The sequence below is a fragment of the Streptomyces sp. Ru73 genome, from assembly GCF_002920575.1.
In the GTDB taxonomy this organism is placed as follows: domain Bacteria; phylum Actinomycetota; class Actinomycetes; order Streptomycetales; family Streptomycetaceae; genus Streptomyces.
The window spans coordinates 1-51,347 of the sequence record NZ_PQSQ01000060.1; the positions used below are offsets into that span (position 1 = coordinate 1).

Here is a 51,347-nt window from a genome sequence, read left to right on the forward strand (position 1 = left end):
GCACCCGGGCGATCCGGGACAGGGGGGCGGGCCGCGCACGGTGCCCGGTGACTGCGTGCGCCTCACCACCGGGCTGCAGGCGCGCGAGACGCCCTGTGCGCTGCCCGTTCGGACGCGCGGCAGCACCCCGAGTACAAGGTGACGGCCACGGTCCGGGCGCGGCCTTCCTGCCCCGCCGGGACGGCCCTGTACCTGCGGCTCCCCGACCGCACCACGGGCTGCGCCCGCCGCCTCGGCACGGGCTGACGCGGGTCGGGCGCCCACGGTCCCGAACCCGCACGTCGGCCCGCCCCAGCACGCCCCGCCCCGCGCGCCGGCCCCGCCCCCAACGCACCGCCCCACGCCATTTCACCCGCCCGTCACCTTCCTTCCGTACGCGTTCCTTCCGCGGGACGGACTTTCGTGGTGGCATCCGGATGCCTACCCCCCTCCCGTCCGCAACGCCGTCGCCACGGCCCTCACCAGCGCCGTCGCGACGGCCGTCACCCGAAGGAGCTCCGGTGCCGCATCCCCGTCCCGTTCTGCGCGCCTCCCTCTCCCCGTCCCCCGGGCTCTCGCCCACGCTGACCGCGGCCCTGGCCACCGCGCTCGCCGTCACCTTCGCGATCCCCGGTTCCGCCGGCCGGCAGGTCTCCGCGGCCGCGCCCGCCGCCTTCGCGCGGCCCGCCAAGGCCCCGCAGGCCGGGGAGTTCCGGCTCCCGGCGGAGTTCGCGGGCTGGCGGCACGACCGGCCGGCGCCCGGCGTCAGCGTCTACCAGGGCGTGCTCTCCGGGCGCCCCGGTGCCGACCGCTGGACGGTCACCGTGCGGAAGGCCGGTGCGGTGCTGCACGACCGGGAGACCGCCGACGAGCTGGCCCGGGCGCTGCGCGCCGCCGGGTTCGCGCCGCGTACCGAGGACGTGCGGTGGCCGAGGGGCGCGAAGCAGCGCGGGGTCATCGGCGTACGCGTCCGCGTCGGCTCGTACGGCGAGCAGGGGCCGGCCGACGACGCGCGCAAGGAGCTGGCCGCGGCCGGGGTCGACGCGGTGAGCGAGTGGACCGGCGCCGACGGCACGCCCGGCACGGGGCTGGCCCGGATCAAGGTGGCGGTGATCGATCCGCGTGCCTACCACGGGCGGCTGGACGCCGGTTACGGCACGGCCGTCGCCGGGCGGGAGAAGGTCACCGACCTCGCGGCCCGGTCGAACGCGCTGCTCGCGGTGAACGGCGGGTTCTTCGTGATGGAGGAGAAGGACGGCGTGCCGGGGGCCGCGGCCGGCATCGCCGCGTACGACGGTGAACTGCAGAGCGCCGCCACCAACGGGCGGATCGCCGCCGTGCTCCGGGGCGACGGGCTGCACCCGGAGTTCCGGCGGCTGCGGACCGAGCTGAAGGTCACGGCGGGCGGCGCGACGGAGCCGGTGGACGGCATCAACCGGATACCGGGAAAGATCCGCAACTGCGGCGGCACCGGCGGGGACGCGCCCACCGAGCGGCCGCTGCACGACGTCACCTGCACCGACCCCGACGAGATCGTGCGCTTCACGCCGCAGCTGGGTGCCGACACCCCGGGCGGGCCCGGCGTGGAGGCCGTACTGGACGGCGAGGGCCGGGTGCGGCAGCTGCGGCCGCGCGGCGGCCCCGTCCCGGCGGGCGGCAGCGTGCTGGCCGGCACCGGCACGGGCGAGCGGTGGCTGCGTGCGCATGCCACGCCGGGCTCGGCGGTGCGGCTGCACGAGCGGATCACCGACACCGAGGGCCGTACCGTCCGCCTCACCGGCCGCGACGACATCGTGAACGGCGGTCCCGAGCTGGTGCACGACGGGAAGGTGACGGTGGACTTCGCCGCCGACGGCATCGAGCACCCCGGTGACCCGTCGTTCGGGTACGCCTGGGGCGTCAAGCGGAATCCGCGCATGGTGCTCGGCACCGACCGGGCCGGGCGCGTCCTCCTGCTGGCCGCCGAGGGCCGCCGGCCCGGCCGCAGCGACGGTCTCGGCCTGACCGAGGCCGCCGCGCTCATCAGGTCCCTCGGCGCCACCCGGGCCATGAACCTGGACGGCGGCGGCTCCGTCGGCATGGCCCTCGACGGCCGCCTCCTCACCACCCCGTCCGACGCCACGGGCGAACGCGCCATCGGCGACGCGCTGTTGCTGCGCCGCTGAGACGGCGCGGTCCGGTACGGCGTGAGCGAGCCGCTGCCGGGCGGGCACTCCGTACGGCCCCGGTACGGCAGTGGGCCCGGGCGGGGTGTCCGCCCGGGCCCACGCCGGGGATCACGCTGTCGCGGAACCGCGCGTCGTCACGGGCGCAGCAGCGGCATCCGCTGGACCTGCTGCTGCTTGTCCAGCTTCTTGTTGTACGGGGCCGCCGGGGCCGGTTCGCCCGCGGCCGGGGTCACGCCGGCCCACTTCAGGAGGCGGGCCGTGGCCTTGGTGCGGTCGGCGTCCTTCAGCTTGGCGATGTTGGAGCCGTGGTTGCCGCCGGGGACGGTGAAGACGTAGGAGTCCTTCGCGCCCTTGCCGACCTCGAAGTGCTCCGAACTCCACGGGTCGTACTGCCCGTTGACGAACATCATCTGCTGGGCGTGGTGGCGCACCCAGCGGTCCACGTCCGGCATGGCCTTCTTGTCGAAGGACATCGGGATGTCGCGGGGCACGAAGGTGCGGGAGTTGTTGATGCCCGGGTAGCGGAGCAGGTCGGCGACGTTCGGGTACTGGTAGCCGGGCTCACCGAGCTGGGTGCCCGCCTGGTAGTAGTACGGCAGGTAGGGCTCCATGCCCTGGTCGGTGTAGCTGTCGAAGCCGCCGACCTTGTCCATCCAGGCCCACAGCGCGTCCGTGGTGGCGTCCGGCTTCGGGACCTGGGCGCACGCGGTGTCGGCGGGCTGGTACTGCCAGAAGCCGAAGACCAGGTCGGTGACCATGATTTCGTACGCGCGGTCGGCGTTCCCGGCGAGCTTGAAGGTCCAGCCCTCGGCGTCGGCCTTCTTCTGGAAGCGGTCGACCATCTCGCCGCGGCGCTTCAGCGCCTCGCGCTCGATGGCGGCGAGGTCCTTGCGGCACGCGGCGGTGCCGACGGTGGCGAAGAACCGGTCGTAGGCCGAGTCCTCGTCGTTGACCACGTCGTTGGGCGCGACGTAGGCGACCGTGCCGTTCATGTCGTGCGGGTAGAAGCGGCGGTAGTAGGTCGCGGTCATGCCGCCCTTGCTGCCGCCGGTGGCGATCCAGTTCTTGGTGTAGATCCGCTTGAGCGCGGTGAAGATGCGGTGCTGGTCGGCGGCGGCCTGCTGGATGTCCAGCTTCTTCCAGTCGGCCGGCTGCGGCCGGGACGGGGTGAAGAAGCGGTACTCCATCGAGACCTGGTTGCCGTCGATGAGCTTGGTGGGCTCGCTGCGGGCCGGCTCGGTGTTGACGTTGTAGCCGGAGGTGAAGAAGACGGTGGGGCGGGCCGTCGACTTGTGCAGCACGGTGATGCGCTGCTGGAAGGTGCCCTTGCCCGGATGCCGGTGGTCGACCGGCTGGGTGTAGTTCAGGACGAAGAAGCGGTAGCCGTCGACCGGCTTCTCCTGGACGAGGCTCATTCCCGGTATCGCGAGGAGACGGTCCTTGATGTCCGCCTCAGCGCGGCTGCCCGCGGCGTTGCCGGCCGGCCCGGCGGCGGTGGCCGCCCCTGCCGTGGCGGTTCCCGCGCCGAGCGTGCCTATGAGCACGACGAGCGACAACAGCCATCTGAGCGTTCTGCGCATGCGCCCTCCCCTGGGGTTCGCAAAGGTCGCGCTGAACCTATCGGTACGGCCTGCCACCGGCCACCCCCCGGCCGGCGGTTCCGGTCACACCGCCGGCCGGGGGCCCGGGTCACACCCGTACGCGGGTCTCCTCTCCGGTGAAGTCGCCCGTGAAGGAGCGCCACAGTTCCGCGTAACGGCCGTCGCGGGCGAGGAGTTCGGCGTGCGTGCCGTCCTCGGCGACGCGGCCGTGGTCGAGGACGACGACGCGGTCGGCGCGGGCCGCGGTGGTGAGGCGGTGCGCGACGACCAGGGTCGTGCGGCGGCCGGCCAGCCGGTCCGTCGCCCGATTGACCACGGACTCGGTCGCGAGGTCGAGGGCCGCGGTGGCCTCGTCGAGCAACAGCACGTCGGGGTCGACGAGTTCGGCGCGGGCCAGGGCGAGGAGCTGGCGCTGGCCGGCCGAGAGGTTCCGGCCGCGCTCGGCGACCTCGTGCAGGTAACCGCCGTCGAGCGTGGCGATCATGTCGTGCGCGCCCACGGCACGGGCCGCCGCCTCCACTTCGGCGTCGGTCGCTTCGGGACGTCCGTAGGCGATGGCGTCCCGGACCGTGCCGGGGAAGAGGTACGACTCCTGCGGTACGACACCGAGCCGGTGGCGGTAGCCGGTCACGTCCAGGTCGCGCAGGTCGGTGCCGTCGACCCGGACCGCGCCGGAGGTGGGGTCGTAGAACCGGGCCACCAGCTTGACCAGGGTGGACTTGCCGGCGCCGGTCTCGCCGACGAAGGCGACGGTCTGGCCGGCCGGGATCGACAGCGTGATGCCGGAGAGCGCCTCGGCCTGTTCGCCGTCGGCGGTCGCGTAGCGGAAGTGGACGTCGTCGAAGGTGATCTCGCCCTTCAGCGCGCTGACCGGGCGGGGGTCGGCGGCCGGCGGGGTGGTGGTCGGCTCGCGCAGCAGTTCCTGGATGCGGCCCAGGGAGACGGACGCCTGCTGGTAGCCGTCGAAGACCTGGGAGAGCTGCTGCACTGGCGCGAAGAAGAGGTCGATGTAGAGCAGGTAGGCGACCAGCGCGCCCGCGGTGAGGGTGCCGGCGGCGACCCGGTCGGCGCCCACGATCAGGACGAGCGCGGCGGCGACCGAGGAGAGCAGCTGCACGAAGGGGAAGTAGACCGAGATCAGGAACTGGCCGCGGGTGCGGGCCTGCCGGTACGCCGCGCTGCGTGCGGTGAAGCGCGCGATGCCGCTGTCCTCGCGGCGGAACGCCTGGACGATGCGGAGCCCGGCGACGGTCTCCTGGAGGTCGCCGTTGACGGTGCTGATGCGTTCGCGCGCCAGCTCGTACGCCTTCACGCTCTGCTTGCGGAAGAAGTATGTGCCGATGATCAGCGGCGGCAGCGTCGCGAAGACGACCAGGGCCAGCTGGACGTCGATGATCAGCAGCGCGACCAGGATGCCGAAGAAGGTGAGGACGGAGACGACGGCGGTGACCAGCCCGGTCTGCAGGAACGAGCTGAGCGCGTCGACGTCGGTGGTCATCCGGGTCATGATCCGGCCGGTCAGCTCGCGCTCGTAGTAGTCCAGGCCGAGGCGCTGGAGCTGGGCGAAGATCTTGACGCGGAGCGCGTACAGGACGCGTTCGCCGGTCCGGCCGGTCATCCGGTTCGAGCCGACCTGGGCCGCCCACTGGGCGAGCACGACGAGCAGGGCGGCGGCGGACGCGGCCCAGACACCGTTGACGGCGGCGCGCTGCACGCCGTCGTCGATGCCGTGCCGGATCAGTACGGGCAGCAGCAGTCCGGCGACGGCGTCCACGGCGACCAGCAGCAGCGCGATCAGCAGCGGACGGCCGAAGCCGCGCAGCAGGCGGCGCAGGCCGTAGGAGCTCTCGGGGCGTGCCGCCTGCTCCTCGTCGATGTCGGGGGTGTCGGTGGCCGGGGGCAGGGCCGCGACCTTCTCCAGGAGTTCAGGAGTGGCCGGCATGCCGGCGAGGGCGCCCGCCATGCCGCCGGGGCGGCCGGCGAGGGCTGCGGCGGGGGCACCGGCGCCCTCCCGGGCACCGTTGCCGTCCGCCTTCTCCCCCGTACGGACCCACAGCTCGGGGGTGACGCCGTCGAGGACGCGGCGGGGCCGGGCCTCCTCCGTGGCGGGCGCGGCAGCGGCCGGCGGCTCCAGCAGCCCGGTGGCGGCCGCCTCGCCGGAGAAGGCGCCGGCCGTCGCGACCTGGCCCGCCGGGTCCCGCTCCACGCCGCCCAGTTCGTCCGGGTCGGTGAGCAGCCTGCGGTACAGCTCGCAGCGCTCCTCCAGCTCCTCCCGGGTGCCGAAGTCCAGCAGCTTGCCGCCGTCGAGGACCGCCACCCGGTCGGCGAGCGCCAGGGTGGAGGCGCGGTGCGCGATGAGCAGGGTCGTACGGCCCGCCATCACGCCGCGCAGCGCCTCGTGGATCTCGTGCTCGACGCGGGCGTCCACCGCGGAGGTCGCGTCGTCCAGGACCAGGACGCGCGGGTCGGTGAGGATGGCGCGGGCCAGCGCGACGCGCTGCCGCTGGCCGCCGGAGAGGCTCAGGCCCTGCTCGCCGACCTCGGTGTCGTAGCCGTCGGGCAGGGCCGAGATGAAGCCGTCGGCCTGGGCGGCGCGGGCGGCGGCGCGGATCTGCTCGTCGGTGGCGTCCGGCGCGCCGTAGGCGATGTTGTCCCGGATCGAGTCGGAGAAGAGGAAGCTGGTCTCGGGGACCAGGCCGATGGCGCCGCGCAGCGAGTCGGCGGTCAGGTCGCGCACGTCCCGGCCGCCGAGGAGCACCCGTCCCGCGCTGGGGTCGTAGAAGCGGGGCAGCAGCAGCGAGACGGTGGACTTGCCGCTGCCGGAGGTGCCGACGACGGCGACGGTCTCGCCGGGTTCGATGCGCAGCGAGAAGTCGTCCAGGACGGGCTTGGCGTCCGGGTCGTCGCCGTACGCGAAGGTGACGTGCTCGAACTCCACCGTGGCGGGCGCGTCGGCGGGCAGCGGCGTGGCGTCCGGGCGCTCCTCGATGACCGGTTCGGTGTCGATCAGCTCGAAGACCCGCTCCACGCCCGCGCGGGCCTGCTGGCCCACGGTGAGGATCATGGCGAGCATCCGGACCGGGCCGACGAGCTGCGCGAGGTAGGTGGAGAAGGCGACGAAGGTGCCGAGCGAGATCTGCCCCCGGGTGGCCATCCAGCCGCCGAGCGCGAGCATGGCGACCTGGCCGAGGGACGGTACGGCCTGGAGCGCGGGGGTGTAGCGGGCGTTGAGGCGTACGGTGCGCAGCCGGCCCGCGAAGAGCCGCCGGCTGACCTCGCGGAGCTTGCCGGTCTCCTGCTCCTCCTGGCCGAAGCCCTTCACGACGCGGACGCCGGAGACCGCGCCGTCCACCACGCCCGCCACGGCCGCCGCCTGGCCCTGGGCGTACCAGGTGGCCGGGAAGAGCCGGGTGCGGCTGCGCTTGGCGATCCACCACAGGGCGGGCGCGACGGCGAGGGCCACGACGGTCAGCAGCGGCGAGAGCACCACCATGACCACCAGCGAGATGACGAAGAGCAGGACGTTGCCCAGCATCATCGGCAGCATGAACAGCAGCGACTGCACGAGCTGGAGGTCGGTGGTGCCGCGGCCGACGACCTGCCCGGTGGACAGCTCGTCCTGGCGCCGCCCGTCCAGCCGGGTGATCGCGCGGTACATCCGGGTACGCAGGTCGTGCTGGACGTCCAGCGCGAGCCGGCCGCCGTAGAACCGGCGGACGTAGGTGAGGGCGTAGACGGCGAGCGCGGCCACGACCAGCAGGGTGGCCCACGGCGCGAGGGGCCGGTCGTGCTTGACGATCACGTCGTCGATGATCAGCTTCGGGATCAGCGGGACCAGTGCCATGACGGCCATCCCGGCGAGCGAGGAGCCGAGCGCGAGCAGTACGTCCTTCCTGTACTGCCAGCATGTGCGCGTCAGCCGCCGCGCCCAGCCCTCTTGTGCCGTGTCCGTGCCCGCCACGCGACGCCTCCCGCCGGTCGACTCCCTGCCGCAAGGCACCAACATCGCGGGCCGGTGATTTCATCCCACCGCAACAATTCCCCTGCCAGGATGCGTCACCAGCGGGCACGTATCAGACACGGACGGTCAGGTCGTACAGCCGGGTGGTCTGCTTCGGGTTCTCGTTGTCGTCGCTGACGAGCAGCAGGTGCAGCCGTCCGGCGGCGTGGCCGAGCACGGCCATGCCCTCGATGTTGTCCAGCAGGGGGTTGAGCTGCGGCTGCCGGGCGGGGGCGCCGAGGGACGGGCAGCGGGTGAGGTCGGCGAGCAGCGTCTTGCGTGCGGGGCGCACCGCGGCGGTGAGCCGTTCGGTGTGCTGGGTGGCGGTCGCGTGCCGCGGGTCGGCGAGGTAGAGGCGGACGACGTTGCCCCGCGGGGTGTAGGTGCGCTCCAGGACGAGCAGCCGGCCGTCGCCGGCCGGGGCGATCTCGGGGACGGTCAGGCCCTCGTCGGCCGGGTACGCGTACTGCCGGCCGGGCGCGTAACCGCCGTGCGGCCGCCGCTCCCAGGTCTGGAAGCGGAGCAGCGCGCGGCCGCGTGCGTCGGTGCCGTCGCCGGTGAGCGGCCCTTCCATGGAGGCGGTGAGGGTGCGGCCGCCGGGGCCGGCGGCCAGCCCCTCGAAGGTCTGGTTGGCGGTGGCCCGGCCGGCCGGGGCGACCCGCAGCGCGGCGGGCACGGGGAGGCGTCCGAGCAGCCGCCCGTCCCGGTCGTAGCGGCGGACCGACGGCTCGGTCTCGGAGGTGACGAGCCGGTCGCCGTCCTTCTCGACGACCAGCCCCTCGGAGTCCAGCGGCGCGCCGTGCTCGTCGGCGAGCGGGACGGCGCGCAGCGGCTGCCGGGTGCGGCCGTCGAGGGTGATCAGGGCGGACCGGTCGGAGAGGGCGAGCAGGCCGCCGTCGGTGTCGCGGGCGAGTGCGGAGAGGTTGCCGACGTACGTGCCGCCGACGGACCGCTTGTCCAGCGCGTCGGACCAGCGGTCGACGGAGACGCGGGCCGAGCAGGCGTGACCGGGCACGGGCGGCGCGGGCGGCGCAGCGGCCGCCGGGGGCGTCACGGTGACGAGCAGTGCGGCGGCGAGGGCTGCGGGGAGGGCTGCGAGGCGCACGGGAGGTCCTTCCGGTCGGCGGGACGGCAACGGGCGGGCGGCAGCGGGCCTGGGACAGCTGCGGCACGGGACGGCAACGGGCGGGGCGCCCAGGGTTCCTTCCCCCGGGCGCCCCGCCCGCATCATGCGTTCCCTGTTCCGGAACGCCCGCCGTCAGTCCTTCGCGCCGGCCACCGTCAGCTCGGTGATGCCGGGCCGGCTCTTGGCACCGTCCTTGCCGTGCACGGTGACCCGGACGTACCGCGCCGGGGACGTCCCGTCGTAGCCGGTGCCGGTCCAGTGCCGCCCGTCGCGGGAGACCTGGACCCGGTACGACTGGGGCTTGGTCTTCGTCCAGTGCGGGGTGACCGTGCCGACGCGGCGCTCGCGGCCGAGGTCGGCGGTGAGGGTGCCGGTGGTGGCGTTGGGCACCCAGGCGGTGGTGGTGTTGCCGTCCACCGCTGCGCCCGCGTACATCCCAGGCTCCTCCGACGTGGCCTTCGCCGGGCGGCAGCGGGCCGCGTTGTCCGTCGGCTCCTGGTCGGGGCGGCGGGTCTTCAGCTGCAGCGGCGCGCCCTGGCTGACCACGCGCTCGCCCTCGGGGGTGGCGACCGTCATCGGCGCGCCGTCGGTCAGCCGCACCTCCGTGTGGTGCGCGCCCAGCGCGACGTCGTACGTCCGGCCCTGCCAGTGCAGGCCGCGCAGGGTGACGCCGTCGGAGAGCTGCGGCGGCAGCATCGGGTCCAGGGTGATCCGGTCGGCGCCCAGCCGCAGGCCGGTGAGGCCGTGGGTGAAGACCTGCAGGAAGCCGCCCTTGCCGGTGAGGAAGTCCTGCGCGGGCGAGCCGGACAGCGGGTCGTTGGCGCCGGCCTTCTCACCGCGTGCTTCGGAGAAGAGGTGGAACGGGCCGCGCATGAAGGGCCGCACCGACCGCTGGAGGTAGGTGTACGTCGCGCAGCCGGGCTCGCCGGTCTCGGCGGCGTCGATGGCGTGCACCGAGTCGGTCATCGCCGGGCCGTCGGGGTCGGTGCGCGCGGCGTAGTAGTCCAGCGTCTTCGCCTTGGCCGCTGCGGACATCGGCCACTGGAGCGGGTACTGCAGCAGCACGGTGTCCGCCTGCTTGATCGTGGTGCCCTTGTAGCCGTCGTACTGCTGGAAGACCTGCTTCTTCTTGTCGTACGGGATGCGCAGCTTCCCGGCGATGGCGTTCCAGGAGGCGGGGGCCTTCTTGCCGAGGGCCGCTGCCGCGCGGGTGGCGTTGCGGAGCGCGGTGGCGGCGCCCGCGTTGGTGAACACGCCGTCGTCCACGCCGTTGCTGTACTCGTCGGGGCCCGCGACGTTCTTGACGGAGTAGCTGCCGTCGGCGTTCTTGGTGACGCGGGAGGCCCAGAACTGCGCGATGCCCTGCATGACGGGCCAGCCGCGGTCCCGCAGCCAGCCGGTGTCCCCGGTGGCGAGGTAGTACTGCCAGGCGGCCAGCGAGACGTCGCCCATCAGGTGGTTCTGGGTCTTGCAGTGCGGCGGGTCCCAGCTGTGGCACTCCTTCCACAGGTCGCCCTTGCCGCCGCTGGTCCAGGGGTAGAACAGGCCGTCGTAGCCGAGCTTCCTGGCGTTCGCGCGCGCGGCGTCCCGGGTCCGGTAGCGGTAGTCCACGACGGACCGGGCGAGGTCGGGGTGGGCGGCCAGCAGGCCCGGGTACATCCAGGTCTCGGCGTCCCAGAAGATCTCACCCGCGTAGTTGTCGCTGGTCAGGCCGGCCGGGGCGATGCTGTCCGAGGAGCCGGCGCGGGAGTTGGCGAGCAGCCCGTACTGCGCCGAGCGCACCCATGCCTGGAGGTCGCGCTGCTCGCGCCCTGCCACCTCGACGTCCGAGCGCCACAGCTTCTGCCAGGCGGTGGCGTGGCCGCGGTAGAGGCCGTCCCAGCCGAGCGCCGCTGCCTCCTGGGAGGCGCGGGTGGCGGCGGCTCTGGGGTCGTGGGAGGTGAGCGCGGTGTCCACGCCGACGTACTTGGAGACCTCGTACGTCCGGCCCTTGTGCACCGGGAACGTGACGCCCTGATGTACCGTCAGCTTCTCTGGGGTCTTGGCCTTCTGTTCACTTTCCGAATGAATGCCCGAGCCCGTGCGGAGCGTCGACGCGACCGCGCCCGCGGTGTGCGTGCCGTTCGTGCGGAAGGTGACGTCCTGCGTCCGGTCGCCGGGCCGGGCGCCGCCGCCGGTCTGCGTGATCCGGCGGGCGCCCCGGCCGTCGAGGGTGTCGGTCACGGTGGCCGGGCCGCTCCAGTGCGGCGTCATCCGCAGCCGCACGGCGCCGGTGTGCGCACGCGTGCGGTCGGCGAGCACGTCGAAGACCAGGTCGGTGGCGCGCCCGTCGGCCGCGGTCCAGGTCAGCGAGGTGCGGACCAGGCCGCAGCGCATCAGCAGCGTCTGCCGGTAGTGCGAGATGCGGCCCGGCCCGGTGGCGGCGGAGAAGGTCTCGCCCCGCGCGCCGCCGGTGGCCACGTTCAGCGTGGACCAGGTGGGCAGCGCGGCGATGGCCTGCCGCTTCTTCACCGACTTGGGGCCCTCGGCGAACAGCCCGGCCGCGAAGGCGCCGTCGTAGCGCGGCGTGAACAGCGGCCAGCCGGTCTTCTCGCCGGGGGCCGCGTACCCGGTCCCGTTGGGCGGCACCCGCTGCCCGAGGTAGCCGTTGCCGACGTACGCGTGGTGGCTGTCCTTCGGGTCGATACGGGTGGAAGCGGACTTCCAGCCGGGGCCGTCCGCCGCGCACGAGCCGTCGGCGGCGGGGGTGGCGCCGGTCGCGCGGCCGGCGCCCGCGGGGCGGCCGTCCGGCGCCGCGGCCGAGGAGACGGGGGGCACGGCCGCGATGAGCGCGCCCGCGAGCAGGGGAACGAGCAGCCGCCGGCCGGTACGCGGCAGCGGACGGGGGGAGTACGTCATTGTTCTCCGTCGACGGATCGTCGGGCACGGGGAGGCAGACCTGGCGCTGCCCGCAGCGAACCTAAAGTTATGAACGGTTCACGTCAACGGTCCGCGCTCTTTGTTAACTTTCCGAAGCCGGGGAATCACCCGGACGGGCCGCGGGACCGTCCAGATGGGTCGGCGCGAACATCCGCAGCCGGGCCGGGAGCACGACCACGGAGGGGCCCGGGGCCGCCAGCGCCGCGGCAAGGTCGTCCCGCAGCCGCTCCGGAGCGCTCGTCACCGCGGGCACCCCGAACGACCCGGCCAGCGCCGCGAAGTCCGGCCGCGCCAGCTCGGTGCCGGTCGCCCGGCCGAACGCGTCCGCCATGTACTCGCGGAGGATGCCGTACCCGCCGTCGTCCACGATCAGCCAGGTCACCGGCAGGCCGTACTGGCGCGCCGTGGCAAGCTCGGCGAGCGAGTACATCGCGCCGCCGTCGCCGCTCACGGCGAGCACCGGGCGCGCCGGGTCGGCCGCCGCGGCGCCCAGCGCCGCCGGGAAGGCGTAGCCGAGGCCGCCGGCGCCCTGCGCCGAGTGCATGGTGTCCGGGCGGCGGGCGTCGAAGGCGGACCAGGCCCAGTAGCCGAGGATCGTCATGTCCCAGCAGCTGACCGCGTCGTCCGGCAGCGCGTCGCGGACGGCGGCCAGCACGTCCTGCTCCAGGGTGAGCCCCTGGCCGTCGATCCGCCGCCGCACCCGGGCGAGCAGACCGGCGACGGCCGCCGGGGCGTCACCGTACGGCCGCTCGCGCACCCGCGCGGCCAGCCCGTCCAGCGCGAGCCGCGCGTCGGCGTGCAGCCCGAGGGCCGGGTGGTTGGACTCCAGCTTGCCGGGGTCGGCCTCGACCTGGATCACCCGGCCGCGGGGCCGGAACGTGTGGTAGTTCGAGGAGAGTTCGCCCAGGCCCGAGCCCGCGACGAGCAGGACGTCGGCGTCCTCCAGGAAGTCGGTGGTGTGCCGGTCCTCCAGCCAGGACTGGAGCGAGAGCGGATGGTTCCACGGGAACGCGCCCTTGCCGCCGAACGTCGTCGCGACCGGCGCCCCGAGCCGCTCCGCCAGCGCGCGCAGCTCCGGCCCGGCCCCGGCGCGTACGACGCCGCCGCCCGCGAGGATCACCGGGCGCTCGGCGGCCGACAGGGCTTCGGCCGCCGCGTCGAGGAGTTCGGGACGCGGGGCGGGGACGCGGGGCTGGACGGTGAGGGTGCGGACCGGCGGCACGTCCGGGCCGACGGGCGCGAGCAGCACGTCCTGCGGGATCTCCAGCCATACCGGGCCGTGCGGCACGCTCAGCGCGGACTCCCAGGCCGCGGCGACGGCGGACGGGATCTGCGCCTGCGTGCGGGCGCTGTGCACGGACTTCACCACGCCGCGGAACGACGCGCTCTGGTCCGGGAGTTCGTGCAGGTAGCCGTGGCGGCCGCCGCCGAGCCCGGCCACCGGGACCTGGCTGCCGATCGCCAGGACGGCGGCCGAGGCGGCGGCGGACTCCTGCAGCGCGGCCAGCGTCATCAGGGCGCCGGGGCCGGTGGAGACCATGAGCGGCGCGACGCCGCCGGTGCGGCGGGCGTACGCGTCGGCGGCGAACCCCGCGTTGTTCTCCACCCGCAGTCCGACGTACCGGAGGGAGCTGCGGCCCAGCGCGTCGAAGAGGCCCAGGGCGTGCTGGCCGGGGAGGCCGAAGACGGTGTGCGCGCCGAGTGCTTGGAGGGACTCGATGACGAGGTCGCCGCCGGTTCGCGTGTGCCGTGCGGCGGGGGCCGAGGGGTCGGGGGTGCTCACGTCGTGCCTCTCTGCGGGTGCGTGGGGGTTCGCGTGGATCGCGGCCTGGCGGCCGCTCGTCCTCAAACGCCGGACGGGCTTGAATTGCGCGCCTGCCACTCCGCCAGGACCGCCGGGTCCGTCGGTCGGCTCAGCAGGCTTACGGCGACGTACGCGGCCAGTGACACCAGCAAGCCGTAATAGATGGGCTCGTTGGCGAGGATGCCGCGCCAGGCCATCAGGGCGATGACCGTCACGCCGCCCGCCGCGACCGAGGCCAGTGCGCCCGTGCCCGTGCCGCGCTTCCAGAGCAGGCCGCCGAGGATCGGGACCAGGAGACCGCCGACGAGGAGGTTGTAGGCGACGGTCAGCGCCTGGACCACGTCGTTCAGGGCGATGGCGATGCAGATGACGGCGACGCCCATGACGAGGATGAACGCGCGGTTGCCGCGTACTTCGTCGCGTTCCCCGGCGGCCGTCGCGCCGCCCACCGCTCCCCGCAGCCGCGTCCAGATGTCGTTGTTGGCCACCGTCGCGCAGGCGATCAGCGCGCCCGAGGACGTGGACATGACCGCGGAGAGCGCCGCCGCGAGGACCAGGCCGCGCACGCCCACCGGCAGCGCGTCCTTCACGATCGTGGCGAACGCGTCGTCCGGGCTGCCCAGGTGCGGGTAGAGCACCTTGGCCGCCGTGCCGATCACCGCGCCGGCCAGCGCGTACAGCAGGCAGTAGGTGCCGGCGGCCGTGCCGCCCAGCCGCGCGACGCGGTCGCCGCGCGCGGTGAACACCCGCTGCCAGATGTCCTGGCCGATCAGCATGCCGAAGGAGTAGATGAGGACGTAGGTGAAGACGGTCTGGGCGCCGATGCCCAGCGGGGCGAAGTAGCTGTCGGGGAGTTCGGCCCGCAGCTCGCCGAAGCCGCCCGCCTTGACCACGGCGATGGGCAGCAGGAGGAGCAGTACGCCGATCGTCTTGACCACGAACTGCACCATGTCGGTGAGGGTGATCGACCACATGCCGCCGAGCGTGGAGTACGCGACGACGATCGCCCCGCCCAGGATGATCGACACGGTCCGGTCCAGGCCGAAGAGGACGTCGAAGATGGTGGCGTAGGCGATGGTGGAGGTCACCGCGAGCATCAGGGTGTACGCCCACATCACGACGCCCGAGATGACGCCCGCCGAGCCGCCGTAGCGCAGGTCGAGCATCTCGGAGACGGTGTAGACCTTCAGCCGGGCGATCCGCGCGGAGAAGAAGACGCTCAGCGCGAGCAGGCCCAGGCCGATCGTGAAGACCATCCAGGCGCCGGAGAGGCCGTACTGGTAGCCCAGGCCGACGCCGCCGATGGTGGAGGCGCCGCCGAGGACGATCGCGGCCATGGTTCCGGAGTACATGAACGGCCCCAGGCGCCGCCCGGCGACCAGGAATTCGCTCTTGGAGCGGGCGCGGCGCATGCCCCACCAGCCCACGGCGAGCATGCCGGCGAGGTAGAGGACGATCACCGCGTAGTCGACAGCCATGGGCCATCCCTTCGGCAGGGCGGAGCGGGGCGGGATTTCGTGGGGTGACGTGGGTTGACCTTAGGAAACGGCGCGGCGGCGAAGAAGTGTACGTTTCCTCCACTCCGCCCCTCCGGAATGGATGGTCCGCACATGCCCGACGTGCCGCACCCCGCACCGCCCACCCCCGGCGTCCCGCTCTCCGCGCTGCTGGCCCGTGCCGGTCTCGGGCTGCGGCAGATCGCCGGGCCGCGCGCCGACGCCGACGTGCACTGGGTGCACACCTCGGAGATGGCCGACCCCGAGCCGTACCTGCTCGGCGGTGAGCTGCTGCTGACCGCCGGGGTGCACCTGGACGCCGCCGCGGGGGACGGCGCCTACCTCGACGGGTACGCGGAGCGCACGGTCGCGGCGGGTGCCGTGGCGCTGGGGTTCGGGATCGCGCCGGTGCACGACGCGGTGCCGCCTGCGCTGGTCGCCGCCTGCGACCGGCACGGGCTGCGGCTGCTGGAGGTGCCGGCGGGGACGCCGTTCACGGCGGTGGAGAGCGCCGTGTGGCAGGCCATGGCCGAGGCCCGGCACCGCGAGCTGACCCGGATCAGCGAGGGCCAGCGGGCCCTGGCCACGGCGGCGGCAGGGCCCGACCCGGTACCGGCCGTGCTGCGCACGCTCGCGCGCCAGGTGGGCGGCTGGGCGGCGGTGACCGGCGCGGGCGGGGACGGCGAACTGGCCGCCGCCGGGCCCCGGCCGCCCGCCGCAGCGCTGGCGGCGGTGGCCCGGCTCGCGCGCCGGGTGACGGTGCCGGGCGGCCCGGCGTCCGCCGGCGAGGCACCGGCCGACGGCGCCGACCGCCACCTCGCGGCGTACGCGCTCGGCGGCCGGGCCCCGGACCGGACGTTCGCGCTGGCCGTCGCGGCACCGCCGCCCGACCCTGCGGCCCGCGCCGTGGTGGGCGTCGCGACCGTCCTGCTCTCGCTGCTCACCGGCCCGTACGCGGAGCCGGCCGCCGGCGGGCACGCGGCCGCGCTGGTCCGGCTGCTGCTGGGGGACCGGCCCGCCGAGGTGGCGCCGCTGCTCGGGCATCCGCAGTGGACCGTCGTGCACGCCCGCGCCCGGCGCGGCAACGGCGCGCCCGCCGCCGCCCTCGCCGCCGGGCTGGGCACGCCCCTGGTCGCGGCGGACGGCGACACCGTGCGCGCGCTCGTGCCCGCCGGGCGTGAGGTCGCCCCGCAGCCGGGCTGGACGCTCGGGGTCAGCGAACCCGTACCGGTCTCCGCGCTGGCCGCCGGGGACGCGCACGCCGCCGCGGCGCTGCGCCGCGCGGTGGCGGGCCGGGCCCCGCTCGTCCGGCACCGCTCCCCCGGCGTCGGCGGCACCGGGGGCATCGCCGCGCTGGTCCCGCCCGCCGAGGCCCGTGCGCACGCCGCTGCCGTGCTCGCCCCGCTCGACGGCGCCCCGGCGCTCCGCGAGACGCTGCACACCTGGCTGTCGCTGCACGGCAGCTGGGACCGGACGGCGACGGCGCTGGGCATCCACCGCAACACGGTCCGCCAGCGCATCGCCAGGGCCGCTGCCCTGCTCGGCACCGACCCCGACGACCCGGACGTCCGGATGGAGCTGTGGTTCGCGCTCGGCCACCATGACTGAATTACCGCGCGAATTTGCGGACATGCCCGTTTTGGCCGGACCTCCGGGAAATTCACCGGCCCTTGGCCAATTCCGCCGCGCTACGTCCGACATCGACCGCATCGGGAGTCAAAACCGCACTTCACCAGGCATGTGATGGGCCATTCCCGACGTAATGCACCAGGCCCCGAAGGGAATTTGCCATAAGGGCTGCGCCCCGGCACTATTCCCCGCGTCACCCCCCTTGTTCTTCCGCGTCCCCGCCCATTGAAGGGAAGAAAAGTCATGCGTGACTACATCGAGACCGCCGAGCTCGCCGACTCCGAGCTGGACGGCATCGCCGCCGGTGCCGCCGTCGTCGGCGGCAGCGTCGCCGGTTACGACGCCGCCGTGACCATCGACGGCACCGCCGTCCAGGCCGTCGAGGGCGTCGCCCAGGGTGCGATCGCCAAGGCCAACGGTCTGGGCTCCGCGCTGCCCACCGCCGGCCTCTGAGCCGAGCCACCACGACCAGGGCCCCGGAACGGCTTCCGTTCCGGGGCCCTGGCGCGTTCCGCGCGGCGGGTCAGCCGCGTGCCGCCGCGATCTGCCGGGACATGATCGTGGTCAGCTCGTACGCGGTGTGCGAGGCCGCGACCGAGGTCATCTCGGCGTGGTCGTACGCGGGGGCCACCTCGACCAGATCGGCGGAGACCAGGTTGCAGGAGGCCAGGCCGCGCAGAATCTCCAGCAGCTCCCGCGAGGTGAGGCCGCCGGCCTCCGGGGTGCCGGTGCCGGGCGCGTGCGCCGGGTCCAGGACGTCGATGTCGATGGAGATGTACAGCGGACGGTCGCCGATGCGCTGGCGGAGCTGGTCGGCGACCTCGTCCACGCCGCGGCGCATGACGTCCGCCGAGGTGACGATGCCGAAGCCCATCTTCTCGTCGTCGGTCAGGTCCTTCTTGCCGTACAGCGGGCCGCGGGTGCCGACGTGCGAGAGGGCCGAGGTGTCGAGGATGCCCTCCTCGACCGCGCGGCGGAACGGCGTGCCGTGCGTGTACTCGGCGCCGAAGTAGGTGTCCCAGGTGTCCAGGTGCGCGTCGAAGTGGAGCAGCGCCACCGGGCCGTGCTTCTTGGCGACCGAGCGCAGCAGCGGCAGCGCGATGGTGTGGTCGCCGCCGAGGGTCATCAGACGGGCGCCGGTGCCGAGGAGGTCGTCGGCCGCGGCCTCGACCGTCTCGACGGCCTCGTTGATGTTGAACGGGTTGGCGGCGATGTCACCCGCGTCCGCGACCTGGGCCAGCGCGAACGGGGAGGCGTCCTGGGCCGGGTTGTAGGGCCGCAGCAGGCGGGACGCCTCGCGGATGGCGTTGCCGCCGAAGCGGGCGCCGGGGCGGTAGGAGACACCGGTGTCGAACGGGACGCCCACGACGGCCACATCGGCGCGGCCGCCGACCTCGTCGACGCGCGGCAGCCGGGCGAAGGTCGCCGGGCCGGCGTAGCGCGGGACGCGGGAGGAGTCGACGGGGCCGACGGGCTCTGAGGAAGCGGCAGATGCGGTGGTCATGGCGGAGAGCGTAGGGCCGGGACGGCGCCCGACCCATGGACATATCCGCGAGACGGCGGGGCGCCGTTCGACATTGCGTCCATGCCGCCCGCGCTCACGGCGTCCCCGGTGCCGCCTCCCGGCGCCCGGACCAGGTGACCGTCACCTGGAGGTGCCCCTCCACCCCCGTCTTCGTGAGCACCGCGCCCGCCTGCGCGGTCAGCTTCACCCCGAACTGGATCTGCACCTCGTCCGGGCGCTGCGCCAGCGACCCGAAGGCACGCAGGGCCGCGTCCGCCGCGCCGCGCACGCCGTCCAGCGCGCGGTCGAAGGTCGTGGTGCCGTCCGCGAGGGTGCCGTCGGCCCGGCCGGCGCCCACCACGCCCGGCCCGTCCTCGGCCGTCTCGACGATCACCTCTCCCCCGCCGTCCAGCGGGAACCGCACCAGTACGCCCGGGTCCGTCATGCCGTCACCTTCTCTCCGTGCAGGGGCCGTTGAAGGTCAGCGGGGCTCGTCGGGCACGTACGGCTCGGTGCCGTACGTGACGTCGGCGGCGCAGCGGAAGCCGATCGCCGGATCGACGTGGTCCGTACGGGCCTGGGACTGGTACGACACCAGGCCGTACACCTCCAGCACCTCGCCGGTCGCGCCGCCGCGCACCCCGCGGTACCCCGGCACCGTGCCCTCCGCCACCCACTCGTTGACGTTGCCGCTCATGTCCAGCACGCCCCAGGGGGACTGGCCGCCGGGCAGCGAGCCGACCGGCATGGTCGGCGCCGTGCCCGGTGCGGGGCGCGCGTGACCGCCCGGCAGGCCCTGGCAGCGCTCCCGCTCGAAGGCACTGCCCCAGGGGTACATCCGGTCGTCGTCGGGGCCGCGTGCCGCCTTCTCCCACTCCAGCGGGGTGGGCAGCCGCTTGCCGCGCCACAGCGCGTAACAGAGCGCGTCGCGCCAGCTCACGGACGTCACGGGGTGGTCGGGCGCCGCGGCCAGCACGGCGGCGAAGCCGGGCGGCTCGGGGTAGTTGACCGCCTCGGCGAAGGCGGCGTACTGGGCGTTGGTGACCGGGGTGCGGTCGATGTCGAAGGCCCGGCAGAACATCCGGCGCGGGCCGCTGCCGCCGGTCAGCCGGCGCACCTGCTCGTCGTCGGGCGTCATACGGGCGGCGATCAGGGCGTGCCGGGCCTGGCTGTCGCTGAGGCCGTGCACGAAGGTGCCGGCCGCGATGCGCACCATGTCCTCGGCGGGCGGGGCCGGCACCCGGCGCAGCAGCCCGCCGCCGCAGACCGGGCAACGGGCCGTGATCTGGCGATGGCCCGTGACGTACCCGCAGTCCGGGCAGTACGGCCGGTCCAGGTCGCGGTCGGCGAGGGCACGCGCCATGTCCTCGTGCAGCAGCATGTCGGCGATGGACCGGGCGGTGGGCCGGTCCTCGGCGCGCGGCGCGAGCATCGAGACGACGATGTGCGCCAGCTCCTCGGGGACCTCGGCGCCGGACGCCGCCAGCTCGGTCCTGAGCGCGTCCGGGTCCCCGCCGGGCCAGTGGTTGACCAGCCGCCCCGTCAGGCACAGGTGGAAGAGCATGCCGAGCGCGTACACGTCGTCCGGCGGCTCCGCGAGGTCCAGTTGCGCGGCCCGCTGCGGGGAGAGGTACTCGATGCGGGTGGTGACGTCGGAGAAGCCGCCGCCGGCGCCGCTCAGCCCCCAGTCGATCAGCCGTACGTCGTTGCCCCGGGTGAGCAGGACGTTGGTCGGCTTCAGGTCGCGGTGGCAGACCTTGTGCTCGTGCGCGTGGGCGAGCGCGGCCGCCACCCCGCCGCAGACCTTCGCCGCCTGGCCGGGGGCGAGCCGCCCGGCGGCCAGCAGGTCCTCCAGCGAGGGCCCGTCGACGTACTCCATGAACAGCGCGGGCCCCAGCGCCAGCCGGCCGCCCGCAGCGCCGTCGACGGTCATCTCCAGCGCGGGCAGCGCCAGCACCGGCCGGGCGGTGCACGGGGCACTGCCCAGCCTGGCCACCGCGATCTGGCATTCGTGCAGGAACGCCTGGTCGGCCGAGTCGCCCAGCCGCTCCCTGATCTCGTCCCGGATGCGCTTGACGGCGAGCCGCTCGCCGAGCCGGCCCTCGACCACGCCGACCTCGGAGAATCCGCCCATGCGGACCTCGCGCACCTCGTGTCCGGTGCTCAGCCGGACGCCCGTCACCAGTCCCATTTACCGTGCTCCTCCCCGTGCCGTACCGGCCTCACGTGAAGATCCCTCGTGTCCCCCGGGTGTATCCGGAGGGCGAACCGAAGAGGACCACCTTGAGGATGCTCAGCAGCACCAGCGCCCCGAGGCCCGCCAGGACGAGCACGTACCAGGGCGACGCCCACAGCTCGCCCCAGAAGCCGCTGTCGGCCTGCTTCTCCCGCGGCTCGCCGACCGTCAGCCGGGCGGCCTGCTCGGCGGTGGCGCCGGTGCTGTCGGTGACCCGCACGCCGAAGGTGAAGCTGCCGCCCTTCGCCGGGGTCCCGGTCAGCGCGCCGCTCTCCGAGAGCCGCATGCCGGGCGGCAGGGCACCGGCCGCGTGCCAGGTGTACGGGCCCTCGCCCGCCGTGGCCCGGAAGCGGTGCCCGGCGTACTTCGCGTCCTTGCGGGCCGGGGGCAGGGCCAGGGTCTCGGCGACCACCCGCAGGCTCGGCCGCTGGGAGCCGGACTCCGGTGCGGCCCGGACGACCGCCAGCCGCAGCGTGCGCTCAGCGCGCTGCCCCGCCGCGTCCCGCACCCGCACCGTCGCGGTCGCCCCGGCGCCGTCCGCGCCGTGCGCCCCGGAGCCGGCCCGGGCGCGGCCGGTGACCACGCCCTCGTCGGTCAGCTTCAGCCCCTCGGGCAGCCGGCCGGCGGCGCGGTCCCAGTGGTAGGGCGGCCGGCCGCCGACGGCGGCGAGGGTGAGCGCGTACGGCTTGCCGGCCACCGCGTCCGGCGCCGCCGCCGTGGCGACCTTGATCTGCGGCGGGCGGTTCTCGTCCGGGCGGTCGGCCGGGGCGTTGGCGCTGACCAGGGCCAGCAGCACGGCCATGAACATCAGGGTGGCGATGATGATGAGCAGCAGGTCGATGAAGCGCAGCTCCACCGGGGCGCCGTCACCGCCGCCGGGCCGGCCGCCGAAGCCGCGCCCGCCCCCGAGGCCGCGCATCACAGCCCGCCGTTCGCGCGGTCTTCGGGGCCGCCCCGGAAGTCACGCGGACCGCTCGGGAAGTCCCGGGGGCCGCGCGGGAAGTCACGCGGAGCGCGCGGATGCCCCGGGCCGCCGGGACCACCGGGTCCGGGCGCCGCGGGGCCGCCTGGCCCGGGCGCCGCGGGACCACCGCCGGAGTCGTCGTCCCCGGTGAGGAAGCCCCGGCCGTTCGGCCCGCCGCCCCGCGGTGCCCGCACCGGCATGAGGACCATCTCGCGGTCCAGTCCGGCTCCGATCGCGGACAGCTGCGTCCCGATGGAGGCCAGCTGGCGGACGATCTCCTCGGAGCGGTCGGGGCGTTCCTCGCCGCCGAGACGGGTGCCGGCCGCTTCCTCGCGCAGCCGGCCCAGTTCGGTGTTCAGCTGCTCCATCGCGGTGGCCGCCGTCCGCATGGCCCGGCCCATCTCCTCCGCCGCGCGGCTCTCCGCCGACCAGTCGGGCCGGGCGGCGGTCCGCCCGCCCTGCCCCAGCTGGCCCAGCACCCGCTCGTCGATCTTCAGCAGCAGCCGCTCCTCATGGGTGTGCACCACTGAGGTCAGCAGGTGGCAGACCACGCTGGAGCCGAGCGCGAAGAGCGTGATGCTGAACGCGCCGGCGAGCGGCGGGATGACGTCCCGCACCAGCGTGTGGCTCAGCTCGGCGTACGAGGAGGTCCTGGCCACCGCGCCGCCGAGCCCGCCGATGGACCGCGCCATCTCGGCCGCCGTGCCGATGAAGCCGAGCGCGGGCAGCGCCCATACCAGGGCGCGGATCAGCGCGTACGGCGTCTCGGCGCGCGCGGCGTGCACCGCGGAACGGCCCGCGACCAGCGCCTGGGCCCGCTCCGGGTCCTGCCGCCTGGCGTCCTCGCCGGCCTGCCGCACGAGGCGCCGCGCCTCGGTGGTGTGCCCGGCCGGCAGGCCGCGGCTGTACCCGCTCAGCGCGGCGGCCTCCCGGCTGTTGTGCAGCAGCCGCACGCACAGCATCGCCAGCACCCAGAAGGTGACCGCGAGCACCGCGGTGGCCAGGCCGCGCGAGACTCCGCCGCGGTCGGCCATCTCCTGGAGCGGCGGCACCACGCCCGCCGCTCCCGTGGAGATCAGGAACACCGCGAGCGCGGCTCCCGTCACCCCGCACCAGAAGAACGTCCCCCGTAGCTTCGTCACGCCTACTCCCCTGTCGTCAGGCGGCGTTGAGGTCACGACCGCATCTGTGTGCCTCCTCACTATGGCGTGACGCGCCTCCTCCGCACCGAAGTTCCCCTCCGTCACTCCTTTGAGTGGTGCGGCACGAAACCGGCGCGGACGGCGGGGAGTTGACGCCAGGAAATCCGCATTCCCGGCTCAGAAGAGTGAGCTGGTCTGGCCGTCGTCGACGAACTCCAGCTCCCAGTGCGTCCGTTCCGGACCGGGGTCGCCGGACCGGCGCGCGGCCGGGATGAGGACCGTGTCGCCGTTGCGCAGCCGGGTCCGGCCGCCCTCCGGCACGGGCTGCGGCAGCTCGCTCCCCACGTGCCGCACGAAGGTCGGCCGCCCGCCCGCCTGGAGCGCCACGAACCAGTGCCCGAACTCGTACACCAGCCGGCAGTGCCAGCGGCTGACCACGTGCGGCCCCGGCGACGCCAGCAGGATGTCCGCCTCGTCGCCCGTGCCGCTGCTGCGCCCCACCCAGTACTCGCGCCGGTCCGGGCCCGCGGTGCGCAGGGGCACCAGCCGGGCGGGCGCGCCGTAGGGGTCGTGCACCCACAGCCGTACGGGGCACGGCTCGGCGAGGTCGGGCCAGTGGGCGCGCAGCCCGTCCACGGGCACGGCGTACGCGGTCCGCAGCTGCGCGTCCCGGTCCACGGCGGTCACCATGCCGACGACGGCCCGCAGGTCGCTGTCCCAGAGGGGCGAGCCGCTGAAGCCGCGCGCCGGCGGGTACCCCTGTGCGCCCGGAACGGTGAACTGGAGCAGCCCGTCCGCGGTGCGGCCGGTCAGCCGCCCGGTGGCCCATACCCCGTCGGGGTGCCCTGCGGGGAATCCGTAGACGCCGAAGCCGTGCCCGGCCACCGTGTCCGCCTCGTCCAGTGGCGCGGCGCAGGCCCCGGCGGGCACCCGGGCCGGCCGCAGGACGGCGAGGTCGTCGCGGCTGCCGGCCGGCGCGTCGGCGCGGCTCAGCACGGTGCGGGCCGGGACGTCCCGGCCGCGTTCCACGAAGGGGAAGTCCACCAGCACGGCAGCCGGCCCGCCGTCCCCCTCCGTGCCGGGGCCGACGACATGGGCGCAGGTCAGCACCGTGCCGTTGGCGCACAGCACGCCGCCGCCGAGCACCGTCCCGTCGGCCGCGCGCCTGATCCGTACCTGCCACGGCGGCCTGGCCGCCCGTCCCTCCACCCCTGCTCCCCCTCGTGCTCCCGAGCCGCCGGAACACCGTGATCGTAGGCGCCGGGGTGCCCACGGGGCGTCCGGGCGGCGGAACTCGCACGCCCCGGACTGATCGGCCCCGGCACAATGGGCCGTATGCCGATAACCTCCGCCCCCAGCCGCGCCGAACTCGTCGAGCACCTCGTCCGCACCCGTATCGCCGGTGAGGTCGCCACGCCCCGCGAGAACAACCTCGACCACTACCGCAAGCTCGCCAACGGCGACCGCCACTACTGGTTCGGCCTGGAGCTGGGCGACCGGTGGAGAGACGAGCAGGACGTGCTCGCCGTGATGGCCGAGCGCTGCGGCGTCAGCGACGACCCGGACCACCGGCACGGCCAGGACACCATCGACCCCGAGCTGACGGTGTCGGCGCTGGAGCGGATGGCGGCGGTGCTGCGCAAGGCGGCCGACGGACGGCGGCGGGTGCTGTTCGCGACCGGTCACCCGGGCGGGCTGCTGGACGTGCACATCGCGACGGCCGCCGCGATGCGGGCGCGGGGCTGCGACATCGTGGTCGTGCCGGACGGGCTGACCGCGGACGACGGCGTGGTCTTCCAGTTCGGCCAGGTCGCGATGGTGGAGCGGGGCGCGACGCTGTGGCACACCCACTCGCCGGCGCCGATGGCGGCGATCCTGGACGGTCTGGAGCGGGCGGGGCAGCCGCTGCCGGACCTGGTGGTCGCGGACCACGGCTGGGCGGGCTGCGCTGGGCAGCGCGGCATCGACGCGGTGGGGTACGCGGACTCCAACGACCCGGCGTTGTTCCTGGCCGAGGCCGAGGGCGTCCTGCAGGTCACCGTGCCGCTCGACGACCACGTCCGCAGCCCGCGCTACTACGACCCGCTGACGGCGTACCTGCTGCACGCGGCGGGCCTGGCGGACTGACCCGCGCCCTCACGGGGCCCGCTGCCCGCGTCCCGGCGTCGGGTCCAGGAACACCCGGCGGACCGCGGGGAAGCGGGCGCGGAGGTCGCGTTCGGCCTCCTCGCAGGCCCACTCGATCTCCGCGGCGGTCGCCAGGTCGCGGAAGTCCACCTTCGCCGCGATCAGTACCTCGCCGGGCCCCTGGACGAGCGTGACCAGCTCCAGGACCTCCGCCACCTGCGGTACGGCGGACAGCCTCGCCCGCACGGCTTCCCGGACGTCCGGCGGCAGCGCGCGTCCGATGAGCAGCTGGGCGTTGCTGCGGCCCAGCACCCAGGCGACGTACACCAGCAGCAGCCCGATCAGGACCGCGGCGGTACCGTCCCAGGCGCCCGAGCCGGTGAGCTGTCCGCCGAGCAGGCCGCCGGCCGCCAGCACCAGGCCGACCAGGGCCGCCGAGTCCTCCATGACGACGGCCTTGACGGTGGTGTCCGAGGTCCACCGCAGGTAGTGGCGGAGCGGCCGGTGCAGGCGCGCTGCCTCGCCGCGTGCCTGCCGCAGGCCGGTGCGGAGGGAGTAGCCCTCCAGGAGGAAGGCGACGGCGAGGATGACGTAGGAGACCAGGGGATCGCCGGGGTCCTCGCCGTGCGTGAGGGTGTGGACGCCGTCGTAGACGGAGAACACCGCGCCGCCGACGAACGTGGCGACGGAGGCGAGCAGCGCCCAGACGTAGCGCTCCTGGCCGTAGCCCAGGGGGTGCTCGGGGTCGGCCGGCCGGGCGCTGCGTTTCAGTGCGGTGAGCAGCAGCAGCTCGGTGACCGTGTCGGCGACGGAGTGCGCGGCTTCGGAGAGCATCGCGCTGGATCCGCTGATCATGCCGCCCGCGGCCTTGGCGACGGCGATACCGAGGTTGGCTCCGGCGGCGACGAGGACGGTGACGGTGCTCTCGCCCGTACCGTCCTGCGTCCCCTTGGCCTCCACACTGTCCACGAAGCGGGAGTATGCCCGGTTCGTCACCGCGGTACGCGGATCACGCCCTCCTGGATCACCGAGACCGCGAGCCGGCCCTCGGCGGTGAAGATCCGTCCCTTGCCCAGGCCGCGGCCGCCCTGGGCGGTCGGCGACTCCTGGTCGTACAGCAGCCACTCGTCCGCCTCGAGCGGGCGGTGGAACCACATGGCGTGGTCCAGACTCGCGCCCACCACGTCGCCGACGGCCCAGCCGCCCCTGCCGTGCGCGAGCAGCACCGAGTCCAGCAGCGTCATGTCGGAGACGTAGGTGACCAGGCAGATGTCCAGCAGCGGCCGGGGGATGCCGGTGTCGCCGTCGAGCTTGCCCTGGGTGCGGAACCACACCTGCGAGCGCGGCTCGCGTACCTGGCCGGCGGTGGCGAACGGCGGCTCGTCCACGTACCGCAGGTCCACCGCGGCCCGCGCCTCCAGCAGCCGCTGGACGACGCTCCCGTCGACGAAGCGGTGCGCGTGGCGCGGCAGCATCTCGGCGGCGGTGGGCAGCGTGAGCGGGTCCGGCACGGCCGGCATCGGCTCCTGGTGCTCCATGCCCTCCTCGTGCGCGTGGAAGGACGCGGTGAGGTGGAAGATCTGCTGGCCGTGCTGGACGGCCACGACCCGGCGGGTGGTGAAGGAGCGGCCGTCGCGGATGCGGTCGACGGTGTAGACGATGGGCGCGCCGGGGTCACCGGGGCGCAGGAAGTACGCGTGCAGGGAGTGCGGCGGGCGTTCGGCGGGGACGGTGCGGCCCGCCGCCACCAGGGCCTGCGCGGCGACCTGGCCGCCGAAGACCCGGGGGACGACGGCGGGCCGGGACTGCCCGCGGTAGATGTCCTCCTCGATCTGCTCCAGGGTGAGCAGATCGAGGAGGGATTCCAGTGCGTCGTTCACGGACGTCAGCCCAGGCGCGCCTAGAGGCCCATCGACTTGGCGATGATCGACTTCATGACCTCGTTGGTGCCGCCGTAGATGCGGTTGACGCGGTTGTCGGCGTACAGGCGGGCGATCGGGTACTCGTTCATGTAGCCGTAGCCGCCGTGCAGCTGGAGGCAGCGGTCGATGACGCGGTGCGCGACCTCGGTGCAGAACAGCTTCGCGGAAGCGGCCTCGGCGGGGGTCAGCTCGCCCGCGTCCAGGGCCTCCAGGGCGCGGTCGGCGACGGCCTCGGCCGCGTCCACCTCGGCCTGGCAGGCGGCCAGCTCGAACTTGGTGTTCTGGAAGGACGCGACGGGCTTGCCGAAGACGGTGCGGTCCTGGACGTACTGCTTGGCGAACTGCACCGCGGCCTTGGCCTGCGCGTACGCGCCGTAGGCGATGCCCCAGCGCTCGGACGGCAGGTTCTGGCCGAGGTAGTAAAAGCCCTTGTTCTCCTCGCCGAGCAGGTCCTCGGCCGGCACCTTCACGTCGACGAACGCCAGCTCGGCGGTGTCGGAGGTCTTCAGGCCGAGCTTGTCCAGCTTGCGGCCGACGGAGTAGCCCTCGGACTTGGTGTCCACGGCGAAGAGGGAGATGCCGAAGCGGCGGTCGTCCTCCTTCGGCGGGGAGGTGCGGGCGCAGACGATGACGCGGTCGGCGTGCACACCGCCGGTGATGAAGGTCTTGGCGCCGTTGAGGACGTAGTGCGTGCCGTCCTCGGAGAGCTTGGCGGTGGTCTTCATGCCCGCGAGGTCGGAGCCGGTGCCCGGCTCGGTCATCGCCAGCGCCCACATCTCCTCGGCGGAGACGAACTTCGGCAGGTAGCGCTTCTTCTGCTCATCGGTGGCGAGCATCTTGATGTACGGCAGGGCGAGCAGCACGTGCACGCCGGAGCCGCCGAAGGTGACGCCGGCGCGGGCGGTCTCCTCGTACTGGACGGCCTCGAACTTGTGCGACTCCAGGCCGGCGCCGCCGAACTCCTCGGGGACGTTGATGCCGAAGAGGCCCAGCTCGGCAAGCTTGTAGTAGAACTCGCGGGGCACCTGCCCGGCCTGGAACCACTCGTCGTAGACCGGCACGACCTCGGCCTCGATGAAGGCGCGGATGGTGTCCCGGAACGCCTCGTGGTCCTCGTTGAATACCGTCCGCTTCACAGCCGCCTCCTGGACAATCCCGAATCACTACGCTGGCTAAGCGCTTGCTCAGCGAAAGCTACCGGGCAGTTACGTCGACTGTCCAGGGTTCAAGAAAGCGAGCCCGATCACCCCATCGCGGCGCGGTCCGGGTCGGCCGCCGCCGCGAAGGCGCCCAGCGCCAGCCGCTTGAGCAGCGCCTCGGTGGCCGAGCGGGACGGCAGACTGGCCCGCGGGCTCAGGTGCGGGGTGGAGTTCAGCAGGCCGAAGACGGCGTGCACGGCGGCCCGCGCCTCGGCCTCCGTGCAGGCCGGATAGACCTCGCGGACGACCTCCACCCACAGCTCGACGTACTGCCGCTGGAGCTGGCGCACCCGCTTGCGGTCCGTCTCGCGCAGCCGGTCCAGCTCCCGGTCGTGGACGGTGATCAGCGGGCGGTCGTCCAGCGCGAAGTCGATGTGCCCCTCGATGAGGGCGTGCAGCACCTCCTCGGCGCTCTCGCCGCCGTCCGCGACCCGCAGCCGCCCGCCGTCCAGCAGCCGCTCGCTGATGCCGACCAGCAGCTCGGCGAGCATCGCATCCTTGCCCGCGAAATGGCGGTAGAGACCGGGGCCGGAGATGCCGACCGCGGCTCCTATCTCGTCGACGCCGACGCCGTGGAAGCCGCGCTCGGCGAAGAGGCGCGCGGCCTCCTTGAGGATCTGCTCGCGGCGGCTGACGGCGGCGGGGGCCTTCGTGCTGCTCATGGCTCCAATTGTAGACAGGCGGGTTAGTGGTCGTTAACCTGAAGGCACTCGTGTTAACGACCACTAACAAGGGGCGGGTAAGGCGATGGAGCAGGCACCCGTACTGGGCACCGCCGCTGATCCGGCGGCGGACTCCTGGCGGGCCAACGAGGCCGCGCACCGCGCGCTCGTGGACCAGCTGCGCGCGAAGCTCGCCGCGGCCCGGCTGGGCGGCGGCGAGAAGGCCAGGGCGCGGCACACCGCGCGCGGCAAGCTGCTCCCCAGGGAGCGGGTGGACGGCCTGCTGGACCCGGGCTCGCCCTTCCTGGAGCTGGCGCCGCTGGCGGCGGACGGGATGTACGACGGGGCGGCGCCGGCGGCCGGCGTGATCGCGGGCATCGGCCGGGTCGCGGGCCGCGAGGTGGTGATCGTCGCCAATGACGCCACGGTCAAGGGCGGCACGTACTACCCCATGACCGTGAAGAAGCACCTCCGCGCCCAGGAGGTGGCCCTGGAGAACCGCCTCCCGTGCGTCTACCTGGTCGACTCCGGCGGCGCCTTCCTGCCCATGCAGGACGAGGTCTTCCCCGACCGCGAGCACTTCGGGCGGATCTTCTACAACCAGGCCCGGATGTCCGGCGCCGGCATCCCGCAGATCGCCGCCGTGCTCGGCTCCTGCACGGCCGGCGGCGCGTACGTCCCCGCGATGAGCGACGAGGCGGTGATCGTGCGGAACCAGGGCACGATCTTCCTCGGCGGCCCGCCGCTGGTGAAGGCGGCCACCGGCGAGGTCGTCACGGCCGAGGAGCTGGGCGGCGGCGAGGTGCACAGCCGGACCTCGGGCGTCACCGACCACCTCGCCGAGGACGACGCGCACGCCCTGCGCATCGTCCGCACGATCGTCGGCACCCTCGGTGAGCGCGCCCCGCTCCCCTGGACCGTACGGACGGTGGAGGAGCCCAAGGCGGACCCGGCCGGGCTGTACGGCATGGTGCCCGTCGACTCCCGCACCCCCTACGACGTGCGCGAGGTCATCGCCCGGATCGTGGACGGCTCACGCTTCGCGGAGTTCAAGGCCGAGTACGGCCAGACGCTGGTCACCGGCTTCGCGCATCTGCACGGCCACCCGGTCGGCATCGTCGCCAACAACGGCATCCTCTTCTCCGAGTCGGCGCAGAAGGGCGCGCACTTCATCGAGCTGTGCGACCAGCGCGGCATCCCGCTGGTGTTCCTGCAGAACATCTCCGGCTTCATGGTCGGCAAGGACTACGAGGCGGGCGGCATTGCCAAGCACGGCGCCAAGATGGTCACGGCGGTGGCCTGCACCCGGGTGCCGAAGCTGACCGTCGTGATCGGCGGCTCGTACGGCGCCGGCAACTACTCCATGTGCGGCCGGGCCTACTCCCCCCGCTTCCTGTGGATGTGGCCGAACGCCAAGATCTCCGTCATGGGCGGCGAGCAGGCCGCTTCGGTCCTGGCGACCGTCAAGCGCGACCAGATGGAGGCGCGCGGCGAGGAGTGGCCGCCGGAGGCGGAGGAGGCCTTCAAGGACCCCGTCCGCGCGCAGTACGAAGAGCAGGGCAACGCCTACTACGCGACGGCGCGGCTCTGGGACGACGGCGTCATCGATCCGATGGAGACCCGGCAGGTCCTGGGCCTGGCCCTCACCGCCTGCGCCAACGCCCCGCTGACCGACCCCGCCTTCGGCGTCTTCCGGATGTGAGGACCTCACCCATGTTCAGTACTGTTCTGGTCGCCAACCGCGGTGAGATCGCGGTCCGCGTCATCCGCACCCTCCGGTCCCTGGGCATCCGCTCGGTCGCCGTGTTCAGCGACGCGGACGCGGAGGCCCGGCACGTCCGGGAGGCGGACACGGCCGTACGGATCGGCCCGCCCGCGGCAGCCGAGAGCTATCTGCGCATCGACGCGCTGCTGGACGCGGCGCGGCGCAGCGGCGCGCAGGCGGTCCACCCCGGCTACGGCTTCCTCGCGGAGAACGCCGCGTTCGCGCGCGCCGTGACGGACGCCGGGCTGGTCTTCATCGGCCCGTCCGCCGAGGCCATCGATCTGATGGGCGACAAGATCCGGGCGAAGGAGACGGTCCGGGAGGCGGGCGTGCCCGTCGTGCCGGGCTCCTCCGGCAGCGGCCTGAGCGACGCCGAACTGGCCGCCGCCGCACGGGAGATCGGCATGCCGGTGCTGCTGAAGCCCTCGGCGGGCGGCGGCGGCAAGGGCATGCGGCTGGTGCGCGACGAGGCGCTGCTCGCGGACGAGATCGCGGCGGCCCGGCGCGAGGCCCGCGGCTCCTTCGGCGACGACACCCTCCTCGTCGAGCGCTGGGTCGACCGCCCGCGGCACATCGAGATCCAGGTGCTGGCCGACGGCCACGGCAACGTGCTCCACCTCGGCGAGCGCGAGTGCTCGCTCCAGCGCCGCCACCAGAAGATCATCGAGGAGGCGCCGAGCGTCCTGCTGGACGAGGCGACCCGCGCGGCGATGGGCACCGCCGCCGTGAACGCGGCCCGCTCCTGCGGCTACGTCGGCGCCGGCACCGTCGAGTTCATCGTCCCCGGCGACGACCCGTCCTCGTACTACTTCATGGAGATGAACACCCGCCTCCAGGTCGAGCACCCGGTCACGGAGCTGGTCACGGGGCTGGACCTGGTCGAGTGGCAGCTGCGGGTCGCGGCCGGCGAGCAGCTGCCGTACGGCCAGGACGACATCACGCTCACGGGGCACGCCGTCGAGGCCCGGATCTGCGCCGAGGACCCTTCCCGCGGCTTCCTGCCGTCCGGCGGCACGGTGCTCGCACTGCACGAGCCGCAGGGCACGGGGTGCGCACCGACTCCGGGCTCTCGGAGGGTACGGAAGTCGGCTCGCTCTACGACCCCATGCTCTCCAAGGTCATCGCGTACGGCCCGGACCGGGCGACCGCGCTGCGCAAGCTGCGGGCCGCGCTCGCCGACACGGTCATCCTCGGCGTGCCCACCAACACCGGCTTCCTGCGCCGGCTGCTGGCCCACCCGGCGGTCGTGGCCGGGGAGCTGGACACCGGCCTGGTGGAGCGCGAGGCCGAAGCGCTGGTGGACCGGGAGGTGCCCGGGGAGGTGTACGCGGCCGGCGCCGCGGTGCGCCGCGCGGCCCTCGAACCGGCGCCGGCCGACGGCGGCTGGACCGACCCGTTCTCCGTGCCGAGCGGCTGGCGGCTCGGCGGCGAGCCCACGCCGCCCGCCTTCTGGGTACGGGTGCCCGGCCAGGAGCCCGTACAGGCGTCGGGCGACGGCACGGTCACCGACGGGCGGGTGGCGGTCACCGTGGACGGCGTACGCCACACCTTCGTACGGGCCGGGGACTGGCTCGGCCGGGACGGCGACGCCTGGCACGTGCAGGACCACGACCCGGTGGCGGCCGCGATCGGCGGCGCGGCCGGGGCGCACGGCGCCGACTCGCTCACCGCGCCCATGCCCGGCACGGTCACGGTGGTCAAGGCCGCGGTCGGCGACCGCGTCGAGGCCGGGCAGGGCCTGCTGGTGGTGGAGGCGATGAAGATGGAGCACGTCATCTCCGCGCCGCACGCGGGCACCGTCGCCGAGCTCGACGTCACGCCGGGCAGCACGGTCGCCATGGACCAGGTGCTCGCCGTGATCACCCCCGACGAGCCCGAGGAGGACCAGCGATGACGCCGGGACTGCCGATGTCCGTACCCGCCCCCGGGCTGCCCGCGCGGGTCCGCATCCACGAGGTGGGCGCGCGGGACGGGCTGCAGAACGAACAGACCGTGATCCCCACCGAGGTCAAGGCGGAGTTCGTCCGCCGGCTGGCCGCCGCGGGGCTGGACACCGTCGAGGCGACCAGCTTCGTGCACCCCAAGTGGGTGCCCCAGCTCGCCGACGCCGAGCAGCTGTTCCCGTCCGTGCGCGACCTCGCGCCCGGCGTGCGGCTGCCCGTCCTGGTACCGAACGAGCGCGGCCTGGACCGGGCGCTGGCCCTCGGCGCCGACCGGATCGCGGTCTTCGGGAGCGCCACCGAGTCCTTCGCCCAGGCCAACCTCAACCGCACGGTCGACGCGGCGCTGGCGATGTTCGCGCCGGTCGTCGCCCGCGCCAAGGAGGCGGGCGCGCACGTACGCGGCTACCTCTCCATGTGCTTCGGCGACCCCTGGGAGGGCCCGGTGCCGATCCCCCAGGTCGTCCGGGTCTGCCGCGCGCTGCTGGACCAGGGCTGCGACGAGCTGAGCCTGGGCGACACCATCGGCGTCGCCACGCCCGGCCATGTCACCGCGCTGCTCACGGCGCTGAACGAAGCGGGCGTCGGCACGGACGTCATCGGCGTCCACTTCCACGACACCTACGGACAGGCGCTGGCCAACACCCTGGCCGCGCTGCAGCACGGCGTCACCACCGTCGACGCCTCCGCGGGCGGCCTGGGCGGCTGCCCGTACGCCAAGAGCGCCACCGGCAACCTCGCCACGGAAGACCTGGTGTGGATGCTCCAGGGCCTCGGCATCGAGACCGGGGTCGACCTGGACCGGCTGACCGCCACCAGCGTGTGGATGGCGGAGCGGCTGGGCCGGCCGAGCCCGTCCCGCACCGTCCGCGCGCTCTCCTCCTCCCTCGACTCCGCCTCCCACAAGGAGTGACCCATGTCCCTGGACCACCGCCTCCCTGCGGAGCTTACGGAACTGCGCACCACGGTCGAGGCGTTCGCGCACGACGTCGTCGCACCGAAGATCGGCGAGTACTACGAGAACCACCAGTTCCCCTACGAGATCGTGCGCGAGATGGGCCGCATGGGCCTCTTCGGACTGCCGTTCCCGGAGGAGTACGGCGGCATGGGCGGCGACTACCTCGCGCTCGGCATCGCCCTGGAGGAGCTGGCCCGGGTCGACTCCTCGGTGGCGATCACCCTGGAGGCGGGCGTCTCGCTCGGCGCCATGCCGCTGTACCACTTCGGCACCGAGGAGCAGAAGCGGACCTGGCTGCCGAAGCTCTGCTCGGGCGAGATGCTGGGCGCCTTCGGGCTGACCGAGCCGGAGGCCGGCTCCGACGCGGGCGGCACGAAGACCACCGCCCGGCTGGACGCGGCCACCGACGAGTGGGTCATCAACGGCAGCAAGTGCTTCATCACCAACTCCGGCACGGACATCACCGGCCTGGTGACCGTCACCGCCGTCACCGGGCACAAGGAGGACGGCCGCCCGCTGATCTCCGCGATCATCGTGCCGTCCGGCACCCCCGGCTTCACCGTCGCGGCCCCGTACTCCAAGGTCGGCTGGAACGCCTCCGACACCCGTGAGCTGTCCTTCTCCGACGTCCGCGTCCCGGCCGCCAACCTGCTGGGCGAGGAAGGCCGCGGCTACGCGCAGTTCCTGCGCATCCTGGACGAGGGCCGGATCGCCATCGCGGCCCTGGCCACGGGCCTCGCGCAGGGCTGCGTGGACGAGTCGGTGAAGTACGCGAAGGAGCGGAAGTCCTTCGGCCGGCCGATCGGGGAGAACCAGGCCATACAGTTCAAGCTCGCCGACATGGAGATGCGCGCCCACACCTCCCGGCTGGCGTGGCGCGACGCGGCCTCCCGCCTGGTGCACGGCGAGCGCTTCAAGAAGGAGGCCGCACTGGCGAAGCTGTACTCCTCGGAGATCGCGGTCACCAACGCCCGCGAGGCCACCCAGATCCACGGCGGCTACGGCTTCATGAACGAGTACCCGGTCGCCCGCATGTGGCGCGACTCCAAGATCCTGGAGATCGGCGAGGGCACGAGCGAGGTCCAGCGCATGCTGATCGCCCGGGAGATGGGGTTCTGACCAGCCCCCCCGTGCGCCCCTACTTCGCGGGCCACGGCACCTGCGGCGACCGGTAGTAGGTGATGCCCATCGCGTCCCAGCGCGGACCCTGGGACGCGAGCCGCACCTTGTACCGGTCCCAGTCGTGCGTGCTCGCGGGCGACCACCCCAGCTCCGCGATCCCCGGGAGCCGGGGAAAGGCCATGTACTCGGCCTGCGCGCTCTCGGAGAGCGTCTCGGACCACAGCGGGGCCTCCACGCCGAGGACCGAGCCGGCCGGCGCCCCCGCGAGGTACGTGCCGGGGTCCCAGTCGTAGGACCGCTCGACCGGCACGTACCCGGCCCAGTGCAGCCCGTACGGCGTGTCCTTGGCGTACTGCATGTCCAGGTAGGCCCGGTCGGCGGGCGAGAGGACCAGCCGCGTCCCCTTCTTCGCCGCGTCGGCCACCTGCGCCTTCTCGGCCGCGCTCGTCGCGTCGTAGCCCCAGTACTGCGCCACCGCGCCCTTCGCGGGCGTCGCGCCGGTCAGCTGGTGCCAGCCGATCACCGTCTTGCCGTACTCGGCGACCACCGGCTGCACCTTGTTCATGAAGGTGACGTAGTCCTCGTGGCTGGTGGAGTGCGCCTCGTCACCCCCGATGTGCAGGTACGGGCCGGGCGTCAGCGCCGCCAGCTCGCGAATGACGTCGTTCACGAAGTCGTACGTCACCGGCTTCGGCACGCAGAGGGAGCTGAAGCCGACCTCGGTGCCGGTGTAGAGCGGCGGGGCCGTGCCGTCGCAGTTCAGCTCGGGGTAGGAGGCAAGGGCCGCGTTGGTGTGGCCCGGCATGTCGATCTCGGGGACGACGGTCAGGTAGCGGCTCTGCGCGTACCGGACGATCTCGCGGTAGTCGGCCTTGGTGTAGTGGCCGCCGGGGCCGCCGCCGACCTGGGTGGAGCCGCCGTAGGCGGCGAGCCGGGGCCAGGAGTCGATCGCGATGCGCCAGCCCTGGTCGTCGGAGAGGTGCAGATGCAGCTTATTGATCTTGTAGAGCGCGAGCTGGTCGATGTACCGCTTGACCTTCGCCACGGAGAAGAAGTGCCGGGAGACGTCGAGCATCGCGCCGCGGTAGGCGTACCGCGGAGTGTCGGTGACCGTCCCGGCGGCGACCGTCCAGGGGCCGGGCTGCGGCGTACGCCGCTCCACCGCGGCGGGCAGCAGCTGGCGCAGCGTCTGGACACCGTGGAAGAGGCCGGCCGCGCGTGTCGCGCTGAGGGTGACGGCGCGGCGGGTGACCGTGAGCCGGTAGCCCTCGGCGCCCAGTCCCTTCGCGCCGAGCCGGAGCACGATGCCGTCGCCGCCCCTGTCCGTGACGGGCAGCGGATAGCCGGTCGACGGGCGCAGCACGTCCGCCAGGTAGCCGGCGACCCGCTTCGTCTCGCCGGTGGCCCCGGGGACCCGGATGGCGGTCCGGTCCGTGAGCCGGTAGGCGCCGTCCGCCGGGCGTACGGAGGCCGGTGCGGGGACGATGCGGTCGAGGGGCGCGGGGCCGTCGGCGGGCCGGGCCGACGCGGGCGCCGCGCCCGCCGTGCCGAGGCCGGCCGCGGCCACCAGGAGGAGGGAACAGAGCAGTCTGTGCGGTCTCACACGTGACACGGGCGGTCCCTTCGGGGAGCTTCGTGCGGGCATGGAGCAACCGAACGCTCACCTTGCGTACCGTGTGCCCCACTATCGGTCAAGGTGTAGACCAATTTTTTCCCCGCCACGCCGCGCGCTTGCCCGAAAGCGGGCAGATTTCTTGCGAAAGTAGGACCGGCACCGCAGTATCAATCCGTGCTCGAACGTCGTCCGTCCCACGAGGACCTTGTTGAACACCTGGTACGCAGTACGCCGCTGCAGCGCGGCGAGGCGGTCCGGGTGATCCAGGACGTCCTCGCGTACTTCGACGAGACGACCGACGCCTACGTGCGCCGCAGACACCGCGAACTGCAGGGTCAGGGCCTGCGCAACGACGCGATCTTCGAGCGGATCGCCCACGAGCTGCCGCACCGCGCCGTGGCCCCGCCCGAGCTCTCGATACGTCAGCTGCGCCGCCTCGTCTACGGCTGAAGCGGCCGGCCCACGGCTGAAGCAGCGGAGCACCACGAACCATCGATCCAGGGAGGGTCCACCCATGTGCGGAATCGTCGGCTACATCGGAAAGCGTGACGTCGCGCCGCTGCTCCTGGAGGGGCTGCAGCGGCTGGAGTACCGCGGCTACGACTCCGCCGGCATCGCCATCCACGCCTCCGGCAAGACCGGCGGGCTGAAGACCGCCAAGGCCAAGGGCCGGGTGCGGGAGCTGGAGTCCCGCCTGCCGAAGCGTTTCGCCGGCACCACCGGCATCGCGCACACCCGCTGGGCCACCCACGGCGCGCCCAACGACGAGAACGCCCACCCGCACGTGGACGCCTCGGGCAAGGTCGCGGTCGTCCACAACGGCATCATCGACAACGCCGCCGACGTGCGCGCCCGGCTCACCGCCGAGGGCGTGGAGTTCACCTCCGAGACCGACACCGAGGTCCTCGCGCACCTGATCGGCCGCTCCGAGGCCGGCACGCTGGAGGAGAAGGTCCGCGAGGCGCTGCGGCACATCGAGGGCACGTACGGCATCGCCGTGCTGCACTCCGACTTCGCCGACCGCATCGTGGTCGCGCGCAACGGCTCGCCGGTCGTGCTGGGCATCGGCGAGAAGGAGATGTTCGTCTCCTCCGACGTCGCCGCGCTGGTCTCGCACACCCGCCAGGTCGTCACCCTCGACGACGGCGAGATGGCCACGCTCAAGGCCGACGACTACCGCACGTACACCACCGAGGGCTCGCGCACGACCTCCTCCCCGGAGACCGTCGAGTACGCCGCCGAGTCCTACGACATGGGCGCGCACGACACCTACATGCACAAGGAGATCTCCGAGCAGGCGGACGCGGTGGACCGCGCGCTGCGCGGCCGGATCGACGACCGCTTCTCCACCGTGCACCTGGGCGGCCTCAACCTGGACGCGCGCGAGGCGCGGGGCGTCCGCCGGGTCAAGATCCTGGGCTGCGGCACCTCGTACCACGCGGGCCAGATCGGCGCGCAGATGATCGAGGAGCTGGCCCGCATCCCCTCGGACGCCGAGCCGGCCTCCGAGTTCCGCTACCGCAACCCGGTCGTGGACCCCGACACCCTCTACGTCGCCGTCTCGCAGTCCGGTGAGACCTACGACGTCCTCGCGGCCGTGCAGGAGCTCAAGCGCAAGGGCGCGCGGGTGCTGGGCCTGGTGAACGTGGTCGGCTCGGCGATCGCCCGGGAGACCGACGGCGGCATCTACGTGCACGCGGGGCCGGAGGTCTGCGTCGTCTCCACCAAGTGCTTCACCAACATGGTGGTGTCCTTCGCGCTGCTCGCGCTGCACCTGGGCCGCATCCGCGACCTGTCCGTGGCGGACGGCAAGCGGATCATCGACGGACTGCGCCGGCTGCCGGAGCAGATCACCGAGATCCTCGAGAACGAAGCGGAGATCAAGAAGCTCGCGGAACTGTATGCGGATGCGAAGTCGATGATGTTCATCGGCCGGGTCCGCGGCTACCCGGTGGCGCGCGAGGCCTCCCTGAAGCTCAAGGAGGTCTCCTACATCCACGCCGAGGCGTACCCGGCCTCCGAGCTCAAGCACGGCCCGCTGGCGCTCATCGAGCCCGCGATGCCGACGGTCGCGATCGTCCCGGACGACGACCTGCTGGAGAAGAACCGGGCGGCGCTGGAGGAGATCAAGGCCCGCAGCGGCCGCATCCTCGCCGTCGCGCACGCGGAGCAGGAGAAGGCGGACCACACCATCGTGGTGCCGAAGAACGAGCCCGAGCTGGACCCCATCCTCATGGGCATCCCGCTCCAGCTCCTCGCCTACCACACGGCCCTGACCCTCGGCCGCGACATCGACAAGCCCCGCAACCTCGCGAAGTCCGTGACCGTCGAGTAACCCCGACGTGAGTGAGGTGGACTCCCGGTCTCGCGCCACCATACGAGCCGGGGGTCCACCTCACGGTGCCGGCGTCGCCCTCACGCCGGCAGTGATGCCGCCCTCCCGGGAACCGTCACACCCGGGCAGCAGCACGCTCCGTGCAGGGTTTGTACCCCTCACAAGCGCACAACCCACCTCTACGAGTCAGTAGATTTGTCGACTACTGACGGGACATGACGGCTCATCACGCCGATATGACGTCATGGAGTGGACGCGGGGACGAGGCCGAATACGTACGGTGCGGACGGTCGGCCCGCGGTCACGGGACGACGATCACCGGGCGCTGCGCCCGACGCGCCAGCCGTCCGGCGACCGAGCCGAAGATCCGCCCGACGATGCCGTGGGTGGAGCCGACCACGATCGCGTCGGCCGCGTACTCACGGCCGACCTCCTCCAGTTCGTGGCAGATGTCGCCGCCCCGCTCGACCAGGATCCAGGAGAGCTCGGAGAGGTGGTCGGCGCAGGCCAGCTCCAGCCCCAGGACCTCCGTGCGGTGGTCGGGGACGTCGACGAAGACGGGCGGCTCGCAGCCCGCCCAGACGGTCGTCGGGAGCCGGTTGGCGACGTGCACGATGATCAGTCCGGAGCCGGAGCGCCGAGCCATGCCGATGGCGTAGGCCAGGGCCCGCTCGCTGGAGACCGAGCCGTCGAAGCCCACCACCACACCGTGCTGGAAGGCGGGGTCGCAGGAGTGGCGTGACTGTTCCGCCGCTTCGAGGTCCGCCATCGGATCGGCGACCTGCTTGCGGTCCGCGGGATCGGGGAATTCGTGACCGGCCATGAGTGTCTCGGCGAAGGGGAGCCCTCGTACCCAGAGGCGGAGGGGAACGGCGATTGACTTGTTCGGGCAGTTGACTGAGCTGGGCGGAGAGCGGGGCGACGGCGATGGTTCAATGCCGAACAATACGGCCGGGAATCATCTTCCCAACCCCTTACCCCAAGAGTACGGCGCCACTCCTCCCCTGCCCAGGGTCTCCGTAAACGGCGCTTGTCCCTTTTGACCGGACAGCGCCCCCGAACGTTCCCCGGAGCATGCCGGAGCGTCGCGCCGTTGGCAATGGCCCGCGGCTCCTTCATACGGACCCCGCGGCTCCGCCGGGCCCGCTCCCGCCCGGCGCGGCCGCCCCCTGCTCCGTCCGCGCGCCGCGCGGTGACTCCCCGTGGCCGCCCGCGTTGATCCAGTGGTCCGCGCGGTCGGTGCGGACCACTCGGAAGGAGCCCCCCTTGCCCGGCACGCCTCGCCCGCCCGCCGACCCCGTGAGCGACGTGGTCCGCTGGGGCACGTTCAGCTGCGCCCTGGTTCCGCTTGTCCTCCTCGTGTGCGGTTCGTCGCCGGGCGGGGCCGCCGGCACCGCCGTCGGCCTCGCGGCGGTCACGTGCGCCTGCCGGGCGCTGCTGCGGCAGTCCGAGCGGACCGCCGCCCGGCTCGCCGTCGAGCGGGCCTCGGTGCACCGCGGACGGCACGGCAGGACGGGCCTGGGGGCGCACAGGGGCGGGCGCCACGGCGGGGGGCGTACGCCGGGGGATTGAGGCGCTCTCGCGCGACTCCGAGGGTCCTCGCGCGAGTGTCCGCGACCCTTTTCAGCCAACTTCGACCCCGGGCACATCCCTTGGCAAAAGCGACCCCCAACCGCCCTTTGAACTGGACGGAAAGGACCGCACGGCGTGGTTGTGCCCTACGACGGGCGGCCCGTCGCGTGAGGCGTACTTCCCACCGGAGCCCACGAGTGGAACGCTTCGTGATCGAATGCTTCGCGCCAAGTTGCCATATCGACTTACCAGCAGGTGGTGAACTTGGCACTCCATCCTCACGGGACACAGTAGATTCGATCTTGGCAATCACGGCGGGGGAACAGTGCAGGACCGAGAGGGCGAGACGACCGAGGGGGGCTTAGTGCCATGAGCCAGGACTCCGCTGCCGTACCAGATGCCGCACGCAAGCTCGCCGCCCGACGACGCCGCGAAGTAGTCGCGGTGCTCCTCTTCAGTGGCGGCCCCATTTTCGAGAGCTCCATTCCGCTCTCGGTATTTGGCATCGACCGCCAGGACGCGGGCGTGCCGCGGTACCGGTTGCTTGTGTGCGCGGGCGAAGATGCGCCTTTGCGCACGACCGGCGGACTGGAGCTTTCCGCTCCATACGGACTGGAAGCGATCTCCCGGGCAGGTACCGTCGTGGTGCCCGCCTGGCGTTCGATCACCCAGGCGCCACCACCTGCCGCGCTGGACGCACTCCGGCGCGCGCATGAAGAAGGGGCCCGCATCGTCGGGCTGTGCACGGGCGCGTTCGTGCTGGCGGCCGCAGGGCTGCTGGACGGCCGCCCGGCGACCACCCACTGGATGTACGCACCGACGCTCGCCAAGCGTTATCCGTCCGTCCATGTCGATCCACGGGAGCTGTTCGTGGACGACGGCGACGTACTGACGTCGGCGGGCACGGCCGCGGGTATCGACCTGTGCCTCCACATCGTGCGGACCGACCACGGCGCCGACGCGGCCAACGCGCTCGCCCGCCGGCTGGTCGTGCCGCCCCGGCGCACCGCGTCGGAGCTGGGGCACCAGCGCTACCTGGACAGGTCATTACCGGAGGAGATCGGCGCCGACCCGCTCGCGGAGGTCGTCGCCTGGGCGCTGGAGCACCTCCACGAGCAGTTCGACGTGGAGACGCTCGCCGCGCGCGCTTACATGAGCCGCCGGACGTTCGACCGCCGGTTCCGCTCACTCACTGGGAGCGCTCCCCTGCAGTGGCTGATCACTCAGCGCGTCCTGCAGGCGCAGCGGCTGCTGGAGACGTCGGACTACTCGGTGGACGAGGTGGCGGGCCGCTGCGGCTTCCGCTCCCCCGTCGCGCTGCGTGGTCACTTCCGGCGGCAGCTGGGGTCCTCCCCGGCGGCCTACCGGGCGGCCTACCGCGCCCGGCGGCCACAGAACGGCGCCGCCGAACCACCAGGACCCGGGGCCCGGCCGGCCGACCGGCCGGAGCGCCTGGACCGCACGGGAACCCCGGCGGCCGAGCGCTTCGGGGCCCACGCCCCGGTACCGGGTCAGGGCGGTCCGCTCGGCGCCCACGATCCGGGCAAGCCGGAGTCGGACGCGTACGCGTCCCGGCTCGGTGAGCCCGCCGTCGGCCGGTCCACCGGACGCCCGGTGCTGCCCAGCCAGCGGGAGCGCCCCGTAGGGTGAGACGCATGAACGATCGCATGGTGTGGATCGACTGCGAGATGACGGGGCTCTCGCTGGCGAACGACGCGCTCATCGAGGTGGCCGCACTGGTCACCGACTCGGAGCTGAACATCCTCGGCGAGGGGGTGGACATCGTGATCCGTCCCCCCGCCGAGGCCCTGGAGACCATGCCCGAGGTGGTGCGCGAGATGCACACCAATTCGGGCCTGCTCGCGGAGCTGGCCGGCGGGACGACCCTCGCCGACGCCGAGCGGCAGGTCATGGACTACATCAGGAGTTTCGTGCCGGAGCCGGGCAAGGCCCCGCTGTGCGGCAACTCCGTCGGCACCGACCGCGGCTTCCTGGCGCGCGACATGCCGGAGCTGGAGGACTACCTCCACTACCGGATCGTCGATGTCTCGTCGGTCAAGGAGCTGGCCCGGCGCTGGTATCCGAGGGCGTACTTCAACAGCCCGGAGAAGAACGGCAACCACCGGGCGCTCGCCGACATCCGTGAGTCGATCGCGGAGCTGCGGTACTACCGGGAGGCGGTCTTCGTGCCGCAGCCGGGGCCGGACTCCGACACCGCCAGGGCGATCGCCGCCAAGCACGTCCTGCCCGCGGAGACCCCCGCGGCGCAGTCCGTGGACGGACAGTGACGCAGCTCGCTCCCGGGCAGGGGGAAAGCCGGGAGCGAGCACCCCTCCAGACCCTGTACACTTTTTCTCGGCCGGTGCGGAAAGAACCACAACAGCACCGGTCATGGTGGGTATAGCTCAGCTGGTAGAGCACCTGGTTGTGGTCCAGGATGTCGCGGGTTCGAGTCCCGTTACTCACCCAGACCGGCGAGGCCCGGTCCGCTCAGGCGGACCGGGCCTTCGTCATGTCCGGGCTCCGGCACGTACGGAACGTCCGTACCGTCCGGGGCTCAGTAGCCGACGGTGAAGCGCTCGCCGATGTGGCGGGGCTGCTCGACCTCGTCGAGGAGGGCGACCGCGTAGTCCTCGGCGGAGATCCGGCTGCTGCCGTCCGCCGCGGTGACCAGCTCGTCGGTGGCGGTGCGGTAGCTGCCGGTACGGGCGCCGGGCTCGATCGAGGCCGCGGGGCTGAGGTTGGTCCAGCGCACGTCGGTGACGGTGCGGTAGAAGTCCAGCGCGTCGCCGTGCGCGTGCATGATCTGCAGCAGGAACTCCGGCAGCCCCTCGGCGTCCCAGACCTGCTTGCCGTCGGGCGTGCGCAGCGAGCCGGCGCCGCCGACCGCGATCAGCCGCGGCGCGTCGGCACCCAGCTGCCGCAGCCCGGCCACCAGCGACTTGGCGGAGGGCTCGATGGTGGCGAGGTGGCCCGGGCCGTCGCCGCCGCCGACCGCGCTGACCACCACGTCCTGGCCCTGCGCCACCGCGGTGACGGAGGCGGGATCCAGCACGTCACCGGTGGTCACGGTGAGCTTCGGGTGGGACCTGGTGAGCTTCGCGGGGTCCCGGACGACCGCGGTGACCTCGTGGCCGCGCTCCAGCGCCTCGTCGAGGACGCGGCTGCCGATGGTGCCGTTGGCACCGAAGAGGGCGATCTTGGACATGGGGGGCTCCTACTCATTGTCGTTTTCTGCCATTGGCCGCACGGCCTTCTTCTACGCTAGAGGGGAGAACAGGGGGCACCGGGGTAGGCGCGGGACGAGCGATGGTGGAAATGCGACACGAACAGATCCCGGAGGTGCCGTTCACGGCGCCGGCCGGGCGGCCCGCCGGCGTGGAGGTGCTGACGCTCGCCGAGCTGCGCGCGCGGGCCGACGTCTGCGCGCTGGCCGTCCCGCACCGCCCCGGCTTCCACCACCTCCTCGCGCTCGACGAAGGGCGCCTCGCGCACACCGTCGACTTCCGCGGGTACGAGCTGGCGCCCGGCGACTGGCTGTGGGTACGGCCCGGGCAGGTGCAGCACTTCGGCGACCTGTCCGCAGCCGAGGGCGTCCTCGTGCTCTTCGAGTCCGGCTTCGTGGACCCGGCGACGGCCACGGCGGCCCGGCTGGACGACTGGTACGGCCCGGCCGTCCGCCGTCCCGAGGAGGCCGCCGGGGAGGCCGCGCGGGCGGCCCTCGCCCAGCTGCATCGCGAGTTCGGCGCGCGGGCCGGACTGCCGCTGGAGGCACACCTGGACGTCCTGCGGCACCTGCTCTCGGTGCTGGTGCTGCGCGCCGCGCACCTGGTGCGGGACCCGGCGGACGCCGCGGGCGACTGCGCCGCGACGGCCACGTTCCTGCGCTTCCGGGACGCCGTCGAGCGGGACTTCGCGGCGAGCCGCCGGGTCGCCGACTACGCCAGGGCGCTCGGCTACTCGCCCCGTACGCTCTCCCGCGCGACGGAGGCCGCCGCCGGGATCGGGGCGAAGGAGTTCATCGACCGCCGGGTCGTGCTGGAGGCCAAGCGGCTGCTGGCGCACGGCGACCTGCCGGCCGCCCGGATCGCCCGCCGGCTCGGCTTCGAGGACGCGACGAACTTCAGCAAGTACTTCCTGCACCGGACGGGCAGCACGCCGATCGCCTTCCGTGCGGGCGTACGCGGCGGCGCGGCGTGACCGTACGCGGGGCGGCGGGGCCGGGCAGGACGGCGGTCACGAGGACTCCCGCACCACCAGTTCCGTCGGCAGCACGAGCTGCGGGCGCTCCCGGGAGCGTTCGCCCAGCTCGTCGACCAGTACCCGGGCCATCGCCCGGCCCATCTCCTCGATCGGCTGCCGCACGCTGGTCAGCGGCGGGCACAGGTGGCGGGCCACGGCCGAGTCGTCGAAGCCGACCAGCGCCACGTCCGCCGGCACCCGCCGCCCGCGCTCCCGCAGCACCGCCAGCGCCCCGGCCGCCATCACGTCCGAGGCCGCGAAGACCGCGTCCACGTCGGGGCGGCGGTCCAGCAGCGCGGCGGCAGCGCGCCGCCCGCCCTCCTCGGTGAAGTCCGCCGGGACGATCAGCGCCTCGTCCGGGCCGTGCCCGGCGTCGGCCAGCGCCTCCCGGTAGCCGGTCAGCCGGCACTGCGCGGCGTACATGTCCGGCGGCCCGGTGATCGTGGCGATCACCCGCCGGCCGCGTTCCAGGAGGTGCCGGACGGCGGCCCGCGCCCCGCCGGCGTTGTCGGAGTCCACGTACGGCACGGTCTCGCGGGCCGAGCGGCGGCCGCTGAGCACCGCGGGCAGCTCCAGCCGGGACAGCAGGTCCGGCAGCGGGTCGTCCTGGTGCACGGAGACCAGCAGCACGCCGTCCACGCGGTGCGCGGCGAGGTACTGGCCCAGCCGCTCCCGCTCCTTCGGCGTACGCACCAGGATCAGCAGCAGCTGCAGGTCGGTGTCGGCTAGCCCGGCGCCGACCCCGCGGACGATGCCGGAGAAGTACGGCTCGGCGAAGAGCCGGGTCTCGGGCTCCGGGATGACCAGCGCGACCGCGTCGGTCCGGTCGGCGGCCAGCGCGCGGGCCGCGCCGTGCGGCACGTACCCCAGCTCGGCGATGGCGCGCTCGACCGCGGCCCGGGTGCGGGGGCTCACCCGTGGCGAGCCGTTCACCACCCGGGACACGGTGCCCCGGCCGACGCCCGCGCGCGCCGCCACCTCCTCGAGCGTGGGGCGTCCGCCGCGCCGACCACCGCGCCCTGCCGCTGCCATGGCTGCCTCCGGACTCCCGGCGTCGAATGTTTCCCGCCATTACACAGCGGAACGCGACGCAACGGCGGAAAGCGGCACCGGATCGGTGCGGCACGGCGCAAGCGGAAGCGGGGCGCAGCGGCCGTGGGGGTGGGAATCCGCTGCGCCCCGCTGGTGGGGGGTGGTGTGGGGGGAGGGGGAAATGGCCGGTGCTCAGCCCTGGTAGGCGCCCAGGGCCTTGGTGAAGTCCAGCGGCTGCTGGTCGATGGAGCTGCAGGTCGGCTGGGCCGTGCCGGACGAGCCGCCGTCGCAGGGCTTGTCGCGGGTGGCGGACCACATGGACAGCCAGGCGAGGTGCTTGGTGGCCGCGAAGTCCGCCAGCTCCTTGGCGTCGTCGCGCGTGAAGGTCTCGGTCGCCACGTCGTTGACGCCGATCATCGGGGTCACCGCGACGGTCTTCCAGGCGTCCGTGTCGTCCAGCCCGAGCGCGTCCTTCACCTGCTTCTGGGTGGCGGTGGCCGCCTGGATCGCGTACTCGCCCATGTCACCGCCGTAGGAGGCGCCGTAGTCCATCGCCATGATGTTGACGGCGGACACCTCGACGCCGTTCTTCTCGGCGTCGGCCAGGAGGTTCACGCCGTCCTGGGTGAGGCCCTCGGGCATGACGGGCAGGGTGAAGGACACGTCCAGGTCCGGGTGGTCCTTCTGGAGCTTCGCGATGGCCTGGGCGCGGCGGGTGTTGGCCGCGGTGTCGGGCAGCGCGCCGCCCTCGATGTCGAAGTCGGCCTTCTTGAGGTCGAAGGCGTCGATCACCTTGCCGTACGCGGCGGCCAGTTCGTCGGCCGTCTTGCAGGCGAGGCCCAGCTCCGAGCCGGCGGCGCCGCCGAACGAGACGCGTACGTCGCCGCCCTGCGCGCGCAGCTTCGGTATCTGCTGCGCGACCGGGTCGCCGTCCAGGGCGCCGCTGCCGCCCCACTTGGGGTCGCAGCCGCCGCCGGAGGTGATGAAGGCGAGGTTGTACGTCTGCACACCGGTCTTCTCCGCCGTGCCGACGATGTCGTAGGCGGGGCTGAGCGAGGTGTCGACGTACGGGGCGAACGCACCGCCCGCAGCGGCCCGTTCGGCCGGCGCCGCCTTGGTGGCCTGGGCCGCGCCGGCGACGGCGAACCCGCCGCCGGCCGCGACCGCGGCAGCCACCACGGCACCGGTCAGCCTGGCCTTGCCGCTCATCCGCCGGCGGTGGGCCCGGGAGCGCGAGGAAACCATCTCGACCTGCCTGTCTGTCAGTTCGTGGGGGGGGTCCGGTGCACCGGAGCCCGTGGGGGAGGCATCCGGTGCGCCCCGCACGCTAGCGCCAGCGAAACGGACAAACGGCAGGTAAGGGCCATGGTCGCCGCTCCTTATGGCGCGCTTAAGGTGCCCGAAGGGACCGGTTAAGCGGAGCGGCCGGGCGGGGCGGTCAGCGGGGCCGGGGGACCCTCTTGCGGAGGGCCCGGCGGCGCAGCCGGCCCAGCCGGCGGCGGGCCCGGTGGCGGCGCCCCGTACCCGGACGCCGCCGGCCGTCCAGGGCGAGCCAGACGCGTACCTCGGTGCCGCCCAGGACCGAGCGGCCGATGCGGACGTCGCCGCCGGTGGACTCCGCGAGGCGGCGGACGATGTCCAGGCCGAGCCCGGTCGAGCCGTCACCGCCGTCCCCGTGGCCGCGCCGCAGGGCCTCGGCCGGGTCGGCGATGCCCGGCCCCGCGTCCGACACCAGCACGATCACCGCGTCCTCGGCGTTGTGCACGTCCACGGCGAAGGCGGTGCCCTCGGGCGTGTGCCGGAAGACGTTGCCGAGCAGCGCGTCCAGCGCGGCGGCCAGCTCGGCGCGCGCGACGGGGACGCGTACGGGACGGTCCGCGCCCGCCACCCGTACCGTGCGCCCCTCGTCCTCCGCGAGCGCCGACCAGAACCCCATCCGCTCCCGGATGACCTCGGCCGCGTCGCACCCGGCGGCGGCCGCCACCTGCTGCGTCAGCGCCTGCTGTTCGCGCGCGGTCCGGATGATCTGGTCCACCTCGCGCTCCAGCTGGGCGACGGCCGCCCGCGTGTGCTCGGCGGCAGGCCCCTCGCCGAGCGAGGCCGCGTTCAGCCGCAGCACGGTGAGCGGGGTGCGCAGCCGGTGCGAGAGGTCGGCGGCCAGCTCCCGCTCGTTGGCGAGCAGCTGGACGACCTGGTCGGCCATGGAGTTGAACGCCACGGCAGCGGACCGCAGTTCCTTGGGGCCGTCCTCCAGCACGCGCACGCCGAGTTTGCCGTCACCGAGGTCGAGCGCGGCGCCCGCCAGCCGCTCGGCGGGCCGCACCATGCGCGTGCCGAGCCGGTCGGCGACCGCGACCGAGCCGACGATCAGGGCGGCCCCGACCCCGGCGAGCAGCACCCAGGAGGTCGCGACGCCGTTGGTGACCGCGTCCTCGGGCACGAAGACCTCGACCACGGCGGTGCCCGAGGCGACCGCGGTGGGCTGGAGCAGCGAGGAACCGCCGCGCACGGTGGCGACGGAGGCCCGGCCGTACCGCGCGGCCCGCGCGACGTCCGCGGCCTTCGCCCGGCCCGCGCCGATCACCGCGGGCGCGCCGCCCCGGTGCCGCGCCGGTACGTGCACGCCGAGCTGGCCGCCGGGCCCGGTCTCGGCGCTGGCCACGGCGCGGGTCAGCGCGGCGCGGTCGGTGGTGATCGCGAGGACCGGGCCGATCGCGGCGGCCTGCCGCTCGGCGTTGGCGAACGCGCGGTCCCTGGCCAGCTCCTTCACGACCAGGCCGAGCGGGACGGCGAACGCGATCACCACCATGGCCGTGACGGCGAGGGCGACCTTGACCAGCGCCCATCTCACGCGGCCGCTCCCCTGCTCGCCGCCGGCCGCCCGGTGCTTCTTCGGGAGGTGTTCACTGCGGCGGCTCCAGCTTCACGCCGACGCCGCGCAGGGTGTGCAGGTAGCGGGGGCTGGCCGCGGTCTCACCGAGCTTGCGGCGCAGCCAGGACAGGTGCACGTCGATGGTCTGGTCGTCGCCGTACGACTGCTGCCACACCTCGGCGAGGAGTTCCTTGCGGGCCACCACGACGCCGGGCCGCCCGGCCAGGAAGGCCAGCAGGTCGAACTCGCGGCGGGTCAGGTCCAGCGGCCTGCCGTCCAGTTCGGCCTGGCGGCGCAGCGGGTCGACGGTCAGACCGCCGACCTGGAGGACCCGGGAGGGCGGCGGTCCGCCGCCGGGGCCCTGGGCGCGGCGCAGGACGGCGGCCATCCGCGCGGACAGGTGCTCCACGGAGAACGGCTTGGTGAGGTAGTCGTCGGCGCCGTCGTTGAGCAGCCGCACGATCTCCGCCTCGTCGTCGCGCGCGGTGGCGACGATCACCGGGACGTCGGTGATGCCGCGCAGCATCTTCAGCGCCTCACGGCCGTCCAGGTCGGGCAGCCCGAGGTCCAGGACGACCACGTCGAAGCCGACCTGTGCCACTTCGCGCAGCGCCTCCAGGGCGGTGCCGACGCTGCGCACGGTGTGGGCGGCGTCGGACAGATGCCGGATGAGGGCCGAGCGGACGAACTGGTCGTCCTCGACCACGAGCACACGTGCCATGGGACGGCACCGTACGCCATTCGGGTGCGCTTCTTGACCGGCCATTGACGGCCGCTGTGCGTTCCGTGCGCGGTGCGGCCCGCTCCCGTACGGGTGCCGCCCGCTCGCGCACGACTCCGGCACGGCCTCGTACCCGGTGCGTGCGTGGGGCAGTATGGCCCGCGTGCGACGAGGACTGGTTCACGCGGCGGCCTGGACGATGGCGACCGGGGCCGCGGTCACGCTGTCGTGGTTCGGCGTGCACACCGTCGTCTCCGGTACGGCGTACGACCCACCGCGCGCGCTGCCGCTTTCCGACAACGCGCCCGGCGCGCAGTCCGAGTCCGCGAGCGGCGCCGCACCCCGCGCGTCGTCCACGCACCGTCCCAAGCCCTCCGCCACGCCCTCGCCGTCGCCCACCCGCACGGCCGAGCGGCCCGAGGAGCCGGCCACGCCCCCGCGCAGCCCGTCGCCGAGCCGCTCCGCCGACGCGCCGGACACCTCGGCGCCGGACGGCGGCTCGGGCACCGTACGGGGCTACCGCACCGTCGGCGGCCGGGTCGTCCTGGACCTGCGGGCCACCTACGCCGAGCTGGTGTCGGCGACGCCCGGGCCCGGCTGGCAGATGCAGGTGTGGCGGCAGAACGGCTGGCTCCGGGTCGACTTCACCCGCGGCCCCGACCGCGCCTCGGTGATCTGCGCCTGGAACGGCCATCCGCCGGTCGTCACCACGGACGACCACTCCCGGTAGCCCGCACCGCGCGGCCGCTGCTCCTCTGCGGAAGCCGCTCCCGACCGCAGCCGCCCCTCAGTCGAACGTGCCCGGCGGCGGCGCGGGCGAGGCGACCGCGGTGGCGTCCGTGACCGGCGCCGCGCCCCCGGCGAAGTCGCGCAGCCCGCGGCCGTGCTCCACCCGCCCGGACTCCGGGTCGGTCGTGGCCCGCCGGGTCAGCTCGGCGACCGGCAGCGCGCCGTCCGCCGCGAGCAGCACGGCGTTCCCGAAGCGCTTGCCGCGCAGCACGGGCGGCGCCGCGGTCAGGCACAGCTCCTCGAAGACCCTGCCCACAGTGGCGATCTGGGAGCGCACGAAGGCCAGCGGCGGACCGTCCGCGAGGTTGGCCGCGTACCAGCCGCCGGGCGCCAGCGCCCGCGCCGCCTCGGCGACGAACTCGGTACTGGTCAGATGCGCGGGCGTGCGGGCGCCGCTGAACACATCGGCGATGATCAGATCGGCCCAGCCGTCCGGGACCTTGGCGAGCCCGGCGCGCGCGTCCCCGCCGCGCACCTTGATCCGCGCCCCGCTCTCCAGCGGCAGGTGCTCCCGTACGAACTGCACGAGCGGCGCGTCGACCTCCACGACCTGCTGGGTGGAGCGCGGGCGGGTCGCCGCGACGTACCGGGCCAGGGTGAGCGCGCCGCCGCCGAGGTGCAGGACGCGCAGCGGCCTGCCGGCCGGGGCCGCGAGGTCGGCGACGTGGCCCAGCCGCCGCTGGTAGGGGAAGTCCAGGTACGCCGGGTCGTCGAGGTCCACGAAGGACTGCGGTGCCTCGTCGATCAGCAGCGTCCAGCCGCGCGCCCGGTCCCGGTCGGGCCGCAGCTCGGCCCGCCCGCCGCTCACCTGCGCCGTCACCGGCTCCCGCGCCGCCCGCGCCCGCCTGTTCCTCGCCATCGGGTCAGTATCCCCCGGAAGGATCACGCCGGGCGCGGGCGGCCTCGGGGTGCGGCCGGTGAGCGGTACGCGTGGCGCGGGCCGCCCGGGCGGCTCAGCGGCAGCGGTCGACGGCCTCGATGGTGCGGGCCGCCTCGCCGAGCGCTGCGCGCAGGACGGCGGGATCGGTCGCCGCGGCGAAGGCGCCCTCCGGGGGGACCAGCCAGCCCGTGCCCGCGACCGGCGGCTCGTCCGCGCCCCGCGGGCCGCCGGCCCGGCCGCCGCCGTACGTCTGCGTGCAGGCGCTGCCGGGCACGTCCCAGCCGGCGGCCGTGCCCGGGGGCACCAGGAAGCCGAGGGTGTCGCAGGCGCCGTCGTGCAGGACCGGCCCGACGCCGTCCCGCAGCCGGAGGATGTCCACCGCCTCCAGGCCCTGCCGGGCCGGCACCGTGACGAGATCGAGGTCACCGGGCGGTGCGCCGGCCACGGTACGGCCCGAGGGCTCCGAAGCGGTCTCCACGACACCCTTGTCCACGCCGGCTTCCAGCACGGGAAACCCCTCCTCCTGACGCGCCGCTCCCTTACACCTGGAGCAACGCGGAAGGCCGTCAACAGCAACGGCGTCAGAACGCTGTAAAGGATGGCACTTCATGGCGGATGCCGGGTGGGATATCCCTTTTGTAAACAAACTGCCCGTATCGCGGGTGTCCCAGACGGTACGGTCTTCCCCGCCGTACCGCCCATGGTGCGGCATCGCCGCACGGATGGCATGGAGAGGGTCCGCCATGACGTCGCCCACAGGTCCATCGGGGTCAGCACGCGACGTCCTGCCCCGCCCGAACACCGCATTCAGGCAGTTGCGCGGCCGGTTGTCCCCCGGCGAGTTCGCGGCCGCCGTACGCCGGGCCGCCCGTGAGATCGGCGAACAGGTCTCGTGCGACGCGCGCTACGTGGGGCGCGTCGAGGCCGGGGAGATCCGGTGCCCCAACTACGCCTACGAGCGGGTGTTCCGGCACATGTTCCCCGGCCTCACACCGGCCGACATGGGGTTCGCGCCCCGCGAGTGGG

The 51,347-nt window shown here is 73.7% G+C and carries 38 protein-coding genes, 1 tRNA gene and 3 pseudogenes; 17 read left to right on the plus strand and 25 right to left on the minus strand.

The window, feature by feature from the left end:
- Positions 1–500 precede the first annotated feature (500 nt).
- Positions 501–2,144 (plus strand): phosphodiester glycosidase family protein, encoded by a 1,644-nt coding sequence (locus tag C3486_RS23530; protein ID WP_219822243.1) that lies wholly within the window; start codon positions 501–503, stop codon positions 2,142–2,144.
- 137 nt (positions 2,145–2,281) lie between these two features.
- Here the strand turns inward: C3486_RS23530 and C3486_RS23535 are convergent, their stop codons facing one another.
- The 6 genes from C3486_RS23535 to C3486_RS23560 all read right to left on the minus strand — a co-directional run bounded on the left by C3486_RS23535 (position 2,282) and on the right by C3486_RS23560 (position 15,075).
- Positions 2,282–3,727 (minus strand): S28 family serine protease, encoded by a 1,446-nt coding sequence (locus tag C3486_RS23535; protein WP_103834753.1) that lies wholly within the window; start codon positions 3,725–3,727, stop codon positions 2,282–2,284.
- Positions 3,728–3,836: 109 nt separating this feature from the next.
- Complete coding sequence (locus C3486_RS23540) at positions 3,837–7,754, minus strand: ABC transporter ATP-binding protein (protein ID WP_103834754.1); 3,918 nt, start codon at positions 7,752–7,754, stop codon at positions 3,837–3,839.
- A gap of 67 nt (positions 7,755–7,821) precedes the next feature.
- Positions 7,822–8,853 carry an esterase-like activity of phytase family protein gene (locus tag C3486_RS23545; RefSeq protein ID WP_258052962.1) on the minus strand — a complete coding sequence of 344 codons (1,032 nt, stop codon included), beginning with the start codon at positions 8,851–8,853 and terminating at the stop codon, positions 7,822–7,824.
- Between the two features lie 153 nt (positions 8,854–9,006).
- The gene (locus C3486_RS23550; protein WP_103834755.1) at positions 9,007–11,772 is read right to left on the minus strand and encodes a discoidin domain-containing protein; all 2,766 of its coding nucleotides are present in this window, start codon (positions 11,770–11,772) and stop codon (positions 9,007–9,009) included.
- Between the two features lie 103 nt (positions 11,773–11,875).
- Positions 11,876–13,576: a thiamine pyrophosphate-binding protein gene (locus C3486_RS23555; RefSeq protein WP_103834756.1), complete on the minus strand. Its 1,701-nt coding sequence runs from the start codon at positions 13,574–13,576 to the stop codon at positions 11,876–11,878.
- A 62-nt stretch (positions 13,577–13,638) separates the two neighbouring features.
- Positions 13,639–15,075, minus strand: coding sequence for a sodium:solute symporter (locus tag C3486_RS23560; protein WP_103834757.1), 1,437 nt, complete (start codon positions 15,073–15,075; stop codon positions 13,639–13,641).
- Between the two features lie 132 nt (positions 15,076–15,207).
- Here C3486_RS23560 and C3486_RS23565 point away from each other — a divergent pair, with 132 nt between their 5' ends.
- Together C3486_RS23565 and C3486_RS37420 are read left to right on the plus strand one after the other, a co-directional pair.
- Complete coding sequence (locus C3486_RS23565; protein WP_258052963.1) at positions 15,208–16,701, plus strand: PucR family transcriptional regulator; 1,494 nt, start codon at positions 15,208–15,210, stop codon at positions 16,699–16,701.
- Between the two features lie 264 nt (positions 16,702–16,965).
- Positions 16,966–17,175 carry a hypothetical protein gene (locus tag C3486_RS37420; RefSeq protein WP_181138662.1) on the plus strand — a complete coding sequence of 70 codons (210 nt, stop codon included), beginning with the start codon at positions 16,966–16,968 and terminating at the stop codon, positions 17,173–17,175.
- 70 nt (positions 17,176–17,245) lie between these two features.
- On the opposite strand, the gene speB is transcribed toward C3486_RS37420, so the two are convergent.
- The 6 genes from speB to C3486_RS36980 all read right to left on the minus strand — a co-directional run bounded on the left by speB (position 17,246) and on the right by C3486_RS36980 (position 23,777).
- The gene (speB, locus tag C3486_RS23575) at positions 17,246–18,226 is read right to left on the minus strand and encodes an agmatinase (protein WP_030614061.1); all 981 of its coding nucleotides are present in this window, start codon (positions 18,224–18,226) and stop codon (positions 17,246–17,248) included.
- Between the two features lie 94 nt (positions 18,227–18,320).
- Positions 18,321–18,671: a CU044_2847 family protein gene (locus C3486_RS23580; protein ID WP_103834759.1), complete on the minus strand. Its 351-nt coding sequence runs from the start codon at positions 18,669–18,671 to the stop codon at positions 18,321–18,323.
- Between the two features lie 36 nt (positions 18,672–18,707).
- Positions 18,708–20,417, minus strand: coding sequence for an SUMF1/EgtB/PvdO family nonheme iron enzyme (locus C3486_RS23585; protein WP_103834760.1), 1,710 nt, complete (start codon positions 20,415–20,417; stop codon positions 18,708–18,710).
- A 31-nt stretch (positions 20,418–20,448) separates the two neighbouring features.
- The gene (locus C3486_RS23590) at positions 20,449–21,381 is read right to left on the minus strand and encodes an Ig domain-containing protein (RefSeq protein WP_103834761.1); all 933 of its coding nucleotides are present in this window, start codon (positions 21,379–21,381) and stop codon (positions 20,449–20,451) included.
- On the minus strand, positions 21,381–22,568 hold the full coding sequence (locus C3486_RS38600) for a MotA/TolQ/ExbB proton channel family protein (protein ID WP_146075046.1): 1,188 nt from the start codon (positions 22,566–22,568) through the stop codon (positions 21,381–21,383). Before C3486_RS38600 ends, C3486_RS23590 begins: the two co-directional genes overlap by 1 nt.
- 177 nt (positions 22,569–22,745) lie before the next feature.
- Positions 22,746–23,777, minus strand: coding sequence for a trypsin-like peptidase domain-containing protein (locus C3486_RS36980; protein WP_181138663.1), 1,032 nt, complete (start codon positions 23,775–23,777; stop codon positions 22,746–22,748).
- Between the two features lie 126 nt (positions 23,778–23,903).
- On the opposite strand from C3486_RS36980, the gene C3486_RS23610 reads away from it, so the two are divergent.
- Positions 23,904–24,695 carry a phosphatase gene (locus C3486_RS23610; RefSeq protein ID WP_103834764.1) on the plus strand — a complete coding sequence of 264 codons (792 nt, stop codon included), beginning with the start codon at positions 23,904–23,906 and terminating at the stop codon, positions 24,693–24,695.
- A gap of 9 nt (positions 24,696–24,704) precedes the next feature.
- Here the strand turns inward: C3486_RS23610 and C3486_RS23615 are convergent, their stop codons facing one another.
- The 4 genes from C3486_RS23615 to C3486_RS23630 all read right to left on the minus strand — a co-directional run bounded on the left by C3486_RS23615 (position 24,705) and on the right by C3486_RS23630 (position 28,478).
- Positions 24,705–25,664, minus strand: a complete 960-nt coding sequence (locus C3486_RS23615; protein WP_181138664.1) for a cation diffusion facilitator family transporter — start codon at positions 25,662–25,664, stop codon at positions 24,705–24,707.
- A 23-nt stretch (positions 25,665–25,687) separates the two neighbouring features.
- Positions 25,688–26,575, minus strand: coding sequence for an acyl-CoA thioesterase II (locus C3486_RS23620; protein WP_103834766.1), 888 nt, complete (start codon positions 26,573–26,575; stop codon positions 25,688–25,690).
- A 20-nt stretch (positions 26,576–26,595) separates the two neighbouring features.
- On the minus strand, positions 26,596–27,753 hold the full coding sequence (locus tag C3486_RS23625; RefSeq protein ID WP_103834767.1) for an acyl-CoA dehydrogenase family protein: 1,158 nt from the start codon (positions 27,751–27,753) through the stop codon (positions 26,596–26,598).
- A gap of 107 nt (positions 27,754–27,860) precedes the next feature.
- A complete protein-coding gene (locus tag C3486_RS23630; protein WP_103834768.1) occupies positions 27,861–28,478 on the minus strand; it encodes a TetR/AcrR family transcriptional regulator in 618 nt (205 codons plus the stop codon).
- 85 nt (positions 28,479–28,563) lie between these two features.
- On the opposite strand from C3486_RS23630, the gene C3486_RS23635 reads away from it, so the two are divergent.
- The 4 genes and pseudogenes from C3486_RS23635 to C3486_RS23650 all read left to right on the plus strand — a co-directional run bounded on the left by C3486_RS23635 (position 28,564) and on the right by C3486_RS23650 (position 34,260).
- Positions 28,564–30,180 carry a carboxyl transferase domain-containing protein gene (locus C3486_RS23635; protein WP_103834769.1) on the plus strand — a complete coding sequence of 539 codons (1,617 nt, stop codon included), beginning with the start codon at positions 28,564–28,566 and terminating at the stop codon, positions 30,178–30,180.
- A gap of 11 nt (positions 30,181–30,191) precedes the next feature.
- Positions 30,192–32,137 (plus strand): annotated as a pseudogene (locus C3486_RS23640) (acetyl-CoA carboxylase biotin carboxylase subunit).
- On the plus strand, positions 32,134–33,096 hold the full coding sequence (locus C3486_RS23645; RefSeq protein ID WP_103834770.1) for a hydroxymethylglutaryl-CoA lyase: 963 nt from the start codon (positions 32,134–32,136) through the stop codon (positions 33,094–33,096). Before C3486_RS23640 ends, C3486_RS23645 begins: the two are co-directional and overlap by 4 nt.
- Before the next feature lie 9 nt (positions 33,097–33,105).
- Positions 33,106–34,260 (plus strand): acyl-CoA dehydrogenase family protein, encoded by a 1,155-nt coding sequence (locus C3486_RS23650; RefSeq protein ID WP_103834785.1) that lies wholly within the window; start codon positions 33,106–33,108, stop codon positions 34,258–34,260.
- Positions 34,261–34,279: 19 nt separating this feature from the next.
- Here the strand turns inward: C3486_RS23650 and C3486_RS23655 are convergent, their stop codons facing one another.
- Positions 34,280–35,908 (minus strand): beta-N-acetylhexosaminidase, encoded by a 1,629-nt coding sequence (locus C3486_RS23655; RefSeq protein ID WP_103834771.1) that lies wholly within the window; start codon positions 35,906–35,908, stop codon positions 34,280–34,282.
- A gap of 144 nt (positions 35,909–36,052) precedes the next feature.
- On the opposite strand from C3486_RS23655, the gene C3486_RS23660 reads away from it, so the two are divergent.
- A complete protein-coding gene (locus C3486_RS23660; protein WP_103834772.1) occupies positions 36,053–36,328 on the plus strand; it encodes a hypothetical protein in 276 nt (91 codons plus the stop codon).
- 64 nt (positions 36,329–36,392) lie between these two features.
- The gene (glmS, locus tag C3486_RS23665) at positions 36,393–38,213 is read left to right on the plus strand and encodes a glutamine--fructose-6-phosphate transaminase (isomerizing) (RefSeq protein ID WP_103834773.1); all 1,821 of its coding nucleotides are present in this window, start codon (positions 36,393–36,395) and stop codon (positions 38,211–38,213) included.
- A gap of 301 nt (positions 38,214–38,514) precedes the next feature.
- Here the strand turns inward: glmS and C3486_RS23670 are convergent, their stop codons facing one another.
- Positions 38,515–39,036, minus strand: a complete 522-nt coding sequence (locus C3486_RS23670) for a universal stress protein (RefSeq protein ID WP_031062997.1) — start codon at positions 39,034–39,036, stop codon at positions 38,515–38,517.
- 443 nt (positions 39,037–39,479) lie between these two features.
- Between C3486_RS23670 and C3486_RS23675 the strand changes: the two genes are divergently transcribed.
- The 4 genes from C3486_RS23675 to C3486_RS23690 all read left to right on the plus strand — a co-directional run bounded on the left by C3486_RS23675 (position 39,480) and on the right by C3486_RS23690 (position 42,252).
- Complete coding sequence (locus C3486_RS23675; protein ID WP_103834774.1) at positions 39,480–39,785, plus strand: hypothetical protein; 306 nt, start codon at positions 39,480–39,482, stop codon at positions 39,783–39,785.
- A 369-nt stretch (positions 39,786–40,154) separates the two neighbouring features.
- Positions 40,155–41,435 carry a GlxA family transcriptional regulator gene (locus C3486_RS23680; RefSeq protein ID WP_103834775.1) on the plus strand — a complete coding sequence of 427 codons (1,281 nt, stop codon included), beginning with the start codon at positions 40,155–40,157 and terminating at the stop codon, positions 41,433–41,435.
- 5 nt (positions 41,436–41,440) lie between these two features.
- Positions 41,441–42,073 (plus strand): oligoribonuclease, encoded by a 633-nt coding sequence (gene orn / locus C3486_RS23685; protein ID WP_103834776.1) that lies wholly within the window; start codon positions 41,441–41,443, stop codon positions 42,071–42,073.
- Between the two features lie 106 nt (positions 42,074–42,179).
- Positions 42,180–42,252, plus strand: a tRNA-His gene (locus C3486_RS23690).
- A gap of 90 nt (positions 42,253–42,342) precedes the next feature.
- On the opposite strand, the gene C3486_RS23695 is transcribed toward C3486_RS23690, so the two are convergent.
- Complete coding sequence (locus tag C3486_RS23695; protein ID WP_103834777.1) at positions 42,343–42,993, minus strand: NAD(P)-dependent oxidoreductase; 651 nt, start codon at positions 42,991–42,993, stop codon at positions 42,343–42,345.
- A 101-nt stretch (positions 42,994–43,094) separates the two neighbouring features.
- Between C3486_RS23695 and C3486_RS23700 the strand changes: the two genes are divergently transcribed.
- The gene (locus C3486_RS23700) at positions 43,095–43,985 is read left to right on the plus strand and encodes an AraC family transcriptional regulator (RefSeq protein ID WP_103834778.1); all 891 of its coding nucleotides are present in this window, start codon (positions 43,095–43,097) and stop codon (positions 43,983–43,985) included.
- Positions 43,986–44,021: 36 nt separating this feature from the next.
- On the opposite strand, the gene C3486_RS23705 is transcribed toward C3486_RS23700, so the two are convergent.
- The 4 genes and pseudogenes from C3486_RS23705 to C3486_RS23720 all read right to left on the minus strand — a co-directional run bounded on the left by C3486_RS23705 (position 44,022) and on the right by C3486_RS23720 (position 48,652).
- Positions 44,022–45,059: a LacI family DNA-binding transcriptional regulator gene (locus C3486_RS23705; RefSeq protein WP_103834779.1), complete on the minus strand. Its 1,038-nt coding sequence runs from the start codon at positions 45,057–45,059 to the stop codon at positions 44,022–44,024.
- 192 nt (positions 45,060–45,251) lie between these two features.
- A pseudogene (locus C3486_RS23710) lies at positions 45,252–46,145 on the minus strand (chitinase); the annotation flags it as partial.
- Between the two features lie 352 nt (positions 46,146–46,497).
- The gene (locus tag C3486_RS23715; RefSeq protein ID WP_103834780.1) at positions 46,498–47,910 is read right to left on the minus strand and encodes a HAMP domain-containing sensor histidine kinase; all 1,413 of its coding nucleotides are present in this window, start codon (positions 47,908–47,910) and stop codon (positions 46,498–46,500) included.
- Positions 47,911–47,962: 52 nt separating this feature from the next.
- Entirely contained in the window at positions 47,963–48,652 is a 690-nt protein-coding gene (locus tag C3486_RS23720) for a response regulator transcription factor (protein ID WP_103834781.1), read from the minus strand.
- Between the two features lie 154 nt (positions 48,653–48,806).
- On the opposite strand from C3486_RS23720, the gene C3486_RS23725 reads away from it, so the two are divergent.
- Positions 48,807–49,382 carry a hypothetical protein gene (locus C3486_RS23725; protein ID WP_181138665.1) on the plus strand — a complete coding sequence of 192 codons (576 nt, stop codon included), beginning with the start codon at positions 48,807–48,809 and terminating at the stop codon, positions 49,380–49,382.
- A 57-nt stretch (positions 49,383–49,439) separates the two neighbouring features.
- On the opposite strand, the gene C3486_RS23730 is transcribed toward C3486_RS23725, so the two are convergent.
- Both C3486_RS23730 and C3486_RS23735 read right to left on the minus strand, forming a co-directional pair.
- Positions 49,440–50,300 (minus strand): spermidine synthase, encoded by an 861-nt coding sequence (locus C3486_RS23730; RefSeq protein WP_103834782.1) that lies wholly within the window; start codon positions 50,298–50,300, stop codon positions 49,440–49,442.
- Between the two features lie 94 nt (positions 50,301–50,394).
- Positions 50,395–50,829 carry a hypothetical protein gene (locus C3486_RS23735; RefSeq protein WP_374936911.1) on the minus strand — a complete coding sequence of 145 codons (435 nt, stop codon included), beginning with the start codon at positions 50,827–50,829 and terminating at the stop codon, positions 50,395–50,397.
- Positions 50,830–51,064: 235 nt separating this feature from the next.
- Between C3486_RS23735 and C3486_RS23740 the strand changes: the two are divergent.
- Positions 51,065–51,347, plus strand: a pseudogene (locus C3486_RS23740) (tetratricopeptide repeat protein); the annotation flags it as partial.

What these genes read in the sequence shown, in the direction of transcription:
- C3486_RS23695 (WP_103834777.1), bottom strand. Translation starts at nt 42,993, where the DNA reads ATGTCCAAGATCGCCCTCTTCGGTGCCAACGGCACCATCGGCAGCCGC.
- C3486_RS23550 (WP_103834755.1), bottom strand. Translation starts at nt 11,772, where the DNA reads ATGACGTACTCCCCCCGTCCGCTGCCGCGTACCGGCCGGCGGCTGCTC.
- C3486_RS23630 (WP_103834768.1), bottom strand. Translation starts at nt 28,478, where the DNA reads ATGAGCAGCACGAAGGCCCCCGCCGCCGTCAGCCGCCGCGAGCAGATC.
- C3486_RS23680 (WP_103834775.1), top strand. Translation starts at nt 40,155, where the DNA reads ATGAGCCAGGACTCCGCTGCCGTACCAGATGCCGCACGCAAGCTCGCC.
- C3486_RS23535 (WP_103834753.1), bottom strand. Translation starts at nt 3,727, where the DNA reads ATGCGCAGAACGCTCAGATGGCTGTTGTCGCTCGTCGTGCTCATAGGC.
- C3486_RS23645 (WP_103834770.1), top strand. Translation starts at nt 32,134, where the DNA reads ATGACGCCGGGACTGCCGATGTCCGTACCCGCCCCCGGGCTGCCCGCG.
- C3486_RS23540 (WP_103834754.1), bottom strand. Translation starts at nt 7,754, where the DNA reads ATGTTGGTGCCTTGCGGCAGGGAGTCGACCGGCGGGAGGCGTCGCGTG.
- C3486_RS23700 (WP_103834778.1), top strand. Translation starts at nt 43,095, where the DNA reads ATGGTGGAAATGCGACACGAACAGATCCCGGAGGTGCCGTTCACGGCG.
- C3486_RS23590 (WP_103834761.1), bottom strand. Translation starts at nt 21,381, where the DNA reads ATGCGCGGCCTCGGGGGCGGGCGCGGCTTCGGCGGCCGGCCCGGCGGC.
- C3486_RS23560 (WP_103834757.1), bottom strand. Translation starts at nt 15,075, where the DNA reads ATGGCTGTCGACTACGCGGTGATCGTCCTCTACCTCGCCGGCATGCTC.
- C3486_RS23725 (WP_181138665.1), top strand. Translation starts at nt 48,807, where the DNA reads ATGGCCCGCGTGCGACGAGGACTGGTTCACGCGGCGGCCTGGACGATG.
- C3486_RS23635 (WP_103834769.1), top strand. Translation starts at nt 28,564, where the DNA reads ATGGAGCAGGCACCCGTACTGGGCACCGCCGCTGATCCGGCGGCGGAC.
- C3486_RS23655 (WP_103834771.1), bottom strand. Translation starts at nt 35,908, where the DNA reads ATGCCCGCACGAAGCTCCCCGAAGGGACCGCCCGTGTCACGTGTGAGA.
- C3486_RS23730 (WP_103834782.1), bottom strand. Translation starts at nt 50,300, where the DNA reads ATGGCGAGGAACAGGCGGGCGCGGGCGGCGCGGGAGCCGGTGACGGCG.
- C3486_RS37420 (WP_181138662.1), top strand. Translation starts at nt 16,966, where the DNA reads ATGCGTGACTACATCGAGACCGCCGAGCTCGCCGACTCCGAGCTGGAC.
- C3486_RS23670 (WP_031062997.1), bottom strand. Translation starts at nt 39,036, where the DNA reads ATGGCCGGTCACGAATTCCCCGATCCCGCGGACCGCAAGCAGGTCGCC.
- C3486_RS23565 (WP_258052963.1), top strand. Translation starts at nt 15,208, where the DNA reads ATGCCCGACGTGCCGCACCCCGCACCGCCCACCCCCGGCGTCCCGCTC.
- glmS (WP_103834773.1), top strand. Translation starts at nt 36,393, where the DNA reads ATGTGCGGAATCGTCGGCTACATCGGAAAGCGTGACGTCGCGCCGCTG.
- orn (WP_103834776.1), top strand. Translation starts at nt 41,441, where the DNA reads ATGAACGATCGCATGGTGTGGATCGACTGCGAGATGACGGGGCTCTCG.
- C3486_RS23705 (WP_103834779.1), bottom strand. Translation starts at nt 45,059, where the DNA reads ATGGCAGCGGCAGGGCGCGGTGGTCGGCGCGGCGGACGCCCCACGCTC.
- speB (WP_030614061.1), bottom strand. Translation starts at nt 18,226, where the DNA reads ATGACCACCGCATCTGCCGCTTCCTCAGAGCCCGTCGGCCCCGTCGAC.
- C3486_RS23580 (WP_103834759.1), bottom strand. Translation starts at nt 18,671, where the DNA reads ATGACGGACCCGGGCGTACTGGTGCGGTTCCCGCTGGACGGCGGGGGA.
- C3486_RS23585 (WP_103834760.1), bottom strand. Translation starts at nt 20,417, where the DNA reads ATGGGACTGGTGACGGGCGTCCGGCTGAGCACCGGACACGAGGTGCGC.
- C3486_RS23720 (WP_103834781.1), bottom strand. Translation starts at nt 48,652, where the DNA reads ATGGCACGTGTGCTCGTGGTCGAGGACGACCAGTTCGTCCGCTCGGCC.
- C3486_RS23610 (WP_103834764.1), top strand. Translation starts at nt 23,904, where the DNA reads ATGCCGATAACCTCCGCCCCCAGCCGCGCCGAACTCGTCGAGCACCTC.